Here is a 40,449-nt window from a genome sequence, read left to right on the forward strand (position 1 = left end):
GGCAGTCTATTTACTCTTTTTGGGAATTACACAAGTTTCAGCACAGGAGATTGGCAGCATTGAATTTATTGCGCCAGAGTTGGGGGGGCTCATCAAAAAAGAGGCAAAAATAGAGGTGCTTGCCGAAGGTTGCACTTTTACAGAAGGCCCCCTGTGGCTGGAAAAGGAGAAGATGTTGTTGTTTTCCGATATTCCGGCCAATACCATTTACAAATGGACGGAAGCCAAGGGTAAAGAAGTATACTTAAAACCAGCGGGTTATACGGGTGCCGAACCACGGGGCGGATTTATGGGTCCCAATGGATTGTACAAAACCAAAGACGGCAAGTTGTGGATTTGCCAACATGGCGACCGCAGGATTGCCAGCATGGATGCACCACTCGATGCACCAAAGCCTAATTTCAGCACCGTCGCAGGCACTTACAATGGCAAAAAATTGAACAGTCCGAATGACTTTTTTATGGCGGCCAATGGTGATTTGTATTTTACCGATCCTGCCTATGGTTTTGAAAAAGGATTTAACGATCCCAAAAAGGAACTGGCGTTTCAAGGGGTGTACAAAATGGATAAGTCGGGGAATATCAAACTTTTGATTGACTCCATTCAAGCACCCAATGGCATCGGAATTTTTCCCGATGGCAAAACCTTGTTGGTAGCCAATACCCAGGGAAAGGGTCGTGGCTGGTATGTGTACGACATCGCTTCAGATGGTTCTTTGCAAAATGGACGAGTGTTCTTCAATCCCGGAAATATCAGAGAACCAGGCGGATGTGATGGTTTCAAAATCGACAAAAAAGGCAATGTCTTTGCGGCAGGGCCGGGCGGCATTTGGATATTTACCAAGGAAGGTAAATTGATTGGTAAAATCAAGGTGAACAACCTGACTGCGGCCAACTGCGCTTTGACACCAAATGGCAAAACGCTTTACATTACGGCTACGCAGTATTTGCTGAGGGTAAAGATGCGCTAAGCTAAATGAGTTGAGTTCCGAATACATGAGTTTAGAATTTAGAAGTAGTCGCTGCGGTAGCTCACTTCTAAATTCTAAACTCATGTATTCGGAACTCTCAACTCATACCTTAATTTTCCTTCTTCACCCGAGTCAATTTCATTTCCCCTCTTTCGTTTTTGGTGACAATTTCGTCATCACTCACCAACTCACCAGTGTTGTTGATGGTCATCTCATTAAACGAAATGGTGTAGGAAAATTTCTTCCCATCCACTTTGCCGTTCTCAATTTTACGCTCGCCAAATTGAGTTTTCCATACACCTGTAAGCGTGGTTCCTTCAACTTTGAAGGTGTAATTGATTTCAAAGGTGCCGTTTGGCGTTTCACGGGTGCCTTTCCAGTCGCCATCAAGGGCGTTTTGAGCAAAGGCGCTAAAGCTTCCCAATAGGAATAGTACTGCGATCAAATGTTTCATGATAAAAAAGTTGTAGGTTGTTAATAATAGTGGTTGATTACCAAGTTCTTTTGCTCATCATTTTGTCCAGTTCGGCGCGTGTCATCTTACCCAGTTCAGGATGTTTTTCCAGCCATTTTAAAAACTCCGTTTTGATCTCATTCGTCCACTGGCTGTCAATTTCTCCAGTGCTGTACTTGTTCGTTTTGACCATTTCAAAACCAAACTGGTCTTTGCGGATCACAAATTCAGCCGTGCTGACTACTTGTTCGGCCAGGTGAGCGGGCACAAAAAGTACTCCTTCGATGGTTGCAATCACCAGGTCGCCAGGAAGTACAATGGCTTCGCCAATCCGAATGGGGCTATTGAGTCCCATCAGCACCATTTGCTCGGTAAAGGAGGGGTGAAAATCCCGTACAAAAGCATTAAAACCTTTGAGATTGGTGATTTCCTGCAAGTCCCTGCACGCTCCGTCGAAAACTACCCCATTACCGGATTTGCTGTAAATGGAATTAGCCAAGGTTGCACCCATGATGGGGCCGCCCCCGATTTTCCCAAAAGCATCAGCAACATACAAATCGCCTTTGGTGAGGACATCGATCGGCCAGGCATTGGTGTTTCCTTTTCTGCCTTGTTTTGCCCCTCTGTCCTTGATGTTTTTTTCCACGTCGGGTCGGCTGGGCAGGTACATGGCCGTGACTGCCCGCCCGCTCATGGTTTGGTTGTTGACCATTTTCCAACCACCTTCGTATTGATTGAGGTAACCTTCGTTTTTCAACACGGTCCAGGCATCATCGATCATGATGTGCTTCGCTCTTTCCAATAGCTCATCGGAAATTTTTGGCCGACCATCGGCAAAACGTTCTCCTTTCCATTCCGAGGTAAGAAAAATCAGTTCTTCTTTGGAAATGGTTTGTCCATGCAAAGAAACGTGCAGTGAACTACAAAAAAACAGTAGTGAAAAAATGGCAAAAAAAGCTCTCATGGTACTTGGTTTGTGATGTTTTTAACCGCTTCCAATCCCAGTCGTTCTTCCAACTGGGTTAGAAATAAACTTTTGGGTGTAACATGCCGGTCCATGGCCTCTACGTGGCCATTGCGTTTAGTCAAGTCTTGCAGCGCGGCATTGAAGATGACCGCGTTGAGCCCGATATGCCCAAAAGAGTAGTTTTGTGCGGTTGGCGGTTGCTGAATCAAGTAGTCTCCCTCACAATTCCAGAATACAATATTGGCACCAGCCCAACCAATGATGTAATCCCAAAAGCGGGCCGTAAGCGGTGCCTTTACATTGTCGTACAAAACCCCGTTGGACCAATGGTTGTGGGGCTCACTGGAAGAGAAGGGGTTAATTGCGGTACAAGCCAAAAAGACATTCCCGCTTGCTTCAGATCCTTGCAAAACAAAGGAATGGCGCCCTTTTTCAGAAACGCATCGTTGAACCAGGCAAAACTGGCCATTCATCTGGAAGGTAAACCGCCGCCCGCCCCAGCGTTGCGACACCGGCTCGCGGGCATCACAATCTTGGACGGTGACCCATTTTGTGCCAGCGTTGGCTTGTACAACGCTGCTTCCAAAATGAAGCGCGCTCATGTTCCTCACCCAGGCATTTTTAACGTTGCTGAGGTCGATGAAATTGGCATAATGGTTTTCATCGGAAAAATATTCTTCACCCTGGTATCGATGCGTTGCGCCGAGGTCGTCGCGATCCATGTTTCCATACTCCTTGGTACGGATGGAAGGGTCATATTCTGAGATTCCGCGTAGGTTTTCAATGCCCACTTGTTCAATGCGTTCATCCGTGTATTTGTAAATCGCTCCCCCACCCCAACGTTTTTCAATTGCGGTAAAAATCGGAGCATCTAGGGTAAGGGTATTTCCATTGACGGCAACAATACTTCGGTCAAAATTGATATCAAAAGGTTTCCAGCGGTTTCTACCCACCGTGGCCGTGTCCAAACCAATTTTTTTGATCCATTCTTCGTTACCAATCCTTCTGACAATTACCCGGTCTCCCTTTTTGAATCCTTTGGCCGAGACCACCTTGACGCTAAACGCACCTACCGGTACGTATTCATCCGTAATGTCTTGTTTGGATTCTTCCAGGAGTTTTATCCCCGCTGCGCCGTTAACGTTAATCAGCGCAGGCCGTCTGAAGCGTGGACCAGTACCCGGCTCTGCTGGCTTGGGGATTTTGCCGTACAAAATAGTGCCCACATCGCTGCGACCCTCTCCACGTAAAACTACTCCTGAAGCCTTGATGTAGATGGGTTTGTCTAATTGGTACATACCCATTTTAAGCAGCACTGCACCTCTAAACCCTGTGGCATCGAGTGGCAAAGCAGATACCCGATCGACGGCAGCCTGGATAAGGTCGGCATTGTCGCCCAACTTTGGCCAAAGGGTTTCTTTTATCGCCACGTAAGGGATGGGTACACCACCTCCCTGATAACCCGCATGGGAGAAATCAGGAATAATATTGCCCAGGCTATCGGCAACGTAGACCAATTTGCCGTTGGTCCCAGGATACACCACCGATGTAGTAGGAGGCATATCCTGAGATTGAGCGACAAAAGTATGTAGGCAGCATGCTACAATTGCGATTATAGAGCTTTTACATCTCATTGAAAATAATTTAGGGCAATCCCTGAATATGACGCAAAAAATTACTTCCCGATTTTTTTAGAGGCTTTTGAATAGGAAGCTCACTTGAAATAAACGTTCGAAATCCTATTCAAAACCCAAATCGGGAAGTTAGTTTTTCTGCGTTAATTAATCTTTAAAAAGCAGCGGGGCCATCTGGTACAAACTGCGCCGCCAGGTTTGGAATTCGTGCGCAGTGCCTTCAGAGATATAAGATACGACATTAAACCCTGCGTCTTTCAGGGCTTTTGCTGCGTTTTTAACACCATCAGGTCGTTCTTTGCTGCCACAACTCAGGAAAACGAGTTTCACTTTGGTTTTGTCTTTGATGTCGGCAGGAGCATAAATGCCACCGCTCAGGAGGCCATAGTGAGAAAAAACTTCTGGCCGGTTCATGGTGATGGTTTTGGTTTCCATACCACCCATGGAGAGCCCGGCCATAGCGCGTTTTTCCGGCTTGGCAATGGTGCGGAAAGTTTTGTCCACATAAGGAATCAACTCATCCACAAGAACGGTTTGGAATGGCTTGATGTCAAAATTCCGCAGGCCTCCCATTTTTACATCATTGGTCATGCCATAGGTCATGACGATGATGAAGGGTTTGATTTTTCCTGCGGCGATGAGGTTGTCCATGATCAAATTGGCGCGTCCCTGATTGCTCCACGCGGTTTCGTCTTCGCCCCAGCCGTGTTGCAAATACAGCACTGGATAACGGGTTTTGGTACTTTCAAAATACCCCGGTGGTGTATAAACAAAGGCCCGGCGCGAGGTATTGGTGCTGGGTGAAGGAAAAAGAACCTGCTGTACATGGCCATGGGGTACATCTTTCAGGGCATAAAAATCCTGATCGTGTGCAGGGATTTCAATGCCACTTTCCCAACGTATGGAGCCATAAAAGCTGAGAGTTCCAGGGTCATTGAATTTTCCACCATCGATATTGACATTGTAGTAGTGAAAACCTTCGTCCATGGGGCCCGCAGTGGTGCCCATCCAGGAGCCATCAGCGGCCTTGGCGAGTTTGGTGCCTCCTCGTCCTCCGAGACCCAGGCTTACCCGAACACTGTCGGCAGCAGGAGCAATGATGCGGAAGCGGGCGTAACCTTGTGAGTTGACCTGTGGGTATTCTTGCCCGGGTTGATTGAGGCTGGATGGTTTGAAGTCCTCTTTGATTTCAGCTCCGCCCTGAGCAAAGCCAAACGTAGCAGAAAGGGCAATCAGCAATGCTGTTGCAAGGAAATTTCGTTTCATCTTGTTTTTTGTTTGTTGTTTAACTCGATTTTACCTGTATAAACTTTTGAAGTTTAGTACAGGTAAAACTTAATGCTGGTTATCATCTCCCATTACATCGTAGCCCCTCCACTTAAAGGCGGTGGCCAGTTTTGATGCAGCCGGCCAGGCAATTTGGTGTTCGGGGCTTTTTACCCAGTTTCGGCGATCCTGTTCGGTGGCAAAAGAAATCTGGATCGCGTAGTTGTGCGTAGTAGGTTCTGCCTGGATTTCTTTGGCGATGTTTTCCGGGAAAAGCCGCAGGAGTTTGGAACCCACGTAACCCTTCTGCACCGTCATCGCCGGGACATAGATGGAGTAGTACATTTTTTCAAAGGCTTCGGCATTTTCCTTGGGCACTACAAATTCCATCTGGAGCAGTACGGCCTTTGGGGTTGCCTGCGGTTTGTTGATGCTCAGGGTCTTTTGTTTGGAAGCCGAGATGCCAATGACGATTAACTCCAGATTTTTGTCAGCAGTATTGGCAATGCTCAGTTTTTCGCCCAAAATACCAGAGAAGGCATCATCGGCTTTGATGTTGACGGTTTCCCCATTGATAGAGACGGTGCCTGAGCCGTTTACAACGTAATACACTTCTTCAGTGCCTTCCAATTGTTGCCGATTGGCCGTTTTGCCAGCCGGAACAACCAGGTGATCAACGTGGTTCCAGTCGGTACGAAAGACTTCTGGCCCGATCAAGCGGCGGTACATTACGCCTTCTCCAGCATAAATGGTAGGATTGGCTTTCAGTTTATCCTGTTCCAGGCGGGCAGATACAAATGAAGGAACGGGTTCAAGACTGGCTCCCACCCGAGCGTCACCCAGATCAAATGCATCACCTACTCCTTTCTTTTCGCTCACTGCAAAATTGAGCCAACGGATCGGCTCGTTGGAGGCATTGTAGATGGCGTGTGAATCGCCCATTTTGCAGGGAACGATTGCGGGTGCTTTGATTTTGGCCGTACGTCCATTGATCGTAAACTCTGCTTCGCCATTGAGGATTACGTACATTTCCTCGATGCTATGGTGAAAATGGTGACCAATACCCGATTTGGCGTTGATGACTCCGGTATGTAAATAAAGGAAATTGGTAGAGAGGTCGTTGCGACCTATCAATTGGGTGAAGCCCATCTTTCCAGCACCAGCATGTACCGCTGAAAGTTCCCGGTACTTGCTTGGGTCATTGGGGATAACCCGGCCTTTTAATGATTGTGCCGTAGCTGTAGCCTGTAAAACAGAGGCTGCCAGTAGTAGTAGCAAGAATTGTTTCATCTGCGATCTTTTTTGTTTATAGTTTTAAAAACCAGTTGCATGTATTGGCTTTACTTGCTGTTCGGAAGCGCATACACTACATAAGCTCTTGGCAATGCTCCAGGTTTTTTGGAGCGGTCGTAACTGTCACGTGTAAAATTAGAGGTAGCATTGATAACCAGATACTGTTTTCCATTCAAGGTGTACATGCTGGGTTGGGCGTTGGCCTCATAACTCAGGTTGGTTTCCCATAAAATGTTCCCATTATCTGCATCAAATGCGTACAACTTTCCACCTTTGGCAGTGGCAAAAACGATACCTGTCGAAGTTACCACCATACCTTTCCGCAAGGTCCCACCGGGGGCACCCAAACTGGGATCTCCTTTGCCATAAAGGGAATCCAGCCCTACTGGTTTTCTCCACTTGATGGTTCCTTTGTTTAAATCATAAGCCACAATGGAAGACCAGGGGGGAGCCGCCAAACCAGACCATTCGGTTCCATAATCGGTAATGTAGCGATCCTTTGGATGTTTTACTTTTTCGGGATAATCCAACATCGGTGCACTTCTCTTTGCATCGGGCTTAATAGTAGCTCCACCGGAAGCGACTACCGGGCCTTTAGGTGGCGCAGCGTTGGCCCTGCGGGGAAAATTAAAGGCCCGCGGATTGCCCCCCAGATAGCGGTACAATGCTTCGATCGTTTCTTCACTGACGTGGGTAAAACCAGGCATAGACCCCTTACCTCCCAGAACAATGTCTTTAAACTCGGTGTAGATGATGTATTGCCCGGCATTGACCAAAGCTGGACCAGTCACGCCCTCCATGTTTTTTCCATGGCAAGGTTGACAGGTAGAAGCATAAAAAGTTTTTACCCGGGCAACCTGATCCGCCGAAAGATCCACTTTGGGAGGCGCTACTTTATTCAGTTTATAGGTAGAAGCGTGCTCCTGCGTCAGGATGTACATGAATCCATTTTTGGGATCGGAAGCAGTGTTGCCATAATTCGCGCCACCCAAAGCACCTGGCATCATGATGGTTTCGTATTTGTCGGATGGCGGAATGTACAAGCCTGACTTGGCAGTGGCCAGTCTTTTTTGCCATTGCTGCTTGACGCTGTCTGGGAAAAAAGGATTCAGCGTTTCCAAAGTCACTTCGTGCCGGGTGAAATTGGGAAGTGAAGAAATGGGCTGGGTAGGCCAGGCTTTTTCTCCAGGCATTTGACTGGCCGGGAAGGGTTTTTCTTCGATAGGAAATAAGGGTTTCCCGGTTTCCCGATCGAACACAAACAAAAAACCGTGTTTGGTAGCCACCGCTACTGCATCAATATTTTTTCCACCTTGATTCACCGTTATCAATTGTGGAGCGCTGGCGAGATCGACATCCCAAAGGTCGTGGTGTACAATTTGATAATGCCACAAACGTTTCCCGGTACGTGCATCAACAGCCACGAGGCAATTGCCAAAAAGGTTGCTACCCAAGCGGTCGGCCCCATAAAAGTCATAGGTTGGTGACCCAATGGGCAAAAAGGCAATTCCCCTTTGTTGATCAACCGAGATTTCGCTCCAGACATTTGTCCCTCCAACGTACTTGTACGCATCCTTTGGCCAAGTTTTGTAGCCAAACTCGCCTGGTTGAGGAACAGTGTGGAAAGTCCATTCCAATTTTCCACTCACCACATTATAAGCCCTTACAAATCCTGGTGCCGAGAAATAACCTTCGCCAGGAGCAGAGCCTACAATCACCAGGTCGTTGTAAATGACCCCAGGCATCATGGCCTGCATTCTACGGATGGAGGAGGGATCACGACCCAGGCCTTCGCGCATGTCCACATAGCCGTCAGTGCCAAAACTGGTGATGGTTTTTCCGGTCACGGCATCGATAGCCTGAAGGGAATTATTGAGGGTGAAGATCAGGCGCTTGTCCTTTTTGTCTTTGCTTTCCCAATAATTGAGCCCCCTCCTACTCATGCCGAGCAGGTTGGCATGAATCCAGATCTCCTTGCCACTCAATGCACTTACCGCAATCAGGGAATTGTTTTTGCCCATCACATACATCGTGGTGTCCACAACGATGGGGCTGAAGAAGTAGGGTTGTTGATCGCCCGAAGGGTACATCCAGGCCACTTGTAGTTTTGCAACGTTTTCTTTGGTGATCTCTGAAGCTGCAAAATACCTGGATTGGTCAGGGCTCCCACCGTAATGCGTCCAGGTTGAATGAGACGAGTCGATATTGTTGTCACTTTGGTCCGTCAAGGACAACAATCCAATCACTACCAACAAGAGTAGTACAGTAGAAACGGGTGTAAAAAGGCTAAACACCTTTTTGGTTGTGTTGCGATCTTTAAGCATGTAGGTTTCATTTAACATTACCGATGTGGGAACTAATGCGCTGATTAGCAGAGCACATGGGTAATGCGCGATGAAAAACTTTGAAATAATTGTCTAAAATACAATTATTTTGGATTGTAGGGAGAAAATTGGTGGGAAAAATTTCACGCTTGACTACGCTTTCCACTTGACATAAAAAAAACCTGTGAGATACCAAGTACCTCACAGGCTTTCCCTTCAAAAATCAAACTATCCCTTATTGCGGATACCCCGGATTCTGCGTTTTCAAATTCGGATTATTGAGCAACTCTGGCGTTGGAATAGGCAACAACAAATGCTTCTCTTGCAAAGCTTGATTGGAGCTCAAATTCACGTGCCCGACAAATTCATCAAACTTCCTGGTGTTTTCATTGAACACCTTGCGCAAACGCACCATGTCAAACCAGGTGATTTGCTCATAGCACAATTCATGCCAACGCTCCTTCCACACCGCTTCGCGGAATGAAGCCTGGTTGTATGTTTCCAAACCTGGCGTAATGAGTTTGGCGCGGTCTCTGATGCGCTTGAAGGCATCGTAAGCTGCTTGGGTCGGTGCGCCCAATTCGTTTTGCGCTTCGGCAAACAGCAGCAACACCTCTGCATAACGGATTTGTGGCACGTTCAGGTTATTTTGACGCGTACCAGCCACTCCAGAAGTACCACTCGAAGTACGATTGAAGTGTTTGAAAACATAAGGAGCACCCAAATCAAAACGCGCGCCGTTACCGTTGGTGAAATAAGTTGTGTAGAAATACCCTTCCTGGTCTTTTGCCCGCAAATCGCCGTCCTCGTACGATTTGTAAAAGGCTGTGGTAGGCACGCTACTTCCGGTTCCACCAGGGCCACTATAGGTTACCGGCTTAAAGTTCGGGTAAAAATTCTCCATTGGATTGCCCGCCACCAAAGTATTGTATTGCAGCATAAAGAGGTGTTCAAGGCGGTTTTCGGTGCTTTCTTTGTGCACGTCCTCGTAGGTCGCAAATAGGTTAATCGACCCAGGGTTCGCATTGGCATAAGTGATCACCTCAGCTGCTTTATCGGCAGCTAGCTTGTAGTGTGAAGCTCCCTTTTTCAATGGGAATCCGGCCATCGTCAAATAGACCCGCGCCAACTGCGCTTTTACCGCAGCCAAATTGGCCCGACCACTGACGTCCATCCAGGCCAAACCAGCCGCTTCAGCAGCAACTAAGTCATCTACAATGAGTTTGTAAACTTCTTCTTGTGGCGTCCGTACAGGTAAAAAATCTTCAGAAGCTGCCGTTTGTGGCGCGGAAATGAGTGGAATATCGCCCCACAATCTAACCGCTGTAAAGTAAGCCGAAGCGCGCAAAAAGCGGGCTTCCCCCAAGATTTTTTTCTTTTGGGCCTCCGGCATCGGCGTAATCGGCGGCACTTTTTCAATCACCTGGTTGGCCTGCGCGATCACACGGTACAATCCACTCCAATAATTGATCACGTGAGCAGTATTGCCATCGTGTACAAGTCCATACAAGTTGTTCAAATCCGAGTTTTGGGCGGTCTCGGTGGTTGAAGTACCCGTAAGGGCCTCCAACAACTGCCAGTTGGTAGAGAAAATACCGGCACCACCACCCATAAAGCGCAAGTCCGCATAAACAGCAGCCAGCGCAGCTTCGGCATGGTCAGGAATGGTATAAAAGTTATCGGGTGTGAGGTTGGAAGGTGCCTCTTCCGTCAAAAAATCACTACAACCCGAAGTAAAAAGCAAGATCGCTCCGACGAGCGTAGCTTTGCCAATATATTTGAGGATATTCAATTTCATAACAAATGAAGTTGTGTTGAATGAAAAAAGTGCTTAAAGGCCAATTTGCAAACCAACCATGTAAGTGGTAGGCTTGGGATAGTTGTGCCAGATCATACCCTGGGTAAACGCGCTGTTGCCAGCTCCCTGGTTGGTGGGTGTTACTTCGGGATCGCCAATAATTTTATCCTCTACCAGCAAGAAGAAATTTTGAGCAGTAGCATATACCCGCAAGCGGCCCATTTTGAGCTTGTTCAGCACCTGAGTGGGGAAAGTATAACCCAGCAATAAATTTCTGCCCCGCAGGAATGAACCATTTTTGACCCACCAGGAATCGACGTTGGTGACATAACCCGCGCGCGTATCGCGAATTTCAGCAATCATCGTATTCTGATTCTGGGGAGTCCAGGCATTCAATACGGAGGAGTAGCTGTTGGCCAATGATTGGCGGTCTTCGCTGGAGTGCAAGTTCATCATCAACACATCGTTGCCGTAAGAAAACTGAAGATCCAAGGTCAGATCAATGTTGTTGTAGCGGATGGTGTTGGACAAGGTTCCCCAACCCTTTGGGTTACCATTTCCGATGATGCTGCGGTCAGCGTTGTTAATGGCCTTATCGCCATTTACATCCAGGTACTTGAGGTCACCAGGCAAAACAGTTAGACCGTTGCGGTAGCTCGTGAATTTGGCGGCTTCTTCACGCTCCGCTTCGCTCCAAACACCCAGGCGAGTAAGCCCATAGAAAGAACCTACCTGCTCGCCAACGCGAATGATGTTGGCATTGCCGATAAAGTTTGGCCCACCTACGTTGAAGATGTCGGAAGGTGTTGCCAATGACAGTACTTTGTTCCGGTTGAAGGAAATATTGAAAGCCGTAGTCCACTGAAAACCACCTGCGTCAATGTTTCTGGTGTTCAAGCCAATTTCAACACCTTTGTTGTACATGGATCCCACGTTTCTCCGAATGGTACCATAGCCACTGGTGGTAGGCACGGGGGCATCCAAAAGCATGTCGGTCGTTTTGCGGTAGTAATAATCTGCTTCTACCGAAATCCGGCCTTTGAACAAAGCGAATTCAATCCCAACATCCGTCTGCGCGGTTTTTTCCCAACGCAAATCGGGGTTAGCCAAACGGTTGAGCCCGGTACCCGATATACGTGCATCGTTATAGATGGTTGTGAAGTTCGAACCCAACAAGGACAGGGAAGAATAAGCAGGAATTTCAGAGTTACCAGTCAAACCATAACTTGCGCGAAGTTTCAAATTGGAAATCAGCGTATTGCCTTTCAAAAATCCTTCTTCTGATACCCGCCAAGCTACTGCGCCGGATGGGAAAAATGCAAATTTGTGGTTTTCTCCAAATTTGGAAGAACCATCGGAGCGACCAGTAAGCGTCACTAAGTATTTGTTGGACAAGGTGTAGTTGAGGCGTCCAAAATAGGAGTTAAATGCAAAACGAGATGCGCTGGAGCTTACAGCAGGGTTGGTAGCACCAGCTCCCAGGTTGTTGAACCCAAAATAGTCCGTGGCGAAGTTGCTTACACTACCACCAATGCTAAAGGTGTTCGTTTCTTGCCATGAAACCCCCAACAAACCATTGAACGAGTGATTGGCCAGTTGCTTGTTGTAGGTCAGGTAGTTTTCCAATGACCAAAAACTTTCCTTGTAGTTGGAAGTAGAAGCAGAACCACTGCCACCAATGTTGATCGTACGAGTGGTGGATTGGTTGTTTTCCTGGGTCTGAACGTTGACACCGAATACGGTACGCATCTCCAAACCTTTGGCTAAGCTGAGGTTGGAATACAAACTTCCCAAAGTTGTTTGGGTGTTCAAGATGTACCTGCGGCCCATCAAGTTGTGGAAGGAGCTAAAGGTACCTTCGGCAAAAGGATAATCGCGGTTGTTGGCAAAAGTTCCATCTTCGTATCTAACCGGCAAAAACGGGAAGTCTTCAACGATGCGTCGAGCTACCTGGTCGTTTTGGTCTACAATGTTTTCGGTTTGGTTGTTGTAACTCAAGGTACCTCCTACTTTCAGCCATTTTTTGATCTGGTCATCAATCGTAAAGCGGCCTGAGTATCTTTTCATGTATGAAGTCTTGAGCAAACCCTGATCGTCACGGTATCCCAGGGAGATCGAATGCTGGGTACGCTCGTTGCCCCCGCTGAAACCCAGTTGGTGGTTTTGTGAAAGTTTATTCTGGGTGGTCTCTTCAAACCAGTCCGTATCAAATTTCGGGCTGCCATCAGCATTGAAAACCCGTGGATCCGTACGTTTCAATTTAGGATTTAAACTTGCCCATTTGCCCGCGGCCCAACCTACTGGGTCGTATTTGGCCATGTTTGCCCAAGACAGATCTTCTACAGCCTGGTATTCCTTGGCATTCAATACTTCTGGTCGGTTTGGTCCAATGGTGTTGACACTAAAATCGGCATTGTAGGTGACTGAACCTTCGCCTGCTTTTCCTTTTTTGGTGGTGACCAAAATCACCCCATTGGCACCTCTGGCACCATAAATGGCGGTGGAAGAAGCGTCTTTCAATACCTCCACTGAAATGATGTCGTTGGGGTTGATGTAGTCAATGGCCGAACTGAATTGGTTTTGAGTGCCCTGTGGAAGCATCACCCCATCTACCACGTAAAGCGGGTTGTTGGACGAGTTGATGGAACTAAAACCACGCACGCGGATGGTCGTTCTACCACCCGGACGTCCGGAGTTGTTGTTCACCTGTACACCCGCAATTCTGCCAGACAAGGCCTGGGTAAGGGAGGGGGTTGGGCGTTCCTGGAGTTGGTCGCCTTTTACGGAACCAACCGAACCGGTCAAATCCGATTTTTTGGCGGTTCCATACCCGATAACCACAACGCCATCCAATAACTTCGTGTCGGTTTTTAGGCTAACGCTAAGTGTCGTCTGGGTGCCAACCACAATTTCTTGTGAAACGAAACCAGTGTAGGAGAAAATTAAAGTGGCCTCATCGGGTACTTCCAAACTGAACTTTCCATCGACGTCAGTTACGGTACCATTCGAAGTGCCCTTGACCAAAATACTCACACCAGCCAAAGGTGCGTTGGCCTCATCCACAACTGTACCTTCAATGGACTTAACTACAGTTGGGGCAATTTCCACCTTTTCCAGTGGTTTTAGGTAGGGGGAGGCATACAAAATGCCAGAGCAGCAAATCACCAAAGCGATTTGGGTAAGCAGGATGCGGCCAAAATTCAGCCAGGTCCCGCTTGGGAGTAATTTTTTTTTCATCTTGTTGTACCCGAAATGGGTGATTAGATTATGGATGAAATGGTTTGAAGTAACTCTGTAAAGGTCATTAGAGGATGTGAAGTAGGTGTAAATCCTAGGTTAGGCTTTGATTATGAAATGAGGCGTGTTTTTTTGGGAACAATAAATTTACTGTATAAATTATTTTACATTGCGCACGTCTATAAACAAATTAGCCCGCTAATGGAACAACAGGCTAATTTGTTTTTTGGTATTGATGAATAAAATTAGGGCTTCCATCAGTTCACAAACATCACCCCCTTCTCCTTTGCCATTTGGTTGATTTTGTACAAATTATTGTCGATGGTGGTTTTGAGTTTGGACAATTCCTCATCCACCATTTTACTCAACTTTCCGCGTACTTCCTCCCCTTGCTTGGTGGGGCGAAAATCTCCCTGAGCCTGTTCTACCATCAAGTGTGCCAAGCGATTGTTCAATTTAATGCCGTAGTTCAGCGGGTCCTGCACACTTTGGTTTTTGGTTTGGTGGATGTTGTTTTCGATGGTATTCAATTCCTCCTCAAATTTTTTGATGGCATCCATCATGTCTTTGTTCTTCTCGTCGCTGCCCAGTTTGTTTTTCAGGTAGCCCAAATCTTCCTTGATTTTGCGCAGGTTGATGATGCCTTCGTTGGCTTCGGTGACCTTGTTGCGCACCTTCATCAGGAAATCAAATTGCGCCTGGAAGTCTTCAGCACTGGTATTCAAACGTGGGTCTTTGAGGATTTCAAATTCCTGAGTTTGGCTTTTGCCGTTTACTGTCAAGCGGACTTGATACTTTCCAGGTACGGCTTTAGGGCCCAAATTTGGCGAGCCATAAAAGACCATCCCCGGGAAGGTTTTGTAGCCCGGATAACGCATATCCCATACAAAGCGTCCACCTCCTGCTTTGACCGTGATTTGATTCAACTTGTCTTTGGCCTTGGTGCTGAAGGTACGGATGGTATCGCCGTCACTTTCCAGGATATCGATTTTGACCTCAGCTCCAGCTTCCAGTTTTTTGATAAAATAATGGATCATCACCCCATTGGGATGGTTTTCTCCTTCCAGTTTGGGGTCACGGCGATTGCTGCCGGCCATGCGATAGGTTGACATGGGTTGGTACAAGATGGCTTCTTTGGCTGCTGTTTCAGTACTCAGCTGCTGCAAAGGCGTCAGATCGTCGATGAGCCAGAAGCTACGCCCGTGGGTAGCTGCGATGAGGTTGTCATTTTTAACTGCCAGATCGGCAATGGGCACGGGGGGCAGATTGAGTTGTAATTTTTGCCAATTGTCCCCATCGTCAAAGGAGACCCAAACGCCTTTTTCGGTACCCGCATACAGCAATCCTTTTCGTTTTTGGTCAGCGCGTACCACCCGGACAAATTCATCTTTAGGGATTCCTTTGGTCGTGACGGTCCATGTTTTGCCATAATCCAAAGTCCGGTAAATGTAGGGCGTGTAGTCGCCAAACTTGTAGGAAGTAGCCGCGATGTAAGCCTCCCCTTTCACAAAAGGACTGACTTCCACAGCATTGATCATGTTGAGTTTGGGCGACATCGGTGGGGTTACGTTTTTCCAGTTCTTGCCCCCATCCTGGCTTAAATAAACCAGCCCATCGTCAGAGCCTGTCCAGATTTCACCCTCGGTGTAAGGAGATTCTGCTGCCGCAAAAATATTGGCGTAGTATTCCGCTCCGGTGTTGTCCTGGGTGATCGGGCCACCGGAAGATTTAATCGTTTCTGGATCGGCGCGGGTCAGGTCAGGGCTGATCACTTCCCAGCTTTCCCCACCATTCAAACTCATGTGCAGGTGGTTGGAACAAGCGTAGAGTTTTTTAGGATTATGTGGGCTAAAAAAGACCGGATAATTCCAGTTGAAACGGTACTTCATCACTTCTGCGCCCGAGCCTGCGGGCAGATCAGGATAGACGTTGGTAGAGCGTTCTTGGCCCGTTTCCAGGTTTTGCATGGTCATGTAACCTTTGTAATCGCCGCCGTAAACCACTTCACTATTCAATGGATCGGGGGCCAGGTGGGCACTTTCACCAATGGCCAGGGCAACCCAGTCTTTTTCGGTAACGGCACCGCCATTCGTACGATGAGGGATGCGTACGCTGGTGTTGTCCTGCTGCGCTCCGTAGATGCGATACGGAAAATGGTTGTCGGTGGATACGCGGTAAAACTGGGCGGTGGGTTGGTTGTGATAGGTTGTCCAGTTGTTGCCGCCGTCGTTGGACACTTGTGCGCCGCCATCATCGGCAATGATCATCCGGCGGTTGTTGTCGGGGTCAATCCAGAGGTCGTGGTGGTCGCCGTGCGGGGCATTTTTGAGGGTAAAGGTTTTGCCTCCGTCCTTGGAAATGCCATAACTGACGTTCATAACGTACACAATGTCTTCGTTCTGGGAATCGGCAGTGATGCGGCAATAATACCAGGCGCGTTGGAGCAGGGCGCGATCCTGATTGATGCGGGCCCAGGTTTTGCCCCCATCGTCGGAGCGGTAAACGCCTCCTTCTTTGTTTTCAATGATGGCCCAAATCCGATTGGAATTTTGAGGCGAAACCGCCACCCCAATGATGCCGTTGATGCCACTGGGCATGCCGGGTTTGTCGGAGAGGTTTTCCCAGGTGTCGCCGCCATCGGTACTTTTCCAGAGTTTGGAATCGGGGCCGCCGCTGTCCATGCGGTAACCATTGCGGGTCATGTTCCAGGTACTGGCGTAGATGATGCGGGGGTTGTTGGGATCGAGGATGAGGTCGGCTGCGCCTGCCTTATCGTTGATGTAGAGGATTTTTTTCCAGCTCTGGCCACCGTCCATACTGCGGAATACGCCGCGCATTTCGTTGGGTTTCCAGAGGTTGCCCAAAGCGGCTACGTACAACACATCGGCGTTTTTGGGGTGTACCCGAATGCGGGCAATGTGCCGGGAATCCTGAAGGCCAATGCTTTTCCAGGTTGCACCCGCGTCGGTGGATCGCCAGAGTCCGGCCCCGGAAGCTACGTTGTTGCGCAGGGTTTGTTCACCTTCACCTACGTAGATGACATTCGGGTCGCTCTCCGCTACCGCAACTGCGCCAATGGAACCGCCGAAGTATTTGTCGCTTATGTTGTCCCAGGTTTGGCCAGCATCCTGGGTCCGCCAAACTCCCCCACCAACGGTACCGAAATAGTACAAATTGGGATTGCCGCGCACGCCTGTAGCGGTGCTGGAACGCCCGCCGCGAAAGGGGCCGAGCTCACGCCAGCGGAGGCCTTCGTAGAGGCTGGGGTCAAAAGTGAGGGATTTGTTGGTTTGGGCTAGGCTCAGGAAGCTGAATAAGAGCAGCGTGGCGAGCGAGAGAATGGATTTTTGCATTTGGTTCGGCTTGTGTTGGTTTCTGGGGATTAAAATAGGGAAAAATGGGGAGGATTGTTTCTTGGAGCTTGGTTTTTCTGGCAAGAACTGACACCAATTTGTCATTTCGAAATATCAAAGGACTATCAAAGCGACATTTTTTAGCACAAAGGGAAAAAAAGAGGACTCAAAGGGCACAGAGTTAGACGTTGACAGTATTTTTAGCCAAAAATGAGGGTTAGCAAAACCCAGCACTCGGTTGTATCGCTTTGTCAACGTCTCGCCTTTGTGTCCTTTGGGCTGCCTTGGTGTCCTTTGTGATAAAAAGTGTCGCTTTGGTTATTCTTTGAAAAAATCGTGATCTTCACGTTGATTATTTCAAGATATCACCAAGAATTTTTTCCAACTCCTCCGCCTTGGGATGAATCGCCAAAATAACCCCATTTGAATCCACCAAATACGTATTTCCGCCACCACGATCAATGTTGTATTTGTTCCAAATGCCATTTTGTTTGTCCAACTCGATCAGGTTTGTCCAGGGGTATTTGTCTTTTTTCACAGCAGCTTTAAAATGTTCATTGGTCTTAAATTCAGCAGCAACACCCACAATGGTGAAACCTTTGTCCTTGTACTTTTCGTAAACCGGAATCATACTTTTGCTCAAGTAGCGACAAGGGCCACACCAGGAGGCCCACATGTCGATCACGGCCACTTTTCCTTTGATCAGTTCGGAAACTTTTTTCACTTCACCATCAATGGTCGGAGCAGAAAAATCCAGAAAATGGTCTCCTACTTTTAGATGGTGGATGGCATTCAGCATTTCCGCAATTTTTGTGGTATAAGGATGACTTGGGTACAATTTGGAAAAACTTGGAAACAACTCGGTTAAAGCCATAATATCAATGCCTTTTTTGTCATCCGAATACCGCTCAATTAGCTCCAAAAGAAGCGAATAGGAAAAAACATCAGGGTGCTGTTTAATGTATTCGTATTTCCAATTCGCATCAAGCGTTCGAATTGAGTCTCTTTTATTGATCAATTGTTGATTAAAACGCACCATTTTTTGGGTGAGGTCGCCACCAGATATGGTGTTCTGAGCATAATCTTCTAACGAGTGCAACACAAAATTAATGGTGCCATTTTCTGCAAAAAATTCTATTTGTCTCCACATTGCATTTTCAAGTTCATCTTCAAAAACCAATACATACTTCTCTACAAAGGGAGCTTCAAATTCAAAACTAAAAGCATTTTTAATGATAGGAATTTTAATGCCAGAAAAACGTGTTTCATCAGTTGCTTTGAGGAAGAGAAGTGTTTTAGATTTTCGTCCGATTACTTTACCTTCAAGTTTACAGCGAACGTTTTGTGTAAAGGTGTTGGTAAGATTCAGGCAAAAAGCCAATAGAAAGGTGAGGTGGATAATCTTTTTCATGTTTAGATTTTTAATTTTTAATTGTTTGAGGTGTTATCAGGGGATTTTTACAAATCTACCAAATGTCTTGTTTAGTTCCAATGTTTGATATTTAATCAGGACAATTTATTTATAACATGTAACCTTCTTGCTCTCGCTTCATTTCTCTTTAAACAAAACCCACCCAATCATGAACCAATTCCTGATCGCCACCCTAGCCTTCCTCTTCTTACACAGCATTCACTTTCCCAAGCCCGTTGAAAAACCCGAAATCGCCATCAGCACCGCAGGTAATCCACGCATCCTGGCTGGCATCGACAACCCCATTGTCATTGTGGCTCAGCAGGCAAAACCAGTTTATCGGAATCAAATCAGCCTGCGGTTTGAACATCCCAATCCAGACTCCAGTTCCCGTGCTGTTTTAACTGGCGATAAAGGACATTTTAGGCTATGGGTCGACACAACGGGGATACTTATTTTAAGCATCAAAACAGAGCAAGGAATCGTTGAAAAAAAACTGCGTTGTATTGCCTTGGATGTTGTAACGAGATTTGGAGGTTTGAATAAAAGTGGCAAAATGAGCAGTGCCGTATTCAAAGCCCAGGGAGGAATAATGGCTTCGATCGAATGTTGTGACATTAATGCCCAGTGCAAGGTCATTGACTTTGAAATCCTGAAATTTAATGCCCGCAGTTTAGTCTTTCGGGGCAGCAATACTGGAGGTTCCTTTGATGCAACCATCCGCCCCATCATTAATCGAGCCCAAGCTGGCGACATTTATTGGTTTCGCAATATTCGCTATCGTTGCCTGGGGAGTGAGCCAAGTTTTGCACAAGACATTGCTATAGAGATTGAATGATTCCACTAATAGAAATAAAATTTGTACTTGCCCCGTATTTTTTCCTCCCATCCAATTTATTATTTTGCACTCCCAATAATTACCCACAGCCAAAACCATTTCCATGTTCACCGGAAAAGATTTCACCTTCAAGTTGCTCTGGCATTTCGCCCGCAAAAACCTATTCAGAACCATGATTGTCAGCACCGTTGCGGTGATCTTGTACCAGGTTCTGGATTTCACTTTTGTAGCCATTCCTTTTCTACCTGTTGGTACGATCGGTACAGCCGTGGCGTTTTACGTCGGTTTCAAAAACAACCAGGCTTACGACCGGCTCTGGGAAGCCCGCAAACTCTGGGGTGGATTCACCAATACTAGCCGCAATTTTTCGGCACAGTTGATTGCCTTGGTTGAGGATAAAACCATGGTTAAAGAGCTGTTGTACCGACACATCGCCTATCTGAATGTACTGCGGCTCCAGCTGCGCAAAACCATTCCCTGGGCCACCAGTAAGGAAAATTTGCACCAAACCTTCCGCGGCGAACGTGCTGAATTGGAGGAATTTGACCATGGTTTAAAAAAGATCCTGGAGGAAAACAACAAAGGGGAATATTATGAAGCTTTGCGGGTCAAAAACAACGTGGCATCGGGCATCCTCAAGTTGCAAATCATGGATTTAACCCGCCTCAAACGCGAGAAAAAATTGGACGAATACGAGCACAGCGATCTGGTGCGGCACGTCAATGAGTTATTCAATCTACAAGGAGGCTGCGAGCGGCTCAAAAGCACACCCTTGTTTCGGCAATACAGCATCTTTAGCCGGGTCTTCGTCGTTTTGTTCATTTTCCTTTTGCCCTTCGGTTTGTTGAAGGATTTGGGCAATCTGGCGGAGTGGGGAGTCTGGCTCACCATTCCTTTTTCGATGCTGATTTCCTGGGTGTTTTATACCATGGAGCAAATTGGCGAGTTCTCAGAAAACCCCTTTGACAATTCGGTCAATGATACCCCCATTGCCGCGATTTGCCGCAACATCGAAATTGACATCAAGGAGTTTTTAGGAGAACCATTGCCCGCCAAAATGAATCCAGTGGATGATGTCTTATTGTAGGATGTTCGCTGCACATTCCCCCACAAAGGCCCATTACTGCACTGTTTTACCAGCTATAAAAAGCCAGAATGAATAAATGACCGGAATAAAAATGATGAGCAACAGGCAAATCAGAAAGACGGCATGAAACTCTAGACTTCCCAAAAATAAGGAAGCCAACAGCAAGATAAGCCCACCCAACATGTAAACCCGGCCGCCCAGACGATGGGTTTTCTGCCAGTTTTGCTCATTGTTCAGGGTCCATGGCGTTCGAATACCAATGAAATAATTGGGTTTGACGGCCTGTAGATAATTGCCCATGAGCATCAAAAAAATGGCCAAAATGGGATACAGACCAACCCGGAAATCCAGACCTGGATATACTGCTGACAAAAGGAAAATCACCGAAATGGCTGATATCAAAGACAATACCACCACCCGTAATCCAAAATATTTTCCCCCCATACTTTCGATGCGTTTTTTGGGGTCGAGAACTGGCACCAGCAGTAAGATCAAATAAAGGAAAATAGACAGCCCGGGGATCATCCACAATAAGATACTTTTGTCGTTCCAGTCATCGGCCTTGCCATATAGATCATAATGTGTAGCAATGGTTTGGGGGATTTGTTCCCAAAACCAGTACAATAAAAAGGACGGAGCCAGTGTAATGATCCACAAAATCCACTCCATTTTTGCAAACAGCTTTTTCATGATTTTCCATTTTTAAAACCGATGAACCAAGCCAAAACATCATCAATCACGGTGGTATTGAGGGAATATATCACAAACTGCCCTTGTTTTTCCGCTGTGACCAGATTGGCTTGTTTCAACAAATCGAGGTGATGAGAAATGGTGGCCTTGCCGATGTTGAAATGCTCAGCAATTGCTCCTGCCGACAGGTCGCTTTGTTGGAGCAGCACGAGGATTTCGCGCCGGGTTTCATCGTTGAGTGCTTTGAATACGGTATTCATTGTGCTTTGTTCGCTACAAAGATAGTGGAATGAATTTGATATTTCGATAACTGTCGAAATATTTTTTTCAAAAAATCACTGCCCCAAGCAGGTGAATTTTCCTTAATATTGCTTTTTAGCCATTCCCCCCAAAACCTCCCCATACAAAATCTCATGCGTCCCTTCAAAGACCGTAAATCCAATATTCTTGGCTATTTTTTGGTATAAAATCACCCGACCTCCAATGGTCTTCGATGGCTGGGTGACAGGAAAGGAACGCGTTTTTAACATCAGCTCCTTATCCTCTGCTGAAACATATCTTGTCTGGTCTTTTTCCTTGTAGTCCTTTAATAGTTTATTGTAAAAATTAATGGACTGAGAAATAGGAACCGAGCCGGTGTAACCATCGTGTACCCCTACATAAATTTGCAAGAGGCTGTTCTTGCGTTTCCCAACTGGTGTTTCCCAAAACAGAGGTGAACGTGCCCTGGCTTTTTCCGCGTCAAAAGCCCCATTGGCCCCGATGCATTGCACAATTTCGGCGGCGTATTTGTTCTTGCGTTCTACCGATTCTGCATACCAGGCCTCCAAATCTGAAATAGAAGCCCAAGCCGAAAAGCCACGAATGGCGTGCCGCGAGCGCATGTAGGTCGCCAGCGTAGCATAACCACCACCACTGTAACCCACCACGTAGATTTGTTTGCGGTCTACTTTCAGGTTTTTCAGTGCCCAATCGATGGCTTGATCAATGTCCGAAAGCACATATTCGCTGCAACAAGCCTTAGGATGGTTGTTCATTCCCCTGAAATTGGGGAAAATAAAATTCCAGTTTTTGGCATGCACCTGGGTAGCGATCATCCCCATTTGAGAGTTAGCAGAGTTACTCCAGGAATGCAATTCCACCACCAATGGTTGAGGGGTAGCAGCAGTTGATTTATCGTAATAAAAAACCTGAGTAGCCCCATCCAATGTTGAACGAATGCTGTCCTTGCGCAGGTAAGCAGGACGCTGGGCCATGGCTGAAAAAACCAGTGTACAAAGACATGTGATCAAAAAAGCTTGTTTCATAAGAAAGTCTTTGAGTAAACAATAAACCAAGATACAACGCGGGCAGCTAATGCGGTTAAAAATTGAAAAAATTGAAAAAAATGCCTCAGCCCCTTGCACATTTCTCAAAAGCCTATATCTTTGCAAGCGAATTGAAAAAAAATTCAATCATGACTGTAGCAGTTCAAAACAACAATTGGTGGTGGCGTCTGAATCATTCCGTTCTCGGGTGAAGTAGCTAGCCATTGATGTTGTTAAAAGAACATACAGCGCAAAAACGGCTTGTCGGATCACTCGGCAAGCCGTTTTTGTTTTTATATCCTTTTTGAAAAAGTTGAGAAGTTGAGAAGTTGAGAAGTTGAGTTCCCGGTCGCGGAGCGCAGCCAAAGCGCGGGAACTCAACTCCGCAACTTCTCAACTCCTCAACCCCAACTTTTAACCATGATCAGCACGACCCAACAAATTCACCTGCGCACCCACATCAAAAAACAACTGGCGGATATGGTCACGCCCGTTTCGGTTTTTTTGAAAGTACGCGACCACTACACCCAGCCCGTGATGCTGGAAAGCAACGATTTCAGCAGTGCCGAAGACTGTTTTTCTTACATCGGCCTACAAGCCATCGCGGAAATTCAGGTTAAAAATGGCCTCATCAGCACCTTGCTCCCCGATGGCGAAACCAGCAGCATCCCCGTCATCGATGTCAATACCGTTCCCGACGCCTTGCAGCACTTTGCGCAGCAATTCAGCGTTGAGCAGGATACGCCTTATCCTGTATACAATGGCCTCTTTGGTCATGTGGGTTTTGACGGGGTACAATATTTTGACACCCTGAAATTTGACTCCTCCAAACGCAAATTTGACATCCCCGATATCCGCTTTACGCTGCATCGCTTCATCATTGCGATCAACCACTACAAAAACGAGTTGTACCTGCTGGAAAACCTCATGCCGGATCAGCCCTCGGAAATGGACAAACTGGAGGCCCTTTTGCGCAGCCAAAAAGTATCCACCCACGAGTTTCATCTGGAAGGCAAGGAAGAAAGCAACCTCAGCGACGATGAGTTTATGGAACTGGTGCGCGTAGGCAAGCGCCACTGTCAAATTGGAGATGTGTTCCAAATCGTTTTTTCCCGCCAGTTTTCCCGTCAGTTCAAAGGAGATGAATTCAATGTTTACCGCGTTCTGCGCTCCATCAACCCATCTCCTTATCTCTTTTACTTCGACTACGGCAATTACAAAATATTCGGTTCTTCACCAGAAGCCCAAATGGTCATCCGCAATGGGGTAGCACGTTTGAACCCCATCGCGGGTACTTACCGCCGCTCGGGCGACAACGCTGAAGATGCCCGTCGTGCAGTAGCCCTGGCTGAAGACCCCAAAGAAAATGCCGAACACATCATGCTGGTGGACTTGGCCCGCAATGACCTGGGCCGCCATGCTCAAAATGTGCAGGTGCGCAAATTAAAGGAAATTCAGTTTTTCAGTCACGTTATCCACCTGGTATCGACTGTAACAGGTGATTTACCTGAGCATGCCAACCCTGTTCAGATTTTTGGCGATACATTTCCGGCAGGCACCCTTTCCGGAGCGCCCAAATACAAAGCCATCGAACTCATCAACCAATACGAAAACCAAAACCGCTCCTTTTACGGTGGAGCCTTGGGCATGATTGGTTTTGATGGTTCAATCAACCAGGCCATCGTAATCCGCTCTTTCCTGAGCATGGACAACCACCTGTACTACCAGGCCGGAGCCGGTATCGTGGTGGATAGCAAGGAGGAAAACGAATTGCAGGAAGTCCACAACAAACTCGGTGCTTTGACCCGTGCCTTGATCGAAGCCGAAAAAATTTAATCCATTCCTAAAGCATCATAAAAAACAACCAGCATGAAACTGCTTGTTCTCGATAACTACGATTCTTTCACGTACAATCTAGTACAATATTTCCAGGAAATTCTGGGCCAGGACGTAGATGTGTACCGCAACGACGCCATTTCCCTTGATGAGGTTGGCCGCTACGATGTCATTGTCCTTTCTCCTGGGCCAGGTTTGCCCAGCGAGGCAGGCATTATGCCCGAGCTGATCAAAAAATATGCCCAGAGCAAGTGCATTTTGGGGGTATGTTTGGGGCACCAGGCGATTGGTGAAGCTTTCGGAGGCACCCTTGACAATCTTTCCCGGGTGTATCATGGCGTATCCACCTTGATGAAACAATTGGGCAACGACGCCAATTTTTTCCAGGATGTGCCCATGGTATTTGAGGCGGGCCGTTACCACAGTTGGGTGGTGAATAAAAATACCTTGCCGCACGACTTGATCGTCACGGCAGTGGATCACCAAAACGAGGTGATGGCGATGCGCCACCGCGATTATGCGGTTTTTGGGGTGCAATTCCACCCTGAATCGGTGATGACCCCAGATGGTAAAAAAATGTTGCGCAATTTTCTCGATTATTGTGCTGAAAAACTGGGCACTAAAGCCGCAGTTGCTTAGCCATTTATTTAGCCACAAATTGCACAAATTTTCACAAATGGACACTCTCTTCGTTCGTGTCATAAATGCGATAAGCGCAAACGAAGTTTGTGCCATAATTTGTGAAAATTTGTGTCATTTGTGGCTAAAAACAACTCCGCCGCAGGCGGAAGCTGATCATTTTGAACAAGTCCTTTGCAATGAAACAATACCTGAATCGGCTTTACGAGCACGATAAATTCAGTCGGGAAGAAGCCCGGCAAATCCTGCTCAACATCGCCGCTGAGCAATACAACGAAGTCCAGATCACGGCCTTCGCCACTGCCTTCAACATGCGGTCAATTACCTTATCGGAGTTGCAGGGCTTTCGCGATGCCTTGTTGGAACTTTGTGTGCCCCTCGATCTGGAGGGCCGCGAAACCATCGACATTGTAGGTACAGGTGGAGACGGTAAAAACACTTTCAACATCTCCACCTTATCCTGTGTAGTGGTTGCCGGGGCCGGTTATCCGGTAAGCAAACACGGTAGTTATGGGGTTTCTTCTTCGGTGGGTTCTTCGGATGTATTGATCCAAATGGGTTACCAATTCACCAACGACCAGGACACCCTGCGGCGGCATCTGGATGAAGCAGGCATGTGTTTTTTGCACGCACCCCTTTTTCACCCTGCTTTAAAAGTGGTAGGCCCAATCCGTCGACAACTGGCTACCCGTACTTTTTTCAATATGTTGGGGCCATTGGTGAATCCGATTCAGCCTAAATACCAGATGTTTGGTACCTTCAGCATGGAACTCCTGCGCATGTACCAATACATCATGCAACATTCCGGGCGGCGTTTTGCCATTGTATACGCGTTGGATGGCTATGACGAAATTTCCCTGACCAGCGATTTCAAAATGGTCAGCAACGACAGTGAACGGATTTGGTCACCCGTTGAATTGGGTTTAAAGAAGCTCAAACAGCAGGATTTGGACGGTGGTGAAAATTCCGAGGATGCGGCCAAAATTTTCATGGCGGTATTGGAAGACAAAGCGACCGAAGCCCAAAAAATGGCAGTGATTGCCAATGCCGGAATGGCCATCAAAGTCATCAAACCTGAACAATCGGCCGAAGACTGTGTTGCAGAGGCGAGGGAAAGCATTGAAAGTGGGAAGGCGCTGGCGGGGTGGAAGAAATTGGTTTCATAAACAAGCAAAGCAAAAAATGAACATTCTCGATAAAATTGTCGCCCACAAATACACGGAAATTGCCGAGCGCAGCTCCAAAGCACCCATCAGCACCTTGGAGCAGAGCCCCTATTTCACCCGCTCGACCTACTCCCTGCGCGAATCCCTACTAAACCCCGAGCGAACTGGCATCATCGCCGAATTCAAACGCCGCTCACCCTCCAAAGGCGACATCAACACCAGTGCCGATGTGGCTACAGTGACCGCAGGATATGCCGGAGCAGGTGCATCCGGATTGTCCATCCTGACCGATGAGCAATTCTTTGGAGGCAGCAGTGCCGACTTAATGGCTGGCCGCGAAGCCAACCAAATCCCGGTTTTACGCAAGGACTTCATCGTGCACGATTACCAGGTGTACGAAGCCCGGGCGATTGGAGCCGATGTCATCTTGTTGATTGCAGAATGTTTGGAGACCGACCAATTGCGGAGTTTGGCGAAAACGGCAAAGTCTTTGGGGCTGGAAGTATTGATGGAAGTCCATTCTGGCGATCAATTGGAAAAACTCTGCCCAGAAATAGATGTGGTGGGTGTCAACAACCGCAACCTCAAAAACTTCCACGTGAGTGTGCAAACCTCCATCGACCTCTTTGAGCAAATCCCGGCGGAATTCCTCAAAATTTCCGAAAGTGGCATCAATGATCCCCAAACCATTCTGGAACTCAAACAAGTGGGTTTTCAGGGCTTTTTAATTGGGGAATACTTCATGAGTGATGCCCAACCAGAATTGCGCTTTGCAGAGTTTGTACAATGTCTTAAAAAACTAGAAACCCAATCGGTATGAGAGTGAAAGTATGCGGTATGCGTGAGCCTGACAACATCAGTGCCCTGAGCCAATTGCCCATCGATTTTATGGGCTTCATTTTTTATCCTGCGTCTCCTCGTTTTGCCGGGGCCAATAAAAAATTGGAAAAATGGCTGGCCAAGGAATCACCCACCGCGCTGAAAAGCATCGCCAGAGTTGGCGTTTTTGTCAATGCTGAGCTGGAAGATCTCATCAATCGCATCCACGATTATGAGTTGGACTACATCCAATTGCACGGCAGTGAAAGTGCGGAGTACTGCAAAGAACTTTTTAGTTTGTGGGATTTCAGCAGCATCCGCCGCGCTTCCATCATCAAAGCCTTCAGCATTGACGAAAAGTTCAATTTTGACAGCGTCAAAGCTTATGAGCCTTACTGCAAATACTTCTTATTCGATACCAAGGGGGCTTCTTTTGGGGGCAATGGCGTCCAATTCGACTGGTCATTGCTCGAACAATACAAAGGGGAAACGCCTTTTTTGCTCAGCGGTGGCATTGCCGAAGAATCGGCTGAAGCCATCAAAACATTGAAACATCCACAACTGGCCGGGGTCGATATCAACAGCAAGTTTGAAACCGCACCTGGACTAAAGGACATTGCAGCGATTGAACGTTTTATTCAAAACCTAAACAATTAAATAGCACAGCATGATAGCGGTTGACGAAAGAGGATATTACGGCGAATTTGGTGGCGCTTACATCCCGGAGATGCTCTGGCCCAACGTGCAAGAGTTGCGGGAGAACTACCTGAAGTTTATGGCTGAGCCCGATTTTCAGCGCGAGTTCCAGTCCCTGCTCCGTGATTTTGTAGGTCGCCCTACCCCACTCTACCTGGCCAAACGATTGTCGGAACATTTTGGGGTCACCATCTACCTCAAGCGGGAAGACCTTTGCCCTACCGGTGCGCACAAAATCAACAACACCATTGGCCAAATCCTGATGGCCAAACGCCTGGGCAAAACCCGCATCATTGCTGAAACGGGAGCCGGTCAACACGGAGTGGCCACAGCTACCGTTTGTGCGCTCATGGGCCTTGAGTGCATTGTCTACATGGGTGAGGTAGACATCGAACGCCAGGCACCCAACGTAGCTCGCATGAGAATGCTTGGCGCCGAAGTCCGCCCAGCAACTAGTGGCAGTAAAACCCTCAAGGATGCTACCAATGAAGCCATTCGCGACTGGATCAACAACCCCGTAAATACCCATTACATCATTGGTTCGGTGGTTGGCCCTCACCCTTACCCCGACATGGTGGCGCGCTTCCAATCGGTGATCAGCGAGGAAATCAAATGGCAATTGGAAGAACATACTGGCAAGGACTACCCGGATGCCGTCATCGCCTGTGTAGGTGGTGGCAGTAACGCCGCCGGGGCATTCTACCATTTCCTCAACGATACCCGGGTGCGCCTGGTGGCCGTGGAAGCGGCAGGTGAAGGCATCCACAGTGGCAAAAGTGCGGCAACGAGTGTACTGGGCACCAAGGGCGTGATCCACGGTAGCCGTACGCTGTTGATGCAAACCGCTGACGGACAAATTGTAGAACCGCATTCCATTTCTGCGGGTCTGGATTATCCAGGTATTGGCCCCTTGCATGCACACCTGATCAGTTCAGGCCGTGCTGAAGCCATCAGCATTACCGATGAAGAGTCGCTGGAAGCAGCACTGTTCCTTTCACGTCAGGAAGGAATTATTCCTGCCTTGGAAACAGCCCACGCTCTTTCTGCGCTACGGGTGATGAAATACAATCCAACGGATGTGTTGGTTTTGTGTTTGTCGGGCCGGGGCGATAAGGATTTGAACACCTATATGAAACATTTGTAAATAGGTTGAGAAGTTGAGGGGTTGAGAAGTTGAGGCTACCACAGAGACATTGACGTAGCCACTCCTCAACTCCTCAACTCCTCAACTCCTCAACTCTCATTCAATGAACCGCATTGAACAACTTTTCCAACGAAAAGATAAAAACGTACTCAATATTTACTTCACCGCTGGTTATCCGGGTTTGAACGATACCGAAGACATCATTCTAGCCCTGGAAAAAGCCGGGGTTGATTTGGTGGAAGTTGGCATGCCTTACTCCGATCCCCTCGCAGATGGGCCAACCATTCAGGAAAGTGGCACGGCTGCGTTAGCCAATGGGATGACCTTGCCGCTACTGTTTGAACAACTGGCCGCTGTGCGCAAAAAAACCGAAATGCCCCTGATCATGATGGGCTATTTCAACCAGGTCATGCAATACGGCGAAAAGGCATTTTTTGAAAAAGTGGCCGAAGTGGGCGTTGATGGCCTGATTTTGCCTGATCTTCCGCTGTTTGAATACGAAACCTATTGGAAAGACATCGTGGAATCGCTGGGGCTGGCGGTGAGTTTTTTAATCACTCCTCAAACCGAGCCAGAGCGCATTCGCAAAATCGATGACTTGACCCACGGGTTTATCTACATGGTGTCGAGTTCTTCCATCACCGGAGCCAAGAGTGAAATCACCGATACCCAGATCGCCTACTTCAACCGCATCAATGACATGCAGTTGAAAAACAAAAGGCTGATTGGGTTTGGGATTTCCAACCACGAGACTTTTGAAACGGCTTGCCAGTATGCCAATGGGGCGATTATTGGTAGTGCGTACATCAAAGCTTTGAAGCAAAAGCCAAATGTAGCGGCATGTACAGCGGAGTTTGTTAGCGCAATTCTGTAGGCGCAACCCTACGTGGTTGCAACCTAGCGTGAATACAACCCTATGCAGTTGTGACCTATAAAAAAAGAGTGCCCCTGGCAATACAGGGGCACTCTTTTTTACCAAGATTCAAGTTCTTACATTTCCAACATATCCCGCTCTCTAAAATCCAGCAGGATAATTTTGATGGCTCTTTTGGCAATGTTTTTCCCCAACATCCGCGTCAAAAAAGTTCGCCAGGCCCAGAGAAAAACTCGTTTCAAAAATGAAGGCTGCTTGGCCTTTCGTTCCTTATCCCCATAGTATTCCCGCATCAATCGGTCGACATCCTGGTGGACTGGCTTATTGTAGTGGTCATCCGGAGGCGTATTTAGGGCAAAAATATAGTCCAATACCGTTTTAAAACGCAAACTGAGCAAAGCATCCAATTTAAAAATTTCGTTTGGATGAATTTTCAGCTTGACGGGTTCAGGCAAGTAAGCCTCGTGGTATTCGCTCTTGGCCATATTGGCGATCCCCATGTCTGGAATAATGGGATAAAATCCCGGTCCTCCCAGGTCATTGGGCACAAAAAAACGCTCGTGCCGGGGGTCATTGCCATCACTTTTCCAATCGCTAAAAACCTTGGCGTTTTCCAATTTATTTAGTGGGATAGTAAAATGTTTTCGGAGAAATTTCTGACAATTGTATCGCCCCAGTTGAAAATCATGTTCCCGAAATTCCCGGCTGAAAAACCCGCCAAAACCATCCAGTGCTCCACAGGCAATCGGATAGGGATCATTGTTCTTTTTGGGAAAAACCATACGTCGCGTTACGTCACCAGCCAATCCCCTCAACAAATCGTTTTCTTTCACCATTGCCTGGGCGCGAATGGCCCCAAAAATGTCTGGAATTAAATCCAACAAAGAAGTGGGTTGTTTGTATTTTTTTGATTTGTCCTCCGCAAAATTTGGGAAAGGATCAATCATGATGATGGCATATGGGCTTTCTTCTTTTTTACATTTTTCTTCTATCGCATCGATGATTTCACCGAACGGCTCGTTATTGATGGTACCTCCATCGACGGCCACAAAATTATAGGGGCTATCTTCCGCCGTGATCTCAATGGCCTGTTCCATTTGAGATTGGTTTTTCAAACCAAACATCCGGTAAACCATAGCCTTGATGTAGGGTAAACCAATGCTGAGGGGCCTGGATTTTAATCCCAGTGGAAAGGCTCCAGTAGCTTTGGCACAGTCCATCAGCATATTTCGGTTGTCCTTATCCGTAGGTTTGAAAGGGATAACATGTTCGGGTAGTTCTCCATAACTTGGAGAACTGGCTACCATAAAGTGGGCAATGCCCTTGTGGACGTACATGCGGTGAGCGGGTTGATCTTTGGCATCACTGCTCCCGAATGCATCCCGTGAAAGCTCTTCTTTTGCTTTTAATTCTTCTCTCCTTTTGTTGTCAAAAAAGTTGACTGCTACGGGTACTCCCCGCAAACTGGTAATGGTCAGGATGATCTGTAAGTTGGGTGAAATGTATTCAGGCAAATCCTGGATTTGGGACAACACCCCTGCGTTGTCAGCAATTGCATCGATGGGATCAGAATTGAGTAGGGACTGCACCTCGTTTTTGGCCAGGATGTCTCCGGTTTGCAACATCTGTTCAATGGTAGGTAAACCTTGTGCGTCATTGAGGTTAACCCAGGAGTCATACAGTTTATTCTGCTTTTTCTCCGGATTGTATTCGTTGATGGGTTTGATGCCTTCAAACATGGCCAGCGCAGCAATAGCCGCGGTCATTCCACCTGCCGATGCACCACCGATGACTTCAATGACCACATCATGCATGGGCACCGAAAAGTCGTACATAGGGCTTTCTTCACCTACTTCCTCATTGAGTTTTTTGGCACGATCCCATTTTTCAAGGGTTTCCAGCAGATAATCAATTACTCCGGCGGTATAGGCACCTGCGGAAACGGCACCTGCCATGGCTATGCCAATTTTGAAAATTTTGCGATTTTGCATCAGTTGGATAGGCTAATGTGTCAATATTCCAATGTGCTAATATAACCATAAATAGGGAATTGGTGTATTAAACCTTGGTCCCCTTGAAATTATCTTACAGAAAACACAATCCCGATCCCAGGAGCAGCCATTCCTGAGCGAGGATCAGTCTGAAAGCTAGGCTTTATGCGCCAGCTTAAATCCTCACTGATGTCGAAATTTTGCAGGTGAGCATCTACAAAAGCTTCGATTGCCACCAAACCATAAACAGCTACTATACCGGCAAGAGATGCCTGGCGGTTTTTATCATAAGAGTCGCGGTTCGCACGCAGGCCGTTTTCTCCAAGGTTAAGGGAGCTAAACTCGTGCATTTGATCTTGCAACTCCAATTCCAAGGCGGTTTTTAAACGCTGATACAGGTCATTATTGTAGGAAAAAACATAAACCATACCTCCAATCGCCCCCACAGCAATAGGGGCCTTCCACCATCGCCCATTGTAAACCTGACCTGATCCGGGTAAAACCAAAGAATAGAGTAGCGCTTTTTTCGGCACAGGCAGGCGGTTTTTACGGGCCAGCTTCACACTGTCCATAAAAATCATTTGCACTTTTTCCTGCGGAGCAGTAGCTGCAGCAGGAAGGGTATCCTTTTGTTGGGCAAATAGTGAACAAGATAATACCGTCAAAACCACAATGAACAAAGCCTTCATAATACAGTCAATTTGAAACTTAGAGTAGGCAAAAGGCCAAAATGCTTCTTGTGGAAATGTTAATTGTTTTCGTCGAGGCGATCCAACAAATCATTCAATGCTTTGGTATTGGCAAAAGGAATAACGATTTGGCCTTTACCTTCAGCATTGACTTTGAGTTGAAGTTTTTTGACCCCAAAGAATGATTGGAATTGCTTTTGAACGTCTTTGTATTCTTCTGGTAATCCTTTCGGGATAGGTTTAGAAGTGCCTGCAACTAATTTGGTGTTTTTGTACTCTTTTACAATTTTTTGCAACTCGCTAACTGAGGTTCCTTCCTCAAGGATTTTTTTCAACAAAATACCTTGGATATCAGGAGAATCAACTAAGCCAGCCAAAATTTTTCCGTGGCCTAGCGATATCTGAAAAGATTCTAAAGCTGTAATGACATCTGGACGCAATTTGAGCAATCGCATATAGTTGGTTACAGTCGATCTGTCAATCTTTCCTTTACCCATTCTATCCGCCAACTCTTCATCCTTCAGATTGCATTCTTTTTTTAAACGAGCGTAAGTTCGAGCTATATCAATGGGGTTTAGGTCTTGCCTTTGGATGTTTTCAATCAAAGCCATCTCAAGCATTTCAGTATCGTTTACCAAACGAATATAAGCTGGAATTTCAGTCAATTCAGCTATTTGAGATGCTTTGAATCGACGCTCCCCTGAAATGATTTGAAATTTCTGAGGCTCTAACCTTCGAACTGTTATGGGTTGAATAACCCCATGAATTTTAATTGAGCTAGCCAACTCCTCTAATTCTGCTTCAAGAAACTGAGTACGAGGCTGTTCTGGGTTCGCTTCAATTTGTTCAATAGGCACCATCAAAAAATGATTGGACAATTCCTTAACTACTAAATCAGGGTCTGCTTCGATAGCAGTGGTTAGTGATTCTGTATTAAAAATTTTACTAATACCACTTCTTAAACTATCAGGAGTGATTTTTTTGGGCCCAGTACTTGATGGATTTACTTTCTTTGCCATGCTCGTTTTCTTAATCCGCTACAGGTTCATTAATCGTTTTGCTCACACTCAAATCACCATTACGCACCAGGAATTCCTGGGCGAGGTTCAGGTAATTAATGGCACCTTTGCTGCCCGCATTGAGCAACACCACAGGCATGTGCATGTTGGGCGCTTCTCCAATCCTGGCATTCCGGTGGATGATGGTGTCAAAAACCCGGTCTTTAAAGATGTCTTTCACCTCATTGACCACCACATTGGCCAAACGCAAGCGCGGGTCGTACATGGTCAGCACGATACCTTCGATCGCCAAATTGGGGTTCAGGGTACGTTTAACCAGATTGATGCTGTCTTGCAATTTGGCCAAACCTTCCAATGCAAAAAACTCACACTGTACTGGAATCAACACCGAATCACCCGCACAAAGGGCATTGACCGTCACCATCCCTAGCGAAGGCAAACAATCGATGAAGATGTAATCATAATAATCCCGGAGTTTTTCCACCACGTTTTTCATAAAAAACTCCCGATTGGGCCGGCTCACCAATTCGATCTCCGCGCCAACCAGATTGATATCGGAAGGCAAGAGGTGCAAATTGGGGGTATCGGTTTCATAAATGGCGTCCATGGGATCCATACCATTGATCAAACAATCGTAGAGGGAGGCTTCGGCGTCGCCTGGCAAAATCCCTACCCCCGAAGAGGCATTGGCCTGCGGATCGGAATCGATCAGGAGCACCTTTTTTTCTAAAATTGCCAGACTTGCTGCCAGGTTAATGGCTGTGGTGGTTTTACCCACTCCACCTTTTTGATTGGCAATGGTGATTACTTTTCCCATAAACTTTCAATTGTACTGCTTTCATTAAGCGGCAGCAAAATTAACTCTTTTCCTTTAGCGGCAAAAGCTTTTTGTGCTGAAGCATGATCGATTTTAATGTAACCGAAAGTATCGTAGTGGCAAGCAATAATTTTGTTGCAGTCGATGAAGTCGGCAGCGAGCACTGCATCGTCAATTCCCATCGTAAAATTGTCACCGATGGGGAGAATGGCAAAATCCAGCACGGGGCAAATCATCGGGAGTAATTTCATGTCCCAGGTGAGCGCGGTATCTCCGGCATGGTAGAAGCTTCCTTCCGCATTGGAAATCACAAAACCTCCGGGGTTCCCGGCGTAGGTACCATCGGGCAATACACTGGAGTGAACGGCATTGACCATTTTGAGTTTGCCAAAATCAAAATTCCAGCTCCCGCCCAGGTTCATGGGATGCCCTTTGATGCCTTTGGCCTGGTAGTAAGAAACGATTTCGTAGTTGGAAACGATGGTCGCGTCACAACGTTTGGCGATGGCTTCGGCATCAGCTACGTGGTCACCATGCCCATGAGTGAGCAAGATGTAATCGGCTTGAATGCTGTTGACAATGGCTGCGGCCTGATCAGCTTGTAGTGGATTGGGAGAAATGAAGGGGTCAAAAAGTAGTTTTTTGCCCACAGTTTCGACCAGGAAACAGGATTGGCCGTAGTAGGTGATCTGCATGGTTGATTTGGTTTGAGGATTTGGATGCTTAAAGAAACACTTTCTTTGGGGAGTTTCAAATGCTCAAACTAGAAATTTAATGAAAAAGTAATGGCTATATCCCTTCCGGTCACTGAGCGTAGTCGAAGTGCAGGAAGGGATATAGCCATTACTTTTTCATTAAATTTAAAACGGCACCACTATCTGCAATCTCGATTGAAATCCATGTGACTTCTTCACTTGACTGTAAAACTCAAACATCGGTGCCAACTCTGGAAATTCCTTTTTCACCATTCTACCCATTTTAGCCTCATCATCACCAGTTTCCCCTACAAATTCCTCGACTAATTGTTGGATAGGGTCTTTGATGGATGGGTAACTCACAGTACGGTAATCTTTGACTTTGGCCAGTTTAGCAGCAGACTTAATGGCCTGATCCAGGCCTCCCAATTTGTCTACCAGGCCAATTCTGCGGGCATCTACCCCGCTCCATACCCGGCCCTGGGCGATCTCGTTCACTGCTTCGGTGCTCATTTTGCGGCCATCCGCTACCCGCTTGAGGAAGAGGGCATACATCTCCTCAGTGGAAACCTGAGCCCGGCGGGCTTCTTCTGGCGACATATCCTGCATCAGGTTGAGCCCGAGAGCGAATGGACCGGTTTTTACCGAGTCCATGGTAATGCCCAACTTGTTGGCCATCATTTTTTCGATGCTGGGGATCATGCGGAATACCCCGATGGAGCCCGTAATGGTATTGGGCTCAGCGTAAATCGTATCGGCCATACAGGCGATGTAGTAGCCACCGGAAGCAGCTACGTCTCCCATCGAAACTACCAGGGGTTTACCTGCTTCTTTGGCTTGGGTCAGGGCGTACCAGATGTTTTCGGAAGCCAATGCACTTCCTCCGCCAGAATTGACGCGTAGCACGATGGCTTTTATTTTTTCATCATCGAGCATTTTTTCGATGGCCTTTACATAACGTTTATCGCCGATCGAGCCATTGTTACCTCTGCCATCGATGACGTCCCCCTCGGCATACAGCACCGCAATTTTGCTATTGGCCTTGTAGTCGCTTTTACCCGGACGTGCCTGGTCGTATTGACTGATGTTGACAAATTTTACGTCTTCATCTTCATCCAGACCCAGTTTTTTCTTGATTTGTTCGATCAACTCCTGGCGGTACATCACCTTGTCAAACAAGCCGTATTGTACTGCTTTTTCGGGGCTATCCGCTAATCCCTGGTTGATGACGTTGCGCAATTCTGCACTGGATTTTTTGCGGGTTTTGGCTACATCGTTCAAGAAAATATCGTAAAAGTCCGCCAAAAATTCTTTGTACTGGAGTTTGTTTTCAGGACTGAATTTTTCCAAACGATAGGGTTCAGTAGCTCCCTTGAATTTCCCGGCATAATAAATTTGCATTTTGATACCCAGGTTGTCCAACATACGTTTGTAGAACATCTGTTGCACGGCGAATCCATTGATTTCAACATAACCGCTGGGGTTGATATAGGCTTCATCAGCCACCGAGGCTACATAATAGCTACCCCGGGTAAAAAACTTGCCATGGGCAACTACGAACTTTCCTTTTTTCTTAAAATCTTCGATGGCTTGGCGTACAGTACGAGCCGAAGCAAAACCGTTAAACATGGCCATTTCAGGCTCTAAAAGAATACCTTTGATGTTGTCGTCATCACCAGCACGGCGAATGGCATCCGCTACATCATGGGTGCTTAAGACCTTGGTTTTTTTAAGATCGGAGAAAGAAGCTGATTCGACATTGTTGGTCAATTCAGGCATTAGTTGATCAAAAGTGAGGCGAAGTACCGAGTTGGGGCCTACGGGTTCAGTCTTTTCAGCACTACTGGCAATTGCCCCAATAATGCCAATCCCGACAAAAAACAACACACCTAAAGCCACTAATACCCCCAGACAAGAGGCAAAAAACATTTTGAAAAATTGTCCCATAGTTTAATGTTTTACGAACAGCGGAAAAATACCTAAAATGAATGGAGTAAAGCTTTTTTTTAGATGAACTGCACCAAATTTGGGAAGATGGATTGCTTTCATTACAATAAATTAAAGTGCTTTTGGTTGGCCATCACCCATTAAATTCTATTTTTACCGCGTTTATACACAAAATACCGGCAGTGACCAGCATCGACTTAAAACCACTCAAAGATTTTCAGGAAACCAAAGATGGTTTGCCTTATATCCACCGCGACATCAGTTGGCTCTCGTTCAATTACCGGGTCTTGCAGGAGGCCATGGACCCCAGTGTGCCCTTGTTTGAACGACTTAAATTCCTGGCCATTTATTCCTCCAACCTCGATGAGTACTTCAAGGTGCGGATGGCTTATCACCGTCACCTAGCCCGGGTTGGAAAAAGTACCAAACAAGAATTGGCCTACGACCCCAAAGCAGCCATCAAAGAAATTCGACGCATCGTCAACTTACAACAGGAAGTGTTCAGTATGGTTTTTGACCAGATGATCATCCCCGAATTGAAGGACCATAAAATTTTCCTACTGCGTCGTTTGGACCTCAACGATGAGCAACAACAGTTTGTCGAAGCGTATTTCAAAGACAACATGTTGCCCTATGTGCAGCCTGTGTTGTTGCACCAAAAACGCATCCGGCCTTTTTTGAACAATGCGGCCTTGTACCTCACCTTGTGGCTCAAACCCATCGAAAATCCCGATGCTCCTGACGAGTATGCGCTGGTAAAAATGCCATCAGATCAGTTGCCCCGCTTCATCCATCTGCCCGCTTCGGCACCAGGTCGGCACGACATGATCCTGCTCGACGACATCGTGCGGCACAGCGTATCCTGGATGTTTCCGGGGTATGCCATTGAAGATACCTTTTCTATCAAATTGACACGCGATGCCGAACTGTATATTGACGATGAATTTTCGGGCGATTTGGTACAAAAAATCCGCAGTAGCCTCAACAAACGCCAGGTCGGTTCAACATCGCGTTTTGTTTATGATCGGGAGATGCCATTAGCAATGTTGGATGTGCTGAAAGAGGTTTTTGCTTTGGAAAAATACGACACCCTGCGTGAAGGCCGCTACCACAATAATTTTGACTTTTTTAAATTTCCAGACTTTGGGATGAACCATTTAAAAAACCCGGTTTTGCCCACGCTGGAATGTAAATTACTCGAAGACCCAGACCAGGATCTTTTCAGCAAAATCAGTGAAAAGGACCGATTGCTCAATTTTCCCTACCAGTCTTACGCGGCCGTTATCCGGTTTTTTGAAGATGCAGCCAAAGATCCTCTCGTCACACACATCAAACTCACCCAGTACCGGGTGGCCAAAAACTCCCAAATCCTGCAAGCTTTAATGGATGCTGTGGAAAATGGCAAGCAGGTTTCGATTTTTATTGAAGTAAAAGCCCGGTTTGATGAGGAAGCCAACCTGAGCTGGGGCGAAAAGTTGAAAAAAGCAGGCGTTCATGTACATTATAGTTTCCCTGGTGTAAAGGTGCACGCCAAGTTGGCCCTGATTCGACGCATGGAAAGCAGCGGGCCAGCTTTTTATTCCTATTTATCCACCGGAAATTTCCATGAAGACACGGCCAAGGTGTATAGCGATTTTGGTTTGTTTACCAAAGATACCCGCCTGACTTCTGAAGTAGCTCGAATTTTCACTTATCTGGAAACGGTAAAAGTGCCCCACCAGGAATTCAAACATTTCTTGGTAGGCCAGTTCAACCTACGCTCGGGCATCGAAAAGTTAATCGATTACGAAATCGCTCAGGCTAAAAAAGGAAAAACGGCCCGGATCATCATCAAAATCAACAGCATCCAGGATCGGCCAATGATTGAAAAATTGTACGAAGCGAGCCAGGCAGGTGTAAAAATCGACATGATCGTGCGCGGAATTTGTTCTCTGGTGCCTGGAATCAAAGGATACAGCGAAAACATCAAGGCAATCAGCATAGTAGATCGGTACCTGGAACACGCTCGGGTGTTCATTTTCCATCACGGTGGTGAGCAAAGGGTTTACCTGTCCTCAGCTGATTGGATGACCCGCAATTTGAGTTTTCGAGTGGAAACGGCTTTCCCGATATATGATTCCGCAGTAAAACAGGATATTCTGGACTACATAAACGTCCAATTGAACGACAACGTCAAGGCGAGGGTTTTAGACAAGAACTTGTCCAACGAGCGGAATAAAGTGGAAGGAGATTTCCCTTGCCGCTCACAGGTGGATACGTATTATATGGCGAAAAGGAAAATGGAGGAGAGTGAAAAGTGAAAAGTGAAAAAAATGAACCAAATGGTGAAGCCCAAATGGTGTACCTAATTTTTCACTCTTCACTTTTCGCTTTTCACTTTTTAGTTTTTCTCCGGACGCAAGCCCCGAACAACCTTCCCAGCTTGCCACATCTCACTATTGTGAAGGTCAGCAAGTTCTTGGTCCAGTTTTTCGCGATAATCCGTCTGGCTATTGGAGTCGATAGAACGCTGGGCTTCTTCGCCAGCAGCTACACTATCGTACAATTCTTTGAATACAGGTGCAGTAGCATCGCGGAATTTCTTCCACCAATCCAGTGCACCACGTTGAGCAGTGGTAGAGCAGTTGGCGTACATCCAGTCCATGCCGTTTTCAGCAACCAATGGCATCAGCGACTGAGTCAATTCTTCAACCGTTTCATTGAATGCTTCAGATGGGCTATGACCGCGTTTGCGCAGTTCATCGTATTGGGCAGCAAAGATACCCTGGATAGCACCCATCAAGGTACCACGTTCGCCAGTAAGGTCGGAGTATACTTCGTTTTGGAAGGTAGTTTCAAACAAGTATCCGGAACCAATGCCAATACCCATGGCAACAACCCGGTCCTTGGCACGGCCAGTCGCATCCTGGTGGATGGCGTAGCTGGAGTTCAACCCACGGCCTTCCAGGAACAAACGGCGCAAGCTGGTACCTGAACCTTTAGGTGCAGCCAGGATTACATCGATGTCAGCAGGAGGAATGATGCCAGTACGCTCTTTGTAAGTGATCCCGAAACCGTGAGAAAAGTAAAGTGCTTTTCCAGGAGTCAGGTATTTTTTCAAAGTAGGCCAAATGGCGATTTGCGCAGCATCAGACAAGAGGTATTGAATGATGGTACCACGTTCAGCAGCTTCTTCAATGCTGAAGAGGGTTTCACCAGGTACAAAACCATCGGCAATTGCTTTGTCCCAGGTTTTGGAAGGGTAACGTTGACCCACAATCACGTTGAAGCCATTGTCGCGCAGGTTCAGCGCCTGACCAGGGCCTTGCACACCATAACCAATGATGGCAATGGTTTCGTCTTTCAGTACTTCCAGAGCCTTTTCGAGCGGGAACTCTTCGCGGGTAACCACGTTTTCTTCTACGCCGCCAAAGTTGAGCTTTGCCATAAGATATTTGTGTTTATAATGAGTTTTCAAAAAAGGATGGGCGCAAAGATAGAATAAATGC

Annotated in this window: 31 protein-coding genes; 11 read left to right on the top strand and 20 right to left on the bottom strand. The window is 46.9% G+C overall.

What is annotated here, in order from left to right:
- The coding region (locus SFV55_RS28300; protein ID WP_320032959.1) for an SMP-30/gluconolactonase/LRE family protein at positions 1-970 on the top strand (970 nt) is incomplete at its 5' end.
- A 109-nt stretch (positions 971-1,079) separates the two neighbouring features.
- On the opposite strand, the gene SFV55_RS28305 is transcribed toward SFV55_RS28300, so the two are convergent.
- The 10 genes from SFV55_RS28305 to SFV55_RS28350 all read right to left on the bottom strand — a co-directional run bounded on the left by SFV55_RS28305 (position 1,080) and on the right by SFV55_RS28350 (position 18,707).
- Positions 1,080-1,424 carry a hypothetical protein gene (locus SFV55_RS28305; RefSeq protein WP_320032960.1) on the bottom strand — a complete coding sequence of 115 codons (345 nt, stop codon included), beginning with the start codon at positions 1,422-1,424 and terminating at the stop codon, positions 1,080-1,082.
- Positions 1,425-1,461: 37 nt separating this feature from the next.
- Positions 1,462-2,388: an RraA family protein gene (locus SFV55_RS28310; RefSeq protein ID WP_320032961.1), complete on the bottom strand. Its 927-nt coding sequence runs from the start codon at positions 2,386-2,388 to the stop codon at positions 1,462-1,464.
- A complete protein-coding gene (locus SFV55_RS28315) occupies positions 2,385-3,953 on the bottom strand; it encodes a hypothetical protein (RefSeq protein ID WP_320032962.1) in 1,569 nt (522 codons plus the stop codon). Before SFV55_RS28315 ends, SFV55_RS28310 begins: the two co-directional genes overlap by 4 nt.
- Before the next feature lie 219 nt (positions 3,954-4,172).
- Positions 4,173-5,291 carry an alpha/beta hydrolase-fold protein gene (locus SFV55_RS28320; protein WP_320032963.1) on the bottom strand — a complete coding sequence of 373 codons (1,119 nt, stop codon included), beginning with the start codon at positions 5,289-5,291 and terminating at the stop codon, positions 4,173-4,175.
- A 69-nt stretch (positions 5,292-5,360) separates the two neighbouring features.
- Complete coding sequence (locus SFV55_RS28325; RefSeq protein WP_320032964.1) at positions 5,361-6,581, bottom strand: cupin domain-containing protein; 1,221 nt, start codon at positions 6,579-6,581, stop codon at positions 5,361-5,363.
- 50 nt (positions 6,582-6,631) lie between these two features.
- Positions 6,632-8,908: a PQQ-binding-like beta-propeller repeat protein gene (locus SFV55_RS28330; protein ID WP_320032965.1), complete on the bottom strand. Its 2,277-nt coding sequence runs from the start codon at positions 8,906-8,908 to the stop codon at positions 6,632-6,634.
- A 235-nt stretch (positions 8,909-9,143) separates the two neighbouring features.
- Positions 9,144-10,706, bottom strand: a complete 1,563-nt coding sequence (locus tag SFV55_RS28335; protein ID WP_320032966.1) for a RagB/SusD family nutrient uptake outer membrane protein — start codon at positions 10,704-10,706, stop codon at positions 9,144-9,146.
- Between the two features lie 33 nt (positions 10,707-10,739).
- The gene (locus SFV55_RS28340; RefSeq protein WP_320032967.1) at positions 10,740-13,943 is read right to left on the bottom strand and encodes a TonB-dependent receptor; all 3,204 of its coding nucleotides are present in this window, start codon (positions 13,941-13,943) and stop codon (positions 10,740-10,742) included.
- A 257-nt stretch (positions 13,944-14,200) separates the two neighbouring features.
- Positions 14,201-17,296, bottom strand: coding sequence for a VPS10 domain-containing protein (locus tag SFV55_RS28345; protein WP_320032968.1), 3,096 nt, complete (start codon positions 17,294-17,296; stop codon positions 14,201-14,203).
- A 352-nt stretch (positions 17,297-17,648) separates the two neighbouring features.
- Positions 17,649-18,707 (bottom strand): TlpA disulfide reductase family protein, encoded by a 1,059-nt coding sequence (locus tag SFV55_RS28350; protein ID WP_320032969.1) that lies wholly within the window; start codon positions 18,705-18,707, stop codon positions 17,649-17,651.
- A gap of 169 nt (positions 18,708-18,876) precedes the next feature.
- Here SFV55_RS28350 and SFV55_RS28355 point away from each other — a divergent pair, with 169 nt between their 5' ends.
- Together SFV55_RS28355 and SFV55_RS28360 are read left to right on the top strand one after the other, a co-directional pair.
- Positions 18,877-19,545 (top strand): GldM family protein, encoded by a 669-nt coding sequence (locus SFV55_RS28355; RefSeq protein WP_320032970.1) that lies wholly within the window; start codon positions 18,877-18,879, stop codon positions 19,543-19,545.
- Positions 19,546-19,648: 103 nt separating this feature from the next.
- Positions 19,649-20,632, top strand: coding sequence for a bestrophin family protein (locus tag SFV55_RS28360; RefSeq protein ID WP_320032971.1), 984 nt, complete (start codon positions 19,649-19,651; stop codon positions 20,630-20,632).
- Positions 20,633-20,665: 33 nt separating this feature from the next.
- Here the strand turns inward: SFV55_RS28360 and SFV55_RS28365 are convergent, their stop codons facing one another.
- The 3 genes from SFV55_RS28365 to SFV55_RS28375 all read right to left on the bottom strand — a co-directional run bounded on the left by SFV55_RS28365 (position 20,666) and on the right by SFV55_RS28375 (position 22,629).
- Positions 20,666-21,322, bottom strand: coding sequence for an SdpI family protein (locus tag SFV55_RS28365; RefSeq protein ID WP_320032972.1), 657 nt, complete (start codon positions 21,320-21,322; stop codon positions 20,666-20,668).
- Complete coding sequence (locus SFV55_RS28370) at positions 21,319-21,582, bottom strand: autorepressor SdpR family transcription factor (RefSeq protein WP_320032973.1); 264 nt, start codon at positions 21,580-21,582, stop codon at positions 21,319-21,321. The genes SFV55_RS28365 and SFV55_RS28370 overlap by 4 nt, the downstream gene beginning before the upstream one ends.
- 102 nt (positions 21,583-21,684) lie before the next feature.
- Positions 21,685-22,629: an alpha/beta hydrolase family protein gene (locus SFV55_RS28375; RefSeq protein WP_320032974.1), complete on the bottom strand. Its 945-nt coding sequence runs from the start codon at positions 22,627-22,629 to the stop codon at positions 21,685-21,687.
- Between the two features lie 420 nt (positions 22,630-23,049).
- On the opposite strand from SFV55_RS28375, the gene SFV55_RS28380 reads away from it, so the two are divergent.
- The 7 genes from SFV55_RS28380 (at position 23,050) to trpA (ending at position 29,803) form a co-directional block, all read left to right on the top strand.
- Positions 23,050-24,465, top strand: a complete 1,416-nt coding sequence (locus SFV55_RS28380; protein WP_320032975.1) for an anthranilate synthase component I family protein — start codon at positions 23,050-23,052, stop codon at positions 24,463-24,465.
- A 33-nt stretch (positions 24,466-24,498) separates the two neighbouring features.
- Positions 24,499-25,104 (top strand): aminodeoxychorismate/anthranilate synthase component II, encoded by a 606-nt coding sequence (locus tag SFV55_RS28385; protein WP_320032976.1) that lies wholly within the window; start codon positions 24,499-24,501, stop codon positions 25,102-25,104.
- A 179-nt stretch (positions 25,105-25,283) separates the two neighbouring features.
- Positions 25,284-26,270 (top strand): anthranilate phosphoribosyltransferase, encoded by a 987-nt coding sequence (gene trpD / locus SFV55_RS28390; protein WP_320032977.1) that lies wholly within the window; start codon positions 25,284-25,286, stop codon positions 26,268-26,270.
- Positions 26,271-26,286: 16 nt separating this feature from the next.
- Positions 26,287-27,090 carry an indole-3-glycerol phosphate synthase TrpC gene (gene trpC / locus SFV55_RS28395; RefSeq protein WP_320032978.1) on the top strand — a complete coding sequence of 268 codons (804 nt, stop codon included), beginning with the start codon at positions 26,287-26,289 and terminating at the stop codon, positions 27,088-27,090.
- On the top strand, positions 27,087-27,746 hold the full coding sequence (locus SFV55_RS28400) for a phosphoribosylanthranilate isomerase (protein WP_320032979.1): 660 nt from the start codon (positions 27,087-27,089) through the stop codon (positions 27,744-27,746). Before trpC ends, SFV55_RS28400 begins: the two co-directional genes overlap by 4 nt.
- A gap of 10 nt (positions 27,747-27,756) precedes the next feature.
- A complete protein-coding gene (trpB, locus tag SFV55_RS28405; RefSeq protein ID WP_320032980.1) occupies positions 27,757-28,929 on the top strand; it encodes a tryptophan synthase subunit beta in 1,173 nt (390 codons plus the stop codon).
- Positions 28,930-29,032: 103 nt separating this feature from the next.
- Positions 29,033-29,803: a tryptophan synthase subunit alpha gene (gene trpA / locus SFV55_RS28410; protein WP_320032981.1), complete on the top strand. Its 771-nt coding sequence runs from the start codon at positions 29,033-29,035 to the stop codon at positions 29,801-29,803.
- A gap of 116 nt (positions 29,804-29,919) precedes the next feature.
- Here the strand turns inward: trpA and SFV55_RS28415 are convergent, their stop codons facing one another.
- The 6 genes from SFV55_RS28415 to sppA all read right to left on the bottom strand — a co-directional run bounded on the left by SFV55_RS28415 (position 29,920) and on the right by sppA (position 36,961).
- Positions 29,920-31,794, bottom strand: a complete 1,875-nt coding sequence (locus tag SFV55_RS28415; RefSeq protein ID WP_320032982.1) for a patatin-like phospholipase family protein — start codon at positions 31,792-31,794, stop codon at positions 29,920-29,922.
- An 89-nt stretch (positions 31,795-31,883) separates the two neighbouring features.
- Complete coding sequence (locus SFV55_RS28420) at positions 31,884-32,483, bottom strand: DUF5683 domain-containing protein (protein WP_320032983.1); 600 nt, start codon at positions 32,481-32,483, stop codon at positions 31,884-31,886.
- Positions 32,484-32,542: 59 nt separating this feature from the next.
- The gene (locus SFV55_RS28425; RefSeq protein ID WP_320032984.1) at positions 32,543-33,502 is read right to left on the bottom strand and encodes a ParB/RepB/Spo0J family partition protein; all 960 of its coding nucleotides are present in this window, start codon (positions 33,500-33,502) and stop codon (positions 32,543-32,545) included.
- 10 nt (positions 33,503-33,512) lie between these two features.
- Entirely contained in the window at positions 33,513-34,319 is an 807-nt protein-coding gene (locus SFV55_RS28430; protein WP_320032985.1) for an AAA family ATPase, read from the bottom strand.
- Positions 34,307-35,014, bottom strand: a complete 708-nt coding sequence (locus tag SFV55_RS28435; protein WP_320032986.1) for a metal-dependent hydrolase — start codon at positions 35,012-35,014, stop codon at positions 34,307-34,309. The genes SFV55_RS28430 and SFV55_RS28435 overlap by 13 nt, the downstream gene beginning before the upstream one ends.
- A gap of 165 nt (positions 35,015-35,179) precedes the next feature.
- Positions 35,180-36,961, bottom strand: coding sequence for a signal peptide peptidase SppA (gene sppA, locus SFV55_RS28440; RefSeq protein WP_320032987.1), 1,782 nt, complete (start codon positions 36,959-36,961; stop codon positions 35,180-35,182).
- Between the two features lie 182 nt (positions 36,962-37,143).
- Between sppA and ppk1 the strand changes: the two genes are divergently transcribed.
- Positions 37,144-39,261 carry a polyphosphate kinase 1 gene (gene ppk1 / locus SFV55_RS28445; RefSeq protein ID WP_320032988.1) on the top strand — a complete coding sequence of 706 codons (2,118 nt, stop codon included), beginning with the start codon at positions 37,144-37,146 and terminating at the stop codon, positions 39,259-39,261.
- Between the two features lie 80 nt (positions 39,262-39,341).
- Here ppk1 and ilvC read toward each other — a convergent pair whose 3' ends face one another.
- Entirely contained in the window at positions 39,342-40,388 is a 1,047-nt protein-coding gene (gene ilvC / locus SFV55_RS28450) for a ketol-acid reductoisomerase (RefSeq protein WP_320032989.1), read from the bottom strand.
- Positions 40,389-40,449 lie beyond the last annotated feature (61 nt).

The sequence above is a fragment of the Haliscomenobacter sp. genome (assembly GCF_033763495.1).
Taxonomy (GTDB): Bacteria; Bacteroidota; Bacteroidia; order Chitinophagales; family Saprospiraceae; genus Haliscomenobacter.

What these genes read in the sequence shown, in the direction of transcription:
- SFV55_RS28315 (WP_320032962.1), bottom strand. Translation starts at nt 3,953, where the DNA reads ATGCCTCCTACTACATCGGTGGTGTATCCTGGGACCAACGGCAAATTG.
- SFV55_RS28435 (WP_320032986.1), bottom strand. Translation starts at nt 35,014, where the DNA reads ATGCAGATCACCTACTACGGCCAATCCTGTTTCCTGGTCGAAACTGTG.
- SFV55_RS28325 (WP_320032964.1), bottom strand. Translation starts at nt 6,581, where the DNA reads ATGAAACAATTCTTGCTACTACTACTGGCAGCCTCTGTTTTACAGGCT.
- SFV55_RS28345 (WP_320032968.1), bottom strand. Translation starts at nt 17,296, where the DNA reads ATGCAAAAATCCATTCTCTCGCTCGCCACGCTGCTCTTATTCAGCTTC.
- SFV55_RS28380 (WP_320032975.1), top strand. Translation starts at nt 23,050, where the DNA reads ATGATCAGCACGACCCAACAAATTCACCTGCGCACCCACATCAAAAAA.
- SFV55_RS28310 (WP_320032961.1), bottom strand. Translation starts at nt 2,388, where the DNA reads ATGAGAGCTTTTTTTGCCATTTTTTCACTACTGTTTTTTTGTAGTTCA.
- SFV55_RS28385 (WP_320032976.1), top strand. Translation starts at nt 24,499, where the DNA reads ATGAAACTGCTTGTTCTCGATAACTACGATTCTTTCACGTACAATCTA.
- SFV55_RS28320 (WP_320032963.1), bottom strand. Translation starts at nt 5,291, where the DNA reads ATGAAACGAAATTTCCTTGCAACAGCATTGCTGATTGCCCTTTCTGCT.
- SFV55_RS28420 (WP_320032983.1), bottom strand. Translation starts at nt 32,483, where the DNA reads ATGAAGGCTTTGTTCATTGTGGTTTTGACGGTATTATCTTGTTCACTA.
- SFV55_RS28400 (WP_320032979.1), top strand. Translation starts at nt 27,087, where the DNA reads ATGAGAGTGAAAGTATGCGGTATGCGTGAGCCTGACAACATCAGTGCC.
- SFV55_RS28370 (WP_320032973.1), bottom strand. Translation starts at nt 21,582, where the DNA reads ATGAATACCGTATTCAAAGCACTCAACGATGAAACCCGGCGCGAAATC.
- ilvC (WP_320032989.1), bottom strand. Translation starts at nt 40,388, where the DNA reads ATGGCAAAGCTCAACTTTGGCGGCGTAGAAGAAAACGTGGTTACCCGC.
- SFV55_RS28305 (WP_320032960.1), bottom strand. Translation starts at nt 1,424, where the DNA reads ATGAAACATTTGATCGCAGTACTATTCCTATTGGGAAGCTTTAGCGCC.
- sppA (WP_320032987.1), bottom strand. Translation starts at nt 36,961, where the DNA reads ATGGGACAATTTTTCAAAATGTTTTTTGCCTCTTGTCTGGGGGTATTA.
- SFV55_RS28430 (WP_320032985.1), bottom strand. Translation starts at nt 34,319, where the DNA reads ATGGGAAAAGTAATCACCATTGCCAATCAAAAAGGTGGAGTGGGTAAA.
- SFV55_RS28360 (WP_320032971.1), top strand. Translation starts at nt 19,649, where the DNA reads ATGTTCACCGGAAAAGATTTCACCTTCAAGTTGCTCTGGCATTTCGCC.
- SFV55_RS28425 (WP_320032984.1), bottom strand. Translation starts at nt 33,502, where the DNA reads ATGGCAAAGAAAGTAAATCCATCAAGTACTGGGCCCAAAAAAATCACT.
- SFV55_RS28335 (WP_320032966.1), bottom strand. Translation starts at nt 10,706, where the DNA reads ATGAAATTGAATATCCTCAAATATATTGGCAAAGCTACGCTCGTCGGA.
- trpB (WP_320032980.1), top strand. Translation starts at nt 27,757, where the DNA reads ATGATAGCGGTTGACGAAAGAGGATATTACGGCGAATTTGGTGGCGCT.
- SFV55_RS28355 (WP_320032970.1), top strand. Translation starts at nt 18,877, where the DNA reads ATGAACCAATTCCTGATCGCCACCCTAGCCTTCCTCTTCTTACACAGC.
- trpD (WP_320032977.1), top strand. Translation starts at nt 25,284, where the DNA reads ATGAAACAATACCTGAATCGGCTTTACGAGCACGATAAATTCAGTCGG.
- SFV55_RS28340 (WP_320032967.1), bottom strand. Translation starts at nt 13,943, where the DNA reads ATGAAAAAAAAATTACTCCCAAGCGGGACCTGGCTGAATTTTGGCCGC.
- SFV55_RS28415 (WP_320032982.1), bottom strand. Translation starts at nt 31,794, where the DNA reads ATGCAAAATCGCAAAATTTTCAAAATTGGCATAGCCATGGCAGGTGCC.
- SFV55_RS28375 (WP_320032974.1), bottom strand. Translation starts at nt 22,629, where the DNA reads ATGAAACAAGCTTTTTTGATCACATGTCTTTGTACACTGGTTTTTTCA.
- trpC (WP_320032978.1), top strand. Translation starts at nt 26,287, where the DNA reads ATGAACATTCTCGATAAAATTGTCGCCCACAAATACACGGAAATTGCC.
- SFV55_RS28365 (WP_320032972.1), bottom strand. Translation starts at nt 21,322, where the DNA reads ATGAAAAAGCTGTTTGCAAAAATGGAGTGGATTTTGTGGATCATTACA.
- trpA (WP_320032981.1), top strand. Translation starts at nt 29,033, where the DNA reads ATGAACCGCATTGAACAACTTTTCCAACGAAAAGATAAAAACGTACTC.
- SFV55_RS28350 (WP_320032969.1), bottom strand. Translation starts at nt 18,707, where the DNA reads ATGAAAAAGATTATCCACCTCACCTTTCTATTGGCTTTTTGCCTGAAT.
- SFV55_RS28330 (WP_320032965.1), bottom strand. Translation starts at nt 8,908, where the DNA reads ATGCTTAAAGATCGCAACACAACCAAAAAGGTGTTTAGCCTTTTTACA.